Here is a 56,222-nt window from a genome sequence, read left to right on the forward strand (position 1 = left end):
GACTCATTCACCGGCCTGCAGCGGATGTTTCTTGATTACAGCGTCACTTTTACCGCTGAAGATTTTCAGGACTATCAGGCCGTTAACAAGCCCCTGTGGGTAGATTATCAAAACGGTGCGATCACTTCATTACAGCTTCAGCACGGGCGTTTTGAGAGCTGGGCCGAACGGCTGAACGTCGAGCCAGGTAAACTCAACGAGGCCTTCATTAATGCGATGGCGGAAATTTGCACACCGCTGCCGGGCGCGGTTTCCCTGCTTAATGCCATTCGCGGCAACGCCAAAATCGGCATCATCACCAACGGCTTTAGCGCCTTGCAGCAAGTGCGTCTGGAACGCACGGGCCTGCGTGATTATTTCGATTTGTTGGTGATTTCCGAAGAAGTTGGCGTAGCCAAACCGAATAAGAAAATTTTCGATTATGCGCTGGAACAGGCGGGCAATCCTGACCGTTCACGCGTGCTGATGGTTGGCGACACTGCCGAGTCCGATATTCTCGGTGGCATCAACGCCGGGCTTGCGACCTGCTGGCTGAATGCGCACAATCGCGAGCAACCAGAAGGCATCGCGCCTACCTGGACCGTTTCTTCGTTGCACGAACTGGAGCAGCTCCTGTGTAAACACTGATTGCCTCCCCCCCGTTGATGGGTAAAATAGCCGCAATTTTTCGTTTTCAACAAGCGCGGCGCGATGCCGCTTACTCAAGAAGAAAGAATTATGACGTTGTCTCCTTATTTGCAAGAGGTGGCGAAGCGCCGCACTTTTGCCATTATTTCTCACCCAAATAATTAAACCTAAATTAAAGCTCTTCTACTCTTTCAAAGTCCTTTCAGTTAATTGAGGTTAATCCATATAATTCGTTTAAATACATGCTGTTATATTGATTCTTTAATTGAAATTTCTTTCATGTAACTTTAAATCGATCAGGTTGCTTTCATCAAAAATCTGTACATATGCTTGTACATAATGTACAAAGCAGCAAAGATATTTTGCGATTTGTACAAGGTGAGTAATGGCGCTTTCTGATGCGTGGTTGCGTTCAGTCGTTGGAAAGGAACGTGATAAGGTTTTGGTTAAATCAGATCGGGATGGTCTGTCTGTCAGAGTATCACCGAAAGGTCGCGTAGTGTTCCAATATCGTTATCAATGGGCAGGGAAAGGTGAGCGTCTTGATATCGGAACTTACCCGGCTACTGGACTAAAAGAGGCCAGAGAAGAAGTTATCCGTCTTCGTGGTGAACTCGAGTCAAACCGCAATCCACGATTGGTCAAGCAGGCAGAAAAACGCAAAGCTACTGAAGCCATGACGGTGGAGTCTGTGATCCGTGCCTGGTATGACGCATATTGTGTAAAAAATAAAAAAGGTTCTGAGCAGATACTCCGCTCATTTGAACTGCACCTGTTCTCTAAAATCGGGAGTATCCCTCACGATGTAGCTACATTGCATGATTGGTTAGAGGTCCTGGAGCCTCTTAGCACTAAGACTCCAGCAATAGCAGACCGATTGCTAATTAACGCAAAGCAGGCCCATGTCTGGGCGTATAAGAGAAAGCTCATTGAAACTCGCCCTCTGTCGGATATCACGGGTAAAGATATGGATATCCGTAAAGGTCAGAAGAAACGGTTTCTGATACACGATGAAATTAAAATCCTTTATGCTGCGATCGATGGCTCTCGAATGGTTCCTAAATACCGGGCCTTCATTAAACTATTGCTTCATTTTGGCTGTCGTAGTTCGGAGCTAATTACTGCTAGGGTGGATGATTTTGATTTCATAAATAAGGTATGGACTGTACCACCTGAACGACATAAGACTGGGGACATAACAGGCGAACCGCTAAAGCGGCCCATTATTGAACCGGTTGAAGAGCTTATAAAATACGTTATCTCTATGAACAACGGTTCCGACATGCTTTTTACTAAGGAAGGAAGCAGGGAACCAGTTGGTCGGACATCATTGCAGTCGCTGCCTTACAATTTAATGCAGTACGCATGGCGGCGTTTGGGGTATCAATTCCCTCATTGGTCTCTTCATGATTTGAGGCGAACAGCACGAACAAACTTTTCTGATCTTACTGCGCCTCATATTGCAGAAATAATGCTAGGTCATAAACTGCCAGGGGTATGGCAAGTTTATGACAAGAGCGATTATCTAGAAGAACAGCGTAAAGCCTACCAGGCATGGTGGGAGAGAGTTGAATCGATTGTTACTTGTACTAGCTCAGATATAAATTAACAGTTTGCGTAGTCGGAACGCAATCAAATTTGACAGTTCGCTATGAGTGAGGAGCTGAAGCTCGTAATCGACCTGAGTGATCATGAAGGTTTTGCAGTTCAAATTTCTCCTAAAGATTAGCTGTAGGATGCCGATAAGTTTTCCTGAATGTATTGCGAAATCTCTTTCAACTAAAGAATCACAGGAAATGTAGTGTCATGAAAATTAAATGTATGCAGAAGAAAGATGTATTGCTGTGTAAGTGTTGTAATTTACCGCCTGAACAATGCAAAAAACGCTCTAAACAATAAGTTGGTTGAAAAATGGCTGCCTGGCGTGGCCATTCCTATTATTAATAATATTTTTCGATAGTTATTGTAAATAATATTTTAACGGATATTGCTATATTAATTCATACCCGTTGATTAGCTAAGACTGATGCTAGCAACTTCCTTCCTAGCGCGAAGTCGTAGGTTGTACTGTGACTGGGCGCCAGTTCAAAAATTAGCTCAAAGTGAAGTGGAGATTATGCCTGTTGTGAAGATCTCTGAACGTACTGGTTTTAAAGTGTCTTGAGGACAAATTGCTATAAAATTACTACGTGATATAAACAATAAACGCAGGACAGGATGTGGATTTAGTAGTAATATTATGAATAAATATACATTAACCTAACAACCATGAAGGCATCACATGCGGAACAGTTTCTCAGGATTCTATGGCATCAGTGAAGATTCGATAGGCACAGTGTTTACCTCAGAAAATACTATTTTCATTTTCGATGCAAACATCCTCCTTACTCTCTATCGATGCGAGGAAGAAACCCGTAATCGCTTTTTTGAAATATGGGAAAATATAAAAGAACGATGTTGGTTTCCACATCAGGTATGTCTTGAATATCAACGCAACCGATTAAAAGTGGTCAAGGACAGCCGTGATGCGTTGGAAAAAATACCTAAGAAAATCAAGGCGTCTATTAATGAGTTAAAAAAACAAGTTTTTGATGGTGAACATAATCAAACCATCTCACGATATTCAAATTTAAAAGGCGAGATTGATATCCTTTTTACCCAGATAGAAAATATTGTCAATGAGTTTTCTGAAAATCATATTGATGCAAGAAAATGCAATATCGATTTTTTAAAAAAACATGATGTGATACGAGATCAAATTGACGAGCTAACGGAAGGACGTATCGGCTCTGCCCCTCAAGAACAGAGTGTTATAGATGCTCTAAATAAAAGTGGAAAAATCCGGTATAAGTATAAAATCGGTCCTGGCTTTGAAGATAGTGTTGATAAGCAATCCAGTTTTTATTCATTCGATGGTATTAATTATGACGCTGAATATGGTGATTATTATGTCTGGAGTCAGATTCTTGAATATGTAAGCGGTAAACCAGGCAGTAATGTAGTTTACGTTTCGAATGATGCTAAATCTGATTTTTACTATAAGATTGAAGGTAAAATCCGTGGGCCTAATGAGTCTCTTCGCTCAGAAATAAAAAAACATGGTGCAGCAGAGTTTTTACTTCAAAATGTTGACACCTTTCTTCATCATGCTAAGAACCATTTAAATGCAAGAATAGATGAGAATGTTATTACAGAACTGACAAATGCAAGTGAGACAAATGTAGTTGATTCACTATCTATCAAATATATTAAAAAGAGAGCATCGACATATCTATCTGAAACCAATCGTTTAAATATAGATGGCATGGAGAGTGTTGAGCAAATATACCCTGTTTACTCTAATTATCAAGAAATACTGAATGGTTACAATGTTGAATTAGAGAGCATAAGCAATGTACCTTTAGAAGAGTTAGATAGATTGCAAGGTGCTGAACTAATGGAGAGAAGAAAACATCTGAAAATAAAAATAAGCAACATCAAAAAGTTACTAGATTCTTTAGGCACTAAGATGACATATTTACAAGCAGTAGAAGCTATTGAACAACTTCGTCAGAATGAATAATCTACGATCTTCCCACCTTATCTCTTTATAAATGAGGGGAGAATTAGTATCGTTTAGTCTGATTAGTGATTTGTTTCGATTTGCAATAGGGCAGATCGAAACAATCTAGGATGAGTTGATATACCATTTTTTACAACTAGACAGGCAGCGTCCGCTTTTGACTCGAAGCGAATACGTTAACGGAACTGAAGGTTCGCCATGAGTAAGTTGTCAACGTGGTCAAGCCCTCTTACTTAACGTACAATGATTTTCGATATCCAAACTGGCTACAGTCTGTAAATTATATATGGGACAGATGCTAACTGGTAGCTGGAGAATGTATATTCACGCGAGGTGTGCGGGATTTCTCCTTTAGTGATTACGACGAACCTAAATTACAGGAAGATAAGCCAACTGAGGCGTTTATTCTCACTTTGGGATTTTTTAGCAAAGTTCTGCATATATAACATATGTATTGATATTTTTAGGGGGGTGTTGATATTTGTGAGTGACTCTGTTTTTGAGTGCTTTACTTTCAGAAATGAATTTTAATTTGGCTCCCTTTGCGAACAAAACCTCCAATTCATGACCATGACTTGCTAACTCTTTATCATAAACAAATGCTTTTGTTTTAGAGGCATTAGTTTTTATAACAATGAGATCCAGCCTATTTGCATCCCAAGCTTTCCCCCTCCACTCTCCATTAATTAATGCAACCTTTGGGCAAAACGATGTAGACAGGACTCTATCTGTAACAAACGTAGAGGAAGGATTGCCATGCTTATCGTTCGGCCATAGCCCGCCGTGAAATAAAAATTGGTCATCTGGGAGAAAGATTCCGTGTGTTTTGACAGCTTGATCAATAATGTTGAAGTCATTTGGCGGATATGAATCTTGATAATCTAGTAATTCAATAGGCACAAGAGATGGCATTAGACTTAGCCAGTTCGAGTATTCATCACTTGTATCAAGAAATTTTCCAACAAACCTATCAAGCCTTGATTCATCTTTGTTTGCAGCTAGAAATTCTGCCGCATCCATTGGATTATAAATGGTTTTATCAATCTGCACGTTGATGCTCACAGTGGGTTTCCATATTCCCTGCTTTATCATTTCCTGAGTTTCTTCATTAGTAGGCTCACGTGTTTTCCATATATCATGTGGAGCACCGAATGGATTGATACTTTTAATATTCAAGATAAACCTAATTTAGCTTAAAGTTAACGATATGATTAGTTGATATTATTGAATGATTTTTCTAAAGTCAAAATGTTTGCATCTGACACAGAGCATAACACTAGGTTAGATTTGGCCCTGTGCCATGGATGCATCAACTCACATCTGAGTGAATACACGTCATTCAATAACTCCGGCAAACCTGTAAATCTTGCGTGATGCCCATTTATTTGGGCAGGATTTAATATCAGGATCTGGAAAATCTGGCCTGTATTTCTGGCCAGTCCTCCTGTTTACGCTGTTCCAACGAAGTACTGTCGATACTGAAACGCCACAGAAGTCGGCGACTTGTTTAGTTGTCATTAAGTTGTTCATTGCTGACCATCCAGCGGTTGTGCAGTTGAAAGACTCATGCGCATTTGCGTAACTCCGATAACTCGTTAAAGCGTTCCATAAACATCCCGTAGGCATGGCCTGGAGCCAGTGGAATCACGTTGAACATCTCTGTTGCCGGGATACCTTCCAGCACAGGCCAGAAAGAGCCATCATCAAGCCCGAGATCGCGGCGTTCGGTTGCCAGCATGATGAGATCGGCATATTTCACGGGTGTACTCATAACCGGGGGTAACCCGTATTTCTCACGGATTACGGCGTCTATTTTTTCTTCCATCCGTTTATAGTCAGGAAGAAGGCGTTTCAGTGGAGCCGGGATGTCCTGGCAATACGCTTCTGTTGCATCATGCATTAACGCTTCAAAAGCAAATTCCTGCGGTACCAGCTGGCTGCAAAGCACCGCATGTTGGGCGACGCTGTAGAAGTGTGAAAGATGTCCTGCAAAGCGACAGATATTTGAAAGGGAAACCGCGATATCGTTAATCACGATGTCGTCTTTATTTATCTTGTCATAATAAAAATGCTTCCCGGAAAAAGTTTTAATAAATGACATTTTGTTCTCCACGTTATATGCGCTGCACCGCGCTGAATTTTGGTAAAAGGAAGCCCTCGCCATCCGGCGATTATTGAGTCAATTACGTTTCAATAAATGCCCCCGCAGGGGCGGTTAGTTTCTCCACAAAACAGAGAAGAACACCTGCGGTTGCAGCCGCCCGGATGGAGCGGGTTATGAGCCCGTCGTCTGGCGATGCTCTTCTCTGTTTTGTAAAAAAGAGCGGTACCAGCCGGAAGCAAGGGTACAAACTGGTACCGCCAAGACAACACACAGCATAAAGTTGTGGTGCCGGGTGCCTCCCGGTGCCTGGCGAAGGTTGTACACCAGACGGGTGGGTATCCACAGAAGGTCGACTGTCAGCCTCAACCTTAACCCGCGTGCGCTGAGCCGCATTCACCACAACGCTAAGGATTCTCTCTGGTTGAAAATACTTAGCTGTTATGTGCCTGCTTTTAGCCACATCAGGCGAGGTGGACCTGGTTATTCCCCAACAACAAGGATTCGGTATAATCTGGATATCCCAACAACAGGTAGGAAGGAAATATGTACGTAGATAGCAATGAAAAATTTCATGTTCCGGTAAATCAGAGACCAGCACCGATCCCTGAGCCGAAACCTGAAATGTAAGGGAATAGAGATGACTCGAGACGATCTAGCATTCGATATTCATTACTCTTTCTTTCTTGAGAAAATGAATTACACCCTTCTAAATCGGATAGACAAGAGCATAACTCTTGTTCTCATTGTCTTGGGCTTTTCTGTTTTTGCGCCATATAGCAATATGTTTATTTTTGGCGCATCTGTAGCTATTTTGTCGGTGCTTCAATTGGTATACCAATTTGGGCAGGAAGCTGGCTTATCAAAGGAACAGATGCGACAGTATAAAAGGTTGATTGTTGAGTTTTCCTCCCTTTCTGATGACGAACTACGCACTCGGTTTTTAAAGGTTCAAGACGCTGATAGTAATCCATGGAGATCTTTACAAGATGCTGCGTTCAAACGGACCTGTATTGCGCTGGGACGTGTTGATGAGTCAGAAATATCATTCATGCATAGCGTTATCGCATGGTTTGCTGGAGATTTGCCTCGGTCAAAAAGGTGTAATAATGACAAATAGAATTCCCATAATCCCTAACCATGTACCTCCAAAGCCCAGACCACCATCACCAAAGTCACACAGGCTTTATGAGTATGAATTAATAATGGATTCTATATTGAGATGACCAAATGAATGCATTTATATATACATGGAAAGAGGATCATATACCCTTAAAACCTCGTCCTTCACCGCCAGAACCGAAACCAAAATCCCGTTAAGTGTTGGGGATCTCCAGATTGTTAAAGAGCGAAGCGTCCTATAGGGCGCTTTTTTGTTGCTAACGAATCATCCTGGACTTCATATGCCCCAGGCGGCTACTTCGTGGGCGTCCTGCCTGTTCGTTGTTTCGCTTGGGTACATTATGTATCTCAAAGGTACATTGTCAAGTATAAAAAAACCTGCCGAAGCAGGTTCATAAACATTGATTAGGCTTTGATTTTGTATCTTCTTGGTTTTCCTGAGAAAATCACTGTACCAATTATAGAGCAATTACCGTTGATCTTAATGTAAGGCTCAGGCCAGTTTGGGTTTAACGCTTTGAGATAACGCTGTGTCCCATCTTCTATCAACCTTTTGAAGGTGGTTTCACCTGTATCGTGCATCAATGCAATAACGTCGTCACCGTGGCAGGCAGGTACTTCAGGATCGACAAAAATCATGTCTCCCGGGCGGTACTCATCAATCATTGAATCACCTATCACCCGCAAGATATAAGTCATTTCCCCACAGGGTACAGGGCAGGGATACGTTTCTGCTGTGCTCAAATCAACCTCAGAATATCCAACTTCTTTCCATGCTCCGGCCTGTACCCATGATATGACAGGGACTAATGTGATTTGTTTATTAGTGATTGAAACATCAGGTTTTTTTGTGATGTTCGTTGTCTGGTGTTCTTGATCGAGCCATCCGACAGGCAGGTCGAAACATTTTTCGATGTGTCGTGCCATGCTGTCACCGATATTTTTAGTAGCACCATCTCCCATAAACCTGCTGGTCTGGGTTGGCTCGCGATCAATCATAGTGGCAAAGGAAGAATTCCCGCCAACACCATCTCTCAGTTTTCTGGCGTTAGACCGCCGGATGTCATGGATTGTTTTCATAACGAAATTAAAACCCTTGTACCGTTAAGGTACAAGTATCTTGAGGGTTCATTTCAATCATGTAATATGTACACCGGAGGTACATATTGTATGAAAGCGTATTGGGACTCTTTAACCAAAGAACAGCAGGGCGAGTTGGCCGGAAAAGTTGGCTCAACACCTGGCTACTTACGGCTGGTTTTCAATGGCTATAAAAAAGCCAGTTTTGTGCTGGCTAAAAAACTTGAGCAATGCACGTCAGGTGCAATTACGAAATCTGACTTAAGACCGGATATCTATCCGAAAGATTAGCAGAACACTTTCAATTTTTAACCACAGAACGATGAGGCTAATCGTGGGTAAGCATCACTGGAAAATAGAAAAACAGCCTGAGTGGTATGTGAAAGCTGTCAGAAAAACTATCGCGGCGTTGCCGGGTGGTTACGCTGAAGCGGCTGACTGGCTCGATGTAACAGAAAACGCTTTATTCAACCGCCTTCGTGCAGATGGCGATCAGATTTTCCCGCTGGGATGGGCAATGGTTTTACAGCGTGCTGGTGGCACTCACTTCATTGCTGATGCTGTGGCGCAGTCTGCAAATGGCGTCTTTGTGTCTCTTCCTGACGTCGAGGATGTGGACAACGCCGATATTAACCAGCGTCTGCTGGAAGTCATTGAACAGATCGGCAGTTATTCAAAACAGATTCGTTCAGCAATCGAAGACGGTGTAGTGGAACCGCATGAGAAGACAGCAATTAACGACGAGCTGTATCTCTCAATTTCGAAGCTGCAGGAGCATGCAGCACTTGTCTACAAAATTTTTTGCATTTCAGAAAGTAATGACGCCCGCGAGTGTGCAGCTCCGGGCGTCGTGGCGTCGATTGCTTCTGGTTGTGGAGAAACTAACGCATGAACAGTTTAACAACACACTACCGTCGCTCGCAACTGATTGCGCTTCCTTTACCGGGTGGAAAAGCGAAGGTGGAATATTGCTATGCAGTGAATGTACCAGGTGACAGGGAAATTGTAACCCACAGCTTTGCAGAGTGGGCTGTGGGTGATTTCAACCGGCAGAAGGAGACAGTCCTTTGCGACAAGTTAACCGCTGGTTCAAAGATCACTACGGAGTGCCCGTCAGAGTCATTCGTTGGGAGCCGGAAACACAACGGGTTATCTACCTCCGCGAAGGTTATGAGCATGAATGCTTCAGTCCGCTCGAACAGTTTCGTCGTAAATTCAGGGAAATAGAGGTGGGTCATGAGCACTAAATTAACCGGCTATGTATGGGATGGTTGCGCTGCATCAGGCATGAAGTTATCCAGCGTGGCAATTATGGCCCGCCTGGCTGATTTCAGTAATGACGAAGGTGTGTGCTGGCCATCAATTGAAACCATTGCCCGTCAGATTGGCGCGGGGATGAGTACCGTCAGAACGGCTATCGCACGGCTGGAAGCAGAAGGCTGGTTAACGCGTAAGGCGCGTCGCCAGGGTAACCGCAATGCGTCGAATGTTTATCAGCTTAACGTTGCGAAGCTTCAGGCAGCGGCATTTTCTCAACTGTCAGATTCTGACCCGTCAAAATCTGACGCATCAAAATCTGACCCGTCAAAATTTGATGCGTCGAAATCTGGCAAAAAAGCGGGTTTTCACCCGTCAGAATCTGGCGGGGATCCGTCAGTAAAATCAAAACATGATCCGTCAGATAAAAAACCTTCTCGTCCGGACGCTTCGCAACCGGACACGCAGACGGCTGAACAGGATTTTTTAACTCGCCATCCTGATGCGGTTGTATTCAGCCCTAAAAAGCGCCAGTGGGGGACGCAGGATGATTTGACCTGCGCACAGTGGCTCTGGAAAAAAATCATCGCCCTGTACGAGCAGGCTGCCGAATGTGACGGCGAGGTGGTTCGTCCCAAAGAACCGAACTGGACAGCCTGGGCAAACGAAATTCGCCTGATGTGTGTACAGGATGGGCGTACTCACAAACAAATCTGCGAGATGTACAGCCGCGTCAGCCGCGATCCGTTCTGGTGCCGTAACGTGCTCAGCCCGTCGAAGCTGCGGGAAAAATGGGATGAGCTTTCCCTGCGCTTATCGCCGTCCGTCAGCACGTACACCGAAAAACGCGAGGACCCGTACTTCAAAGCCAGTTACGACAACGTGGACTACAGCCAGATCCCGGCAGGATTCAGAGGGTGATCATGAGTCTGTTAAATGACGTTCAGAAATTCATTGAAGCCCATCCGGGGTGTACTTCCGGAGACATTGCGGATGCTTTTGCAGGTTACTCACGGCAGCGCGTTCTGCAGTCTGCAAGCAAGTTACGTCAGAGTGGGCGTGTGGCTCACCGTTGTGAAGGAGATACACGCAGACATTTCCCGCGCCTGACTGAGAGAGCGCAGGAACCGGAACCACAACCAGTTCGAGAAACCAGACCTGTGCGCAATTTCTATGTCGGCACTAACGATCCACGGGTGATTTTGTGCCTGACCCGCCAGGCTGAAAAACTGGAGTCTAGGGGCTTATACCGTCGTGCTGCAACCGTGTGGATGGCGGCATTCCGTGAAAGCCACTCCCAGCCAGAACGAAACAATTTTCTGGCGCGTCGTGAGCTGTGTTTACGGAAAAGCAGCAAGCGCGCTGTATCGAGTGATGAGTGGTATCTGTCAGGGAATTACGTGGGGGCGTAATGACGACGTTAACTCAATGCCAGCAGCAGGTGCTGGATATGCTGATTTCTTATCAGAAAGAGCGTGGCTTTCCGCCAACCAATCAGGAGGTGGCAACCATGCTGGGATACCGTTCAGTGAATGCAGCGGTAGAGCATCTTCGCGCACTGGAGAAAAAAGGCGTCATCACGATAAAGCGTGGCGTGGCCCGGGGGATAACGCTTCATACCGCGGTGAAGGAGGACGACAGCGAGGCGGTCGGGATTATCCGCGCACTGCTTACCGGTGAGGAAAACGCAAGGCTGCGTGCAACCCACTGGTTACATGAGAGGGGCCTGAAAGTATGAAGCTGATCCTGCCTTTTCCGCCCAGCGTGAACACGTACTGGCGACACCCCAACAAAGGGGCGTTTGCTGGTAAGAGCCTGATAAGCGCGGCGGGGCGAAAATTCCAGAGCGCAGCGTGCGCAGCAATAGTTGAGCAGTTACGTCGTCTGCCGAAACCAACGTCGGCACCTGCTTCAGTGGAGATCGTGTTGTTTCCTCCGGATAACCGGATCCGCGATCTGGACAACTATAACAAGGCGCTGTTTGACGCCCTGACCCACGCGGGTGTGTGGGAAGACGACAGTCAGGTGAAAAGAATGCTGGTGGAGTGGGGACCGGTTATCCCGGAAGGGAAGGTCGAGATCACTATCAGTAAGTACGAGAAAACGGCGGGTGCAGCCGCCTGAGCAAGAGGAGAAACGAAGTATGAATAATCTGATGGTCATTGATGGTATTGAAGTTCGTCGTGATGCTTATGGGCGTTACAGCCTGAACGATCTGCACAGGGCTGCCGGTTCTCTGGATAAGCATAAGCCTGCATTCTGGCTCCGCAATGAGCAAACTGAACGTTTAATAAGCGAGTTGCAGATTTGCAACTCGGTCAATATAGAGCCAGTTAACGTTATTCGTGGCGGAAATAACCAGGGGACGTATGTCTGCAAAGAACTGGTGTATGCCTATGCAATGTGGATCAGCCCGTCATTCCATCTGAAGGTGATCCGTACTTTCGATATGGTAACCAGCGCACCGGAAAAATTATCCGGGCAGGCTGCTGACAAGATGCAGGCTGGTGTGATTCTGCTGGACTTTATGCGCAGGGAGTTAAACCTGTCTAACTCTTCAGTGCTTGGTGCCTGTCAGAAACTCCAGGAGGCTGTTGGCTTACCGAATCTGGCACCGCGCTATGCCATTGATGCTCCTGCTGACGCGCCTGATGGCTCAAGCCGCCCCACGCTGTCACTGAGTGCACTGCTGAAGCAGTATGGTATCCGCCTGACAGCTAATCAGGCATATCACCAGATGGTGAAACTGGGGATCGTCGAACAGCGCGAACGATACAGCCGTACCGCGATTAACAACATCAAAAAATTCTGGTCGCTAACGGCGAAAGGCTGCATGTTCGGCAAGAACATCACCAGTCCCGCAAATCCGCGCGAGACGCAGCCGCATTTCTTCGAATCCCGATTCCCTGAGCTGTTAAAGCTGCTCGATACCGTTCATTGAGGTGACCGTGAGAGCACTACTGACCCCTGAAATTGCCCCGCGTATGGGGATCGTATTGTTCAGACCAGGTTCAGAGCTGATGCCCCTGTTTATGCAGGGGCGTGTCCTGCTGGAGCCTGAGCCGGAACGTTATTCATCTTTCGCCAGTGGTGCCGTTCCGGCGGCATCACAACCGCTGGCGGATGATCCTGCCGTTCGGGCCGTGTTCCGCAATGAGGCAGTGATCCGTCGTGCTGGTGGCGTGGAATGTCTTGAAAGCTGGTTACTTCGTGAAAAAGGCTGCCAGTGGCCTCATTCCGACTGGCACAGCGAGAACATGACCACAATGCGACACGCGCCGGGCGCAATCCGTCTGTGCTGGCACTGCGATAACCAGCTGCGCGATCAGTTCACGGAACGGCTGGAATCAATGGCAACGGATAACTGTGCCCGCTGGGTGTTATCTGTTGTGCGCCGTGATCTCGGTTTTGATGATAGTCACGTTGTGACAATGCCGGAACTGTGCTGGTGGCTGGTTCGTAATGACCTGGCGGATGCCTTACCGGAAAGTGCAGCCCGTAAGGCACTGAGATTACCGAAGCCTGTTGTGCCGTCTGTCACCCGGGAGAGTGACCTTGTTCCTTCGGTTCCTGCCACCAGCATTATCCAGGATAAAGCGAAAAAGGTGCTGGCGCTGAAAGTGGATCCAGAGTCGCCGGAGTCTTTTATGTTACGCCCAAAACGTCGCCGCTGGGTTAATGAAAAGTACACGCGCTGGGTTAAGACACAGCCGTGTGCATGTTGTGGAAAGCCTGCTGATGATCCCCACCACCTGATAGGTCACGGTCAGGGTGGAATGGGTACAAAAGCGCATGACCTCTTTGTGTTGCCTTTGTGCAGAAAGCATCACGACGAGCTGCATGCGGATACCGTGGCATTTGAAGAGATGTATGGCTCCCAGTTGGAGCTGATATTTCGTTTTATCGATCGTGCGCTGGCAATTGGCGTGCTGGCCTGATTTTGTGGAGAAAGTTGATGCGTGATATTCAAATGGTTCTTGAACGTTGGGGTGCATGGGTGGCAAATAATCACGAGGATGTCACCTGGTCGTCTATTGCTGCAGGATTTAAAGGACTAATCCCTTCAAAAGTAAAATCCCGCCCGCAATGTTGTGACGATGACGCGATGATCATTTGTGGGTGCATGGCTCGCCTGAAAAAGAACAACAGCGATTTGCACGATTTATTAGTGGATTATTATGTAGGTGGTATGACGTTTATGGCGCTTGCCCGTAAACATGGGCGTTCTGATTGCTGGGTTGGGCGTTTATTGCAAAAGGCTGAAGGTGTAGTTGATGGCATGTTAATGATGTTAGAAATTGAGCTAGAAATGGACCGTTAGAAAACTTCTAAGTGAGGGGGTTATTTATATTTGTTCAGACGTGAGCTGAAACAGCTATTATGGCACAGTGCCAAACCTGAGCTGACAGGTAGCACTATGCCATGTATGGACGTAGTACTTAATAAATAGGGAATAACTCCAAGCTAGAAGTGAGGTCTACATTTTACTATAAAAATAAAATCTAGTAGGGCGCAATCAGTTGCTTAGCACAATCACTCGGGGTATAACTATATATAGTATGCTTATGAGAGCGCAGAATTTTAAACTCATATACTATAGCCAGTAACTTAGCTGATATTGTTACACAATAAATAGTTTCGAACGTAATGAATATACAATCGCTTAGCTTGGCTGGTGACTATTTAAACAAATTGTAAACAACCATATATTGGGATTGTGAGATGATTAAAGAAATATATGAAATAGTCGAGGAACAATATTTTTCATCAGGTGATTTTAATGGATTGCCTATTTATAAATTAGATGGTCTTTTAGATACCAAAAGCGAAACTTTCAAAGTTTTGGTTAGAAAAGGAATCGAAGATGATATTTTAACTGCTTGTTTTGGGGATAACCCTCATATTAAAGCGTTTTCAAAAATCCCCAAGGATAATATCCTTAAGAATTTCGATGATTCAGAGAGTTTAGATTACATATGCTTATATCCCCATGAAAATATGCTAGCCAAATCTAGTAAGCTTTCTGCTTATAGTAAGTCACCATATGAAATGGAGCTAGCAAGAGGTGCGGGACAATTTGACTATAGAACTTTTGATTTGTCTGTTTTGGAATACTACCGAAATGATCCACGTTATTCATACTTTACAGACTTTATACATGGGGAAATATCTATTACGGATGAGTATTATGAATCAGACAATATTCCTGAACACGATCAAATATTGCTTAAAACATTTGGGTTTGCTTATGATGACAGTCTAAATAGATATGTTGCAGTTTTCTTGAGATACCTGAGTGATCTCAGTCCTGAACACCAAAATGTTTGGGCAGCGAAAGAAGTAAAAGGAGATATAAAGTTGCATCCCGATTACTATGCTGCAAGCATATTAGGAGCTTGGGGGACTAAAATTTCTATTTTTAGTGCATTTACGGAAGAACTTAAAATAATTAATAAAATGAGCGTGTTAATAGGAAAGGCTGAACTTTTTAGAAAAGATTACAGCGATGACATGCCTAAAGAGTTCGGGTTTCTTTTGCGACCAACTCGTTCAGAATTTAATAATTTCATGCTTTTGTTGGATAAAATGATGTCCGACAATCTTAATAAGAAATTCTTCGAGGATGATGTGGAGCTTGAAATTGAAGAGGAGCGCGAGGATGGGAAAATAGTCGTAAGGCCTAAAGGCACTATACAAATACTTGAGTCATGGCTTGATAAATATTTCCAGCCAACAGATCCTGCGCCAGTTAAAGATATGATTGACACCTTTAGAAAGGTAAGGCAACTTAGACAAAAACCAGCACATGCCATCGATAACAATAACTTCAATCAGGAGTATTTCAAACAACAAAGGGATATTGTTATAAAGGCCTATGTTGCTATCAGGACATTAAGACTCATTTTGGCGAGTCACCCTAATGTTAAGAAAAATCCACCAAAGATTAGCGAGCATCTTTATAATGGCGAGATCTGGGATATATAGTGGTACTGGCATAACGATGGTCTTCAGGCTGGTAATTTGCATTCTTAGTTTCTTTTATCAGCCGTACAGCAGCGTATTTTTTGCTTTTCTCTCAAAGCGGGCTGTCAAACTTGATTTCGTTCTGGCTACTCAAATTGTCAGTTGGAGTTATAGCTAGTACAGGTAATTGGATTTGCCCCTATATTTCCAGACATCTGTTATCACTTAACCCATTACAAGCCCGCTGCCGCAGATATTCCCGTGGCGAGCGATAACCCAGCGCACTATGCGGATGCCATTCGTTATAATGCTCGAACGCCTCTGCAAGGTTCTTTGCTGCCGTTAACCCGTCTGGTTTGGGCATGATACTGATGTAGTCACGCTTTATCGTTTTCACGAAGCTCTCTGCTATTCCGTTACTCTCCGGACTCCGCACCGCCGTGTTCTTCGGTTCAAGTCCCAACATCCGGGCGAACTGGCGTGTTTCATTAGCCCGGTAGCATGAACCATTATCCGTCAGCCACTCCACTGGAGACGACGGAAGATCGTTGCCGAAGCGGCGTTCCACCGCTCCCAGCATGACGTCCTGTACTGTTTCACTGTTGAAGCCGCCAGTAGTCACCGCCCAGTGCAGTGCCTCACGATCACAGCAGTCCAGCGCGAACGTGACACGCAGTCTCTCTCCGTTATCACAGCAGAACTCGAACCCGTCAGAGCACCATCGCTGATTGCTTTCTTTCACGGCCACTCTGCCTGTATGTGCCCGTTTCGATGGCGGTACAGCAGGTTTTCGCTCAAGCAACAGCGCATTCTGGCGCATGATCCGGTAAACACGTTTGGCATTGATCGCAGGCATACCATCAAGTTCTGCCTGTCTGCGAAGCAGCGCCCATACCCGACGATAACCATACGTGGGCAGCTCTCCGATAACATGGTGTATACGGAGAAGCACATCCGTATCATCAGTGTGACGACTGCGGCGGCCATCCATCCAGTCATCGGTTCGTCTGAGAATGACGTGCAACTGCGCACGCGACACCCGGAGACAACGGCTGACTAAGCTTACTCCCCATCCCCGGGCAATAAGGGCGCGTGCGCTATCCACTTTTTTGCCCGTCCATATTCAACGGCTTCTTTGAGGAGTTCATTTTCCATCGTTTTCTTGCCGAGCAGGCGCTGGAGTTCTTTAATCTGCTTCATGGCGGCAGCAAGTTCAGAGGCAGGAACAACCTGTTCTCCGGCGGCGACAGCAGTAAGACTTCCTTCCTGGTATTGCTTACGCCAGAGAAATAACTGGCTGGCTGCTACACCATGTTGCCGGGCAACGAGGGAGACCGTCATCCCCGGTTCAAAGCTCTGCTGAACAATTGCGATCTTTTCCTGTGTGGTACGCCGTCTGCGTTTCTCCGGCCCTAAGACATCAATCATCTGTTCTCCAATGACTAGTCTAAAAACTAGTATTAAGACTATCACTTATTTAAGTGATACTGGTTGTCTGGAGATTCAGGGGGCCAGTCTATCAAGACGTTGTTGGATAGTGTTTTTGCTTGCGTTGTCTGTTATAGCCATTTGTTGTACTTGCCCCATTGCCATTTGAGTTTCCATCCACATATCGGCCCACACTTTTGTATCGTTATTAACTTGAGCGATAGTAAATCTGACTTTTGATACCGGGGTTGTTGAATAGGCATTGCCGATTAACATTTGTCCGAAAACAGCAGAGCCGCCTTCCAGTTCTTTACCACATATAACACTGCTGTTATCCGCGTTGTAAATTATCAACCCTCTGAACCGCCCCGGGAATCCTGGAGACTAAACTCCCTGAGAAAGAGGTAAACAGGATGACTAAAAATACACGTTTTTCCCCCGAGGTCCGTCAACGGGCAGTCCGTATGGTTCTGGAAAGTCAGGGCGAATATGACTCACAATGGGCGGCAATTTGTTCCATTGCCCCAAAGATTGGCTGTACACCAGAGACTCTGCGTGTGTGGGTTCGTCAGCATGAGCGGGATACCGGGGGCGGTGATGGTGGACTCACCACCGCTGAACGTCAGCGTCTGAAAGAGCTGGAACGTGAAAATCGTGAACTGCGCCGCAGTAACGATATCCTTCGCCAGGCTTCCGCTTATTTTGCGAAGGCGGAGTTCGACCGCCTCTGGAAAAAATAATGCCACTGCTGGATAAGCTGCGTGAGCAGTACGGGGTCGGACCGGTATGCAGTGAGCTGCATATTGCCCCGTCAACGTATTACCACTGTCAGCAACAGCGACATCATCCTGATAAACGCAGTGCCCGTGCTCAGCGCGATGACTGGCTGAAGAGAGAGATACAGCGCGTATACGATGAAAATCATCAGGTGTACGGTGTGCGTAAAGTCTGGCGCCAGTTGTTACGCGAAGGTATCAGGGTGGCCAGATGTACAGTGGCGCGCCTCATGGCGGTTATGGGACTTGCCGGTGTTCTCCGGGGTAAAAAGGTCCGTACTACCGTCAGCCGGAAAGCCGTTTCCGCAGGCGACCGCGTAAACCGTCAGTTCGTGGCAGAACGTCCTGACCAGCTGTGGGTGGCTGATTTTACTTACGTCAGCACATGGCAGGGCTTCGTCTATGTGGCGTTCATCATTGATGTGTTTGCCGGATGTATCGTGGGGTGGCGAGTCTCATCGTCTATGGAAACGACATTCGTGCTGGATGCACTGGAGCAGGCGTTGTGGGCCCGTCGGCCGTCCGGCACAGTCCATCACAGTGATAAAGGTTCTCAGTATGTATCACTGGCCTATACGGAGCGACTAAAAGAAGCAAAACTGCTGGCATCAACAGGGAGTACAGGTGACTCGTATGACAACGCGATGGCGGAGAGCATCAATGGTCTTTACAAAGCGGAGGTAATACACCGTAAGAGCTGGAAAAACCGTGCAGAAGTGGAACTGGCCACACTCACGTGGGTGGACTGGTATAACAATCGACGATTGCTGGGAAGGCTGGGTCATATCCCTCCGGCAGAAGCAGAAAAAGCTTATTATGCTTCCATCAGAAACGATGATCTGGCAGCCTGAGTTCACAGATAAAACACTCTCCAGGAAAACCGGGGCGGTTCACAGTGAAAGAGATAAACGAGCTGGTGGGGAAATAATACTGGTGGCCACGTAAGGTGGCCTTTTTATTTCCATTACACAGCACCCGCATCTGCGAGGTGGGGTTATGAAATACATGGATAAGTTAACAACGGGTGTCGCCTATGGTACCTCAGCCGGTAGTGCCGGGTACTGGTTTTTACAGTTTCTCGATAAAGTCACGCCCTCACAGTGGGCGGCAATAGGTGTGCTGGGTAGTCTGGTATTTGGCCTGCTGACGTACCTGACAAACCTTTATTTTAAGATTAAAGAAGACAGGCGTAAGGCTGCGAGAGGAGAGTAAGACAATGACTAAAAACTATGAACTGATTGTGAAAGGGACCCGCAATTTTGAGAATAAAGTTACGGTAATCTTAACGTTACAGGACAAAGAACGTTTTGCCGGTGAAATTTTTGATCTGAACATCAACCTTGAGCGACTTGAAGGAGCTGGCTTGGATTATTATGAAGTTACTGCGGTAAAACATGCCAAACAGTTCTTGAGAGATTTGGCTGAAAAAATATAAAGCGGCATTACTGCCGCTTAGAAATTATTCAATGTCTGGTAGCTTATCAGTAAGCGTAAACCGACCGCCGTATGTAGCCATTAGACAAGAATTGGTAACTTAGACGCCCATCTGACACAGACGGACATCTAAGTATGGAATTACAGGACTGGCGAAAAGAACCTCGTAAAAAGTATTCGAATGAATTCAAACTTCGTATGGTTGAACTGGCATCACAACCCGGTGCTTGTGTGGCTCAGATTGCACGAGAAAATGGCGTCAATGATAATGTTATTTTCAAATGGCTCAGACTCTGGCAAAACGAAGGGCGTATATCACGGCGTCTTCCGGTGACAACCACTTCTGATGCAGGCCTTGAATTATTACCTGTAGAGATAACCTCTGATGAGCCGAAAGAACCGATGGCTGCTCTTACTCCGCCCTTATCCACTCAGACTACTGTCAGTGCCAGCTCCTGCAAGGTGGAGTTCCGTCACGGTAACATGACGCTGGAAAATCCTTCACCAGAGCTGCTCACTGTATTGATTCGTGAACTGACCGGGAGGGGAAGATGATCTCACTCCCATCCGGTACCCGTATCTGGCTCGTTGCCGGGATAACCGATATGCGTAAGTCTTTCAACGGGCTGGGTGAACAGGTACAGCATGTGTTAAATGTTAATCCCTTCTCCGGTCACCTGTTTATCTTCCGTGGCCGACGGGGTGACACCGTTAAAATTCTTTGGGCTGATGCTGATGGTCTGTGCCTGTTCACCAAACGCCTGGAGGAAGGCCAGTTTATCTGGCCTGCGGTGCGTGACGGTAAGGTATCCATTACCCGCTCGCAACTGGCAATGCTCCTCGATAAGCTGGACTGGCGTCAGCCAAAAACATCCCGCCTTAACGCCCTGACAATGTTGTAAAAAACGCCTGGCCGCATTATAAAAACGGCCATGAGTCAGAAATACCTCATTCGCATTGCAGAACTGGAAAGCCAGCTCCGTCAGAAAGACCAGCAACTGAGTCTGGTTGAAGAGACGGAGGCCTTCCTGCGCTCTGCACTGGCACGTGCCGAAGAAAAGATCGAAGAAGATGAACGGGAAATAGAACATCTGCGGGCTCAGATAGAAAAACTGCGCCGGATGCTGTTCGGTACCCGTTCTGAAAAACTGCGTCGTGAAGTTGAACAGGCTGAGGCCCTGCTGAAACAACGCGAACAGGACAGCGATCGTTACAGTGGGCGGGAAGACGATCCACAGGTTCCCCGCCAGTTGCGACAGTCGCGCCATCGTCGTCCGTTACCGGCACACCTTCCCCGTGAAATACACCGTCTGGAGTCTGAAGAAAGTTGTTGCCCGGAATGTGGCGGCGAGCTGGATTATCTGGGGGAAGTCAGTACTGAGCAGCTGGAACTGGTGAGCAGCGCCCTGAAAGTGATCCGCACAGAACGGGTAAAAAAAGCCTGTACAAAATGTGACTGCATCATTGAAGCACCGGCGCCGTCCCGCCCGATAGAGCGTGGTATCGCGGGCCCCGGATTACTTGCCCGCGTGTTAACGGGAAAATACTGCGAACACCTGCCACTGTATCGTCAGAGTGAAATCTTTGCCCGACAGGGTGTCGAACTGAGCCGTGCATTACTCTCCAACTGGGTTGACGCGTGCTGCCAGTTAATGATGCCGCTGAATGATGCCCTGTACCGTTATGTGATGAATACCCGCAAGCTTCACACTGACGACACACCGGTAAAGGTACTGGCACCGGGCTTGAAAAAGACGAAAACAGGGCGCATCTGGACGTATGTCCGGGATGATCGCAATGCGGGTTCGTCATCTCCTCCGGCGGTCTGGTTCGCGTACTCACCGAACCGGCAGGGGAAACACCCGGAGCAACACCTCCGCCCCTTCCGGGGTATCCTGCAGGCGGATGCGTTCACAGGTTATGACAGGCTGTTCAGTGCAGAACGTGAAGGTGGTGCGCTGACAGAAGTTGCGTGCTGGGCCCATGCCCGGAGAAAAATCCACGATGTATACATCAGCAGCAAAAGTGCGACGGCAGAAGAAGCCCTGAAGCGAATCAGTGAACTGTACGCCATCGAGGATGAAATACGGGGATTACCAGAGTCAGAGCGTCTTGCAGTCAGACAGCAGCGAAGCAAAGCGTTACTGACGTCGCTGCATGAATGGATGGTGGAGAAGAATGGCACGCTGTCGAAAAAATCCAGACTGGGCGAAGCGTTCAGCTATGTACTGAATCAGTGGGACGCCCTCTGTTATTACAGTGATGACGGACTGGCGGAGACGGACAATAACACAGCGGAAAGAGCGCTTCGTGCAGTCTGTCTTGGAAAGAAAAATTACGTGTTCTTCGGTAGCGATCACGGTGGCGAGCGTGGTGCACTGCTATACGGGCTGATCGGCACCTGCCGTCTGAACGGTATCGATCCGGAAGCGTATCTGCGCCATATTCTGAGCGTACTGCCGGAATGGCCCTCCAACCGTGTTGACGAACTCCTGCCATGGAACGTGGTTCTCACCAATAAATAAGCGTCAATACGGTGCTCCGTTGACGCTTACGCTTATCAAAGATTTCGGATACTCTTATATTTGTCATATAAGCAAATTGAGATTCTGCCAGCTCTTTGGGTGATTTTCCTGCTTTTTCTGAGCCGAAAATTGTTTCTAAAGCCAGCATGTTATATTTGAGAACCTCTTCTCGAGTTTTACCTGATAATTTTGCGGTAACAGCAATATAAAAAGGCAACACTTTATCCAGAAGTGTCGTCGTGTTTTATCAGTTGTGGTAATACCACATCAAGTTGCTTACTGATTGGTTTGAATGGATCTATACCGTTCATAGTTACATTCCCTTATCAGAGGTAATCAGCCATCCCCCCTTTATTACATACGCCAGTATCCACCACTGACGGGCTGAGTGCTTAACATATCTAGAGATTAGAAGCTGATAAATCCTGATAAATATCCATGAATGCTAAAATCAAATACGGCCTGTCAGCAGCCGTTCTGGCGCTGATTGCTGCAGGAGCGTCTGCTCCTCAAATACTTGACCAGTTTCTTGACGAAAAAGAAGGTAACCACACAACGGCATACCGTGATGGCTCCGGAATATGGACCATCTGTCGGGGGGCAACAATGGTTGATGGTAAACCTGTTATTCCAGGCATGAAACTGACGAAGGAAAAATGCGCCCAGGTTAACGCCATTGAGCGTGATAAGGCGCTGGCATGGGTGGAACGCAATATTAAAGTGCCACTGACAGAACCACAAAAAGCGGGGATCGCGTCATTTTGTCCCTATAACATTGGCCCCGGTAAGTGTTTTCCGTCGACGTTTTATAAGCGGCTGAATGCCGGTGATCGTAAGGGCGCATGCGAGGCGATTCGCTGGTGGATAAAAGATGGTGGGCGCGATTGCCGCATACGTTCAAATAACTGCTATGGACAGGTTATTCGTCGTGACCAGGAAAGCGCATTAGCCTGTTGGGGGATAGATCAGTGAGCAGAGTCGCCGCGATTATTTATGCTCTGGTTATCTGCATCATCGTCTGCCTGTCGTGGGCGGTCAATCATTACCGTGATAACGCCATCGCCTACAAAGAACAGCGTGATAAAAAAGTCAGTGAGCTGAAGCAGGCAACCGCCACCATTATTGACATGCAGCAGCGCCAGCGTGCTGCTGATGCACTCGATGCTAAATACACGAAGGAGTTAGCTGATGCGAAAGCTGAAAATGATGCTCTTCGGCGCAAGCTTGATAATGGTGGTCGGGTGTTCGTCAAAGGAAAATGCCCTGTGCCATCCTCAGCCGAAACCTCCAGCGCCTCCGGCATGGGCAATGATGCCACCGTCGAACTCTCTCCAGTTGCTGGACGAAACGTTCTCGGTATCCGGGACGGAATCATCAGCGACCAGACAGCACTGAGAACGCTTCAGGAATACATCAGGACGCAATGCCTTCGATGATAGCGATAATTTTACTCATCATCCTTCACATCTGGCTCTGTAGAAAGGGTGGTGATTACTTCTGGAGTGAATCCAGATTAAACATCTCATTGCTGATGCTTGAGGTTAAACATCTGGCGCGCGGTAAGGGGCTGCGTTGAGATAAGAGCCAGTTCATTACAAAGCCTATCTACGGATGGGCTTGATAATGGTTTGTTAACCTCGCTTATCACGAACGGCATTACCGCAGGCATTCACTGAGTGCCTGCGATAATACTTTTGATAGTCAGATTACAGGATAAAAATTAGATCGAAGTAATAACCTCCTTCCATTGTGATTTTTCCTTCACGGTATAACTCGCAAAGAGAATCGAAAGTTTCTTCATGATTATCGTTCTCAGGGAACCATGCTGGCTGGAAAGCAACTTTTCCTTTTTCATTCATTACTTTTAACATATAAGGGATAACATCTTGTTTTTTCATAAAAACCTCTTATTTTGATTGAAAAGTTTTACGTGGCATTTAGAGTACTTGAAGTCACTTCTCATCTTTAACGCCCTCCGCAAATACATCGAAAATAATATTCACTTTGTGATTTGTAGTTACCTTGGAAAGGTACATGACTAACGAGAATTACTTCATCATTGACGGGTCCTCCCGGTGGGGTGGCCTGCCACGGGGCGGGAGCGTCGCGGAAAAAGGCTAGTTTTTGCATTTTTATCGGCCACCATCATCTTTGCATCTTATTGATTATTAATGGTTGTTTGTTTTTTGTATGTCGAATTGAGTGTTTTTTGTTCGACATCGAACGCGTTTTCTTAAAGTTGTTCGCACGATGCATGTTTAAAGCTCTCCGGAGGAAATATGGATCATGAGTTGAAAAACCTGGTGCTGAATATTAATCAACTGGCGGCTTTATCTGGTCTGCACCGCCAGACTGTCGTGGCAAGACTGAAAAACATTCGTCCCGCTGGTGGACATGACAAACTCAAGCTATACCGGTTGACCGATATTCTGACTGAATTTATGGGGTTACCACCGCCGGTTGCTGAGGGCGAAATGGATCCACATGAGCGCAAAGCCTGGTATCAGTCTGAACGTGAGCGTCTTAAGTTCGAACAGGAAACAGCACAACTCATTCCGGCCAGTGATGTCAGACGGGAGTTTGCCATCTGGGCAAAAGCGGTCGTGCAGGTGCTGGAGACATTACCGGATATTCTGGAACGCGACTGCGGTCTGCAGCCTGCCGCTGTGAGCCGTGTTCAGTCCATTATTGATGATCTGCGCGATCAGATAGCCCTGCGGGTGACCGAAGCAGGTGCGGATGATGAGGAGGAATTACAGCAGGAGGAGTAATGCTGAATCAGGAAACCGCAAAGGCAGCACGAACCGATTCAGGTTATATCCTTCGCGCACCGAGACGAATGCGGGTTGCTGATGCCGTTGCTCAGTATATGCGGGTGCCCATGGGGGCCGGGAACTCAGTCCCGTGGGATCCGCTGGTCGCACCGTATGTTATTGAGCCGATGAACTGCCTGGCCTCGCGTGAATACGACGCAGTGATATTTGTTGGTCCGGCACGAACCGGCAAGACTATCGGCCTGATTGACGGCTGGGTGATTTACAACGTGATTTGCGATCCTGCGGATATGCTGATCATTCAGATGACGGAGGAAAAAGCCCGCGAACACTCCAAAAAACGACTTGCCAGAACGTTTCGCGTCAGCCCGGAAGTGGTCAGTCGCCTGAGTCCGAACAAAAATGACAACAACGTTTATGACAGAACATTCCTTGCTGGCAACTACCTGAAAATCGGCTGGCCATCAGTCAATATCATGTCCTCATCAGATTATAAATGCGTCGCGCTGACGGATTATGACCGTTTTCCGGAAGATATTGATGGCGAGGGGGATGCCTTCTCTCTTGCCTCAAAACGTACCACCACATTTATGTCCAGTGGTATGACGCTGGTGGAGAGTTCCCCCGGCAGGGATGTGAAGGATGTGAAATGGCGACGGACTTCACCGCATGAGGCTCCGCCAACCACGGGGATACTGTCGCTCTATAACCGTGGCGATCGCCGTCGCTGGTACTGGCCCTGTCCACACTGTGGTGAGTATTTTCAGCCCTGCGGCGATGTGGTTGCTGGTTTCCGTGATATTGCCGATCCCGTGCTGGCAAGTGAGGCGGCTTATATTCAGTGTCCTTCCTGTTCAGGACGGATTATGCCTGAACAAAAACGTGAGCTGAACGGACGTGGGGTCTGGTTGCGGGATGGTGAATCCATCAATGCGGATGGCAGTCGTTATGGTGATCCCCGACGTTCACGTATTGCGTCATTCTGGATGGAGGGTCCGGCAGCTGCTTACCAGACACTCTCGCAACTCGTTTACAAACTGCTTACTGCAGAACAGGAATACGAGACAACCGGAAGTGAAGAAACACTCAAGACGGTTATCAATACCGACTGGGGATTACCTTATCTTCCCCGCGCCAGCATGGAGCAACGAAAAAGTGAACTGCTTGAGCAGCGGGCAGAGCCAGTTCCTTCCCGCAGTGTGCCGGATGGCGTTAATTTCCTTGTGGCGACAGTGGATGTGCAGGCGGGACGTCATCGCCGTTTTGTGGTTCAGGTAACGGGCTATGGCAGCCGTGGTGAACGCTGGATTATTGATCGTTACAACATCACGCAGTCATTGCGCGGTGACAGCGACGGGGAGAGCCAGCGAATTGATCCGGCCAGCTATCCGGAAGACTGGGATGTCCTGCTGACGGATGTTTTTCATAAAAGCTGGCCGCTGGCCTCCGATCCTTCTCAACAAATGCGACTGATGGCAATGGCGGTGGACTCCGGCGGTGAAGACGGGGTCACTGATAATGCCTATAAATTCTGGCGTCGTTGCCGTCGTGATGGCCTTGGTAAACGTATTTACCTGTTTAAGGGCGACAGCATCCGGCGCGCAAAACTGATCACCCGTACATTCCCTGATAACACCGGACGAACGGGCCGACGGGCGCAGGCCGCAGGTGATGTGCCGCTCTGGCTTCTTCAGACGGATGCCCTGAAAGACCGGGTGAATAACGCGTTATGGCGTGACTCGCCAGGTCCCGGCTATGTGCATTTCCCTGACTGGCTGGGGAGCTGGTTTTACGACGAACTGACGTATGAAGAGCGGAGCAGTGACGGGAAATGGAGTAAGCCGGGTCGCGGTGCCAACGAAGCTTTTGACCTGATGGTGTATGCCGAGGCTCTGGTCATTCTGCATGGATACGAAAAGATCCGCTGGCCGGATGCACCGGAGTGGGCGAGCCGGGAAACCTGGCTGGAGTGTGTCCCGGACAGTACCGAACCGTCACCCTCACCGGAACCGGTATCCACGCCTGTTAAAAAACAAAAACGGAAGAAAACAGTAACTGACGATGTTAACCCCTGGCTGACTTCCGGAGGATGGTTATGAACCAGAATGATATCGAAGCCATGATTCAGCGTTATACGGAAGCTGAAATGGCGGTGCTGGACGGAAAATCCGTCACCTTTAATGGTCAGCAGATGACCATGGAAAACTTATCTGAGATCCGGCAGGGACGGCAGGAGTGGGAGCGCCGCCTTGCGGCTCTGATTACACGACGACGGGGGCATCCCGGGTACCGGCTGGCGAGGTTCTGATGGCAATTCTTGATGATGTGATTGGCGTTTTTTCACCAGGATGGAAAGCGGCAAGGCTGCGTTCCCGTGCGGTGATCCAGGCTTATGAGGCCGTAAAAACGACGCGGACACACAAAGCCCGGCGGGAAAACCGAACTGCCGACCAGTTAAGCCAGTACGGGGCCGTGTCGTTACGTGAGCAGGCCCGTTACCTTGATAACAACCACGATCTGGTTATTGGTGTATTTGACAAGCTGGAAGAACGGGTGGTGGGGAAAAACGGGATTATTGTCGAGCCACATCCGGTATTACGCAATGGGGCCATTGCCCGTGATCTGGCAGCGGAGATACGCACCCGATGGAGTGAATGGTCTGTCAGTCCGGAAGTCACCGGGCAGTTTACCCGTCCGATGCTGGAACGTCTGATGCTGCGTACCTGGCTGCGCGATGGTGAGGTGTTTGCCCAGATGGTTTCCGGGCGCATAAACAGCCTGACGCCTTCTGCCGGTGTTCATTTCTGGCTGGAGGCGCTCGAGCCGGACTTTATTCCCATGACCAGTGATGAGAGCAACAGGCTGAATCAGGGCGTGTTTGTTGATGACTGGGGGCGTCCCGAAAAATATCTGGTGTATAAAAGCCGTCCCGTATCCGGGCGGCAGATGGAAACCAAAGAAGTGGATGCAGAGCGAATGCTGCATCTTAAATTTGTTCGCCGTCTGCACCAGATGCGCGGGACGTCTTTGTTGTCCGGTGTGCTGATCCGCCTCAGTGCCCTGAAAGAGTATGAAGATTCTGAGCTGACTGCAGCAAGGATCGCCGCTGCTCTGGGGATGTACATCCGCAAAGGCGACGGGCAGAGCTATGAACCGGATGGTAATGGCAGCAAGGAGAATGAACGCGAGCTTACCATTCAGCCAGGCATTATTTACGACGATCTGAAACCCGGCGAAGAAATCGGAATGGTGAAGTCGGATCGTCCCAATCCTAACCTTGAAACTTTTCGTAATGGTCAGTTGCGTGCCGTGGCGGCGGGCAGTCGTCTGAGTTTTTCCAGTACGGCACGCAACTATAACGGCACTTACAGCGCCCAGCGTCAGGAACTGGTTGAGTCTACTGATGGCTACCTGATCCTGCAGGACTGGTTTATTGGTGCCGTCACCCGCCCGATGTATCGTGCCTGGCTGAAACAGGCTGTGGCATCCGGTGTTATCAGGCTACCCCGCGATCTTGACCGTTCTTCACTGTATACCGCGGTGTATTCCGGACCAGTGATGCCGTGGATTGACCCTGTTAAGGAGGCTGAGGCCTGGAAAATCCAGATTCGTGGTGGAGCGGCGACAGAATCAGACTGGGTACGTGCTGGTGGTCGTAATCCGGATGATGTCAAACGTCGGCGCAAGGCCGAAATTGATGAAAACCGCAAGCTGGATCTGGTATTTGATACTGATCCGGCCAGTGATAAAGGAGGCAGCAGTGCCGCAACGAAACGACAGGAGCCGCAGCACACCGACGACCAGTCCGAAGAATAATTCCTGGTTCAGGATGCAGGCTGGTCACCAGAGTGACGCGGATATTTATATTTATGACGAGATTGGTTTCTGGGGTGTTACAGCGAAGCAGTTTATCAGTGATCTGAATGCACTGGGCGATATCACCCACATTAATCTCCATATTAATTCACCGGGTGGCGATGTCTTTGAAGGCATCGCCATTTTTAATGCGCTGAAAACACATGGTGCGTCCATTACCGTTTATGTCGACGGTGTGGCGGCGTCAATGGCGTCGGTCATTGCGATGGTGGGAAACCCGGTCATTATGCCGGAAAACACCTTCATGATGATTCATAAACCATTTGGCTTTACGGGCGGTGATGCGGAAGACATGCGCACCTATGCCGACCTGCTCGATAAGGTTGAGGCGGTTCTGTTACCCGCTTATGCACAGAAAACCGGGAAAACCACCGATGAAATTGCTGCCATGCTGGCGGATGAGACCTGGATGTCCGGTGCCGAATGTCTGGCACATGGATTTGCTGATCAGGTAACGCCAGCCGTTAAGGCAATGGCATGTATTCAGTCAAAACGTACAGAGGAATTTAAAAAGATGCCGGAATCCATTCGAAACATGATTACTCCGCCACGCAACAGTGCTCCACGCGTACAGGATAATGAACCTGTAGCCTCCCGGACGCCAGTGCAGGCAGCAGCACCCGTGGTGGATGAAAACAGTATCCGTGCGCAGGTACTGGCAGAGCAAAAAGCGCGTGTAAACGGTATTAATGATTTGTTTGCCATGTTTGGCGGGCGTTATCAGACGCTGCAGGCTCAGTGTCTTGCCGATCCTGAATGTTCGCTGGAGCAGGCCCGCGAAAAGCTGTTGAACGAGATGGGGCGCGAGTCCACGCCATCCAATAAAAATACCCCGGCTCATATTTATGCCGGTAACGGTAATTTTGTGGGGGACGGGATCCGCCAGGCGCTGATGGCGCGTGCCGGATTTGAAAAAACCGAACGTGATAATGTCTACAACGGGATGACCCTGCGTGAATATGCTCGTATGTCACTGACTGAACGGGGGATTGGGGTTTCCAGTTATAACCCGATGCAGATGGTCGGTGCGGCGTTCACACACAGTACGTCTGACTTCGGTAATATTCTGCTGGATGTTGCGAACAAAGCCATTCTGCAGGGCTGGGAAGATGCCCCTGAAACCTATGAACAGTGGACGCGGAAAGGTCAGTTGTCTGATTTTAAAATTGCCCATCGTGTGGGTATGGGGGGCTTCAGTGCTCTGCGTCAGGTGCGTGAAGGGGCGGAATATAAATACGTCACCACCGGAGATAAACAGGCCACTATTGCACTGGCGACCTATGGCGAGCTGTTCAGTATCACCCGTCAGGCCATTATCAATGATGATCTGAATATGCTGACCGATGTCCCGATGAAACTGGGTCGTGCGGCGAAATCCACTATTGCCGATCTGGTTTATGCCATTCTGACGTCTAACCCGAAAATATCCACAGATAATGTAAGTCTGTTCGATAAAGCGAAACATGCAAACGTACTGGAGAGCGCTGCAATGGACGTGGCATCGCTGGATAAAGCCCGCCAGTTGATGCGTGTTCAGAAAGAGGGGGAGCGTCATCTGAATATTCGTCCTGCGTTCGTACTGGTACCGACGGCGATGGAGTCTGTTGCTAACCAGGTCATTCGCTCCTCAAGTGTCAAGGGGGCTGACATTAACGCCGGTATTATTAACCCGGTGAAAGATTTTGCGACCGTTATTGCAGAGCCTCGTCTTGATGATAACAGCCAGACCACTTTCTACCTGGCTGCGTCCAAAGGCTCCGATACGATTGAAGTGGCTTATCTCAACGGTGTGGATACGCCATATATTGATCAGATGGAGGGCTTCAGTGTGGATGGCGTGACAACGAAAGTGCGTATTGACGCCGGTGTCGCGCCAGTTGATCACCGCGGTCTGGTGAAATGTACGGCGTAAACGTCGCAGACAACAACTCTGATGGCCCGTAAGGGCTTTTTTTGTACCTGAAATCAGCCCCTGAACGGGGCTGTGCGGAGACAGTTATGGCAAAGAATTTTGTAGAAGAAGGAAAAACGGTGGCGATTGTTGCCAGTGCAGCCATCAGCAGCGGAGATCTGGTGCAGGTGGGCGATGTTTTTGCGGTGACGCTGACCGATATTCCACAGGGTGAAACAGGCGACGGCCTGACCGAAGGTGTGTTTATGCTGCCTAAGCTGAAAACGGATGACATGAAAACGGGTAAGAAGGTTTATCTGAAGTCCGGAAAAGTTCAGCTGACTAACAGCGGCTCTGATCCGCTGGTCGGGGTTGTCTGGGCAGATGCTGGAACCAGTGCAGAAGAAGTGCCGGTAAAACTCAATGTCTGATCCCTTTTCCCGGCTGGCAGCGCGTATGGATGCTATCACGGTCAGAAAGATGGGAAAGACAGCCTCGATTAATGATGTCGATATGACTGTGATCCTGGGAGAAACACTGGCAGAGCTGAATGCTCTGTCCGGACCTGCGGTCTCTCTGGTGGTGTTTTCTTCGGGATATCGCCCACGGCGCGGGGATCGCGTTGTTTATGACGAACAACAATGGACGGTCACACGGCATGAACGCTTTAACGGTAAGCCAATGATCTTTATTGAGTAAAGAGGTGTGGGATGAAGGGGCTTGAGAATGCCATCCGCAATCTGAACAGCCTTGATACCCGTATGGTACCACAGGCCAGCGCATGGGCGATAAACCGTGTGGCACAGAAAGCGGTCTCGGTTGCCACCCGGCAGGTTGCCGGGAATACCGTTGCGGGAGATAACCAGGTGAAAGGGATCCCCCTGAAACTGGTACGTCAGCGTGTCCGGGTGTTTAAAGCCAGTCCGTCAGGAAAAATGACGGCCAGGATCCGCGTTAACCGGGGCAATCTGCCCGCCATTAAGCTGGGGACAGCCCGGGTCAGACTGGCCCGGCGTGGTGGAAAACTGCAGTACCGTGGCAGTGTGCTGAAGGTGGGTAAATATCTTTTCCGGGATGCGTTTATTCAGCAACTGGCGAATGGTCGCTGGCATGTGATGCGGCGTATTGATGGCAAAAATCGTTACCCCATTGATGTGGTGAAAATCCCGCTGTCCGGACCGCTGACACAGGCATTTGAAGATGCCCGCGACCGCATCATTGCTGCGGAAATGCCGAAACAGCTGGGGTATGCACTGAAACAACAACTGAGGTTATGGCTGACCCGATGAACCGACATACACAAATCCGCCAGGTCGTACTGGCACGCCTTCGGGAACAGTGTGGAGACAGCGCCACGTTTTTTGACGGGCTTCCGGCATTTGTTGATGCGCAGGAACTGCCTGCCGTGGCGGTGTGGCTGAGTGATGCTCAGTACACCGGAAAAATGACGGATGAAGATGACTGGCAGGCTGTTCTGCATATTGCTGTCTTCATCCGGGCACAGGCACCGGATTCAGAGCTGGATATGTGGATGGAGAGCACCATTTTCCCGGCCCTGAATGATGTACCGGCACTTTCCGGACTCATCGACACCCTGATCCCACTCGGTTTTAACTATCAACGTGATAATGAGATGGCCACCTGGGCGATGGCGGAAATCACGTACCAGATCACGTACACGAATTAAGGAGGTGGCAATGACCACACCAAATCCACTGGCAAAGACGAAAGGTGCGGGGACGACGTTCTGGATGTATACCGGCAACGGCGACGCATTTGCGAACCCTTTGTCAGACACTGACTGGCTGCGTCTTGCGATGGTGAAGGATCTGCAACCTGGCGAAATGACCGCTGATGCAGAAGATGATACTTATCTCGATGATGAAGATGCAGACTGGAAAACGACAACCCAGGGGCAGAAATCAGTCGGTGATACTTCGGCGACGCTGGCCTGGCGTCCGGGTGACAGCGGGCAGAAAAAACTGGTTCAGTTGTTCGACTCCGGTGAAGTCTGCGCGTTTCGTATCAAATATCCCAACGGTACTGTTGATGTTTTCCGTGGCTGGCTGAGTTCACTGGGTAAAACCATTGCCTCAAAAGACGTGATGACCCGCACTGTGAAAATCAGCGGTGTGGGGCGTCCGTATCTGGCAGAGGAAGGCACTGAAACAGTGAGCGTTACCGGGCTGACGGTGGCACCGGCATCTGCCAGTGTAAAAGTGGGAGCAACCACCACGCTGACCTTTACAGTAAAACCTGACGGAGCCAGTGACAAAGCGATCAGTGTGCATTCGTCAGATCCACAGACTGCCACGGTGACCCTGAACGGGCTTGTGGCCACGGTGAAAGGCGTGAAGCAGGGCAGTGTCAGCATTGTGGGCATGACCGCTGACGGGAATTTTGTGGCTGTGGCTGCGGTGACTGTCAGCGCTGCAGGTTAACAGGACGATACTCATCATTTGCCCCGGTTATCCGGGGCTTTTTTGCAGGTGGAGAACATGATGTTTCTGAAACAGGGCACGTTTAATTATGAAAAACAGTCCGTGGTGCTCAGTGAGCTGTCCGGGCTGCAGAGAATTGAATATCTGGCGTTTGTTCAGCAGCGAACGGCAAAGTTTGATGCCGGTGAGGGAGAACTGCCGGAGGCTGAACGACAGATTGCTTTTCTGCGGATGGGGATGGATATCAATGCCTGGCTGGTTTCCCGCTCACTGTGGAATGCGGATCAGTCTAAGGATGTAGAGACGCTTTGCGCATCCGTTATTACAACATGGTCGTATGATGCCCTGGGTGCGGGGGCGGAGATGGTTCTGTCGCTGAGCGGTATGGGGGCCATTGATAATGCCGGGGATGATGAGCATGAGGCGCTGACGCCGGAAAAGTCCTGACGCGGGAAATGCAGTTTGTCATGCGGCTTGCCCGGGAGTTCCGGCGGGCAGACTGGCGGCGGATGCTGTCGGAAATGTCGGCCACTGAGCTTGGTGAGTGGGGCGATTATTTCCGGATGCAGAGCTTCAGTGATGTGTGGATGGATGCGCAGTTTGCCTCGCTGAAGGCATTGATCGTGAGAATGGTGTCCGGCAGCAGTGATGCTGCGGTGGCTGATTTCAGCCTTTTACCGGAAGAGAACGGGATACCGGAGCGAACGGACGAAGAACTGATGCATCTTGGGGAAGGTATTTCCGGAGGTGTGCGTTATGGACCAGATAGCCAACCTGGTCATTGATTTGGGGATTGATGCGGCAGAGTTTAAAAATGAAATCCCCCGTATCAAAAACCTTCTGAATGGTGCAGCCAGCGATGCAGAACGGTCTTCTGCCCGTATGCAGCGTTTTATGGAGCGTCAGACTCAGGCCGCCCGGCAGACAACGCAGGCGGCGTCTTCGGCTGCAACAGCCGCATCCGTCCATGCGCAGACGGTGGAGAAGAACGCACAGGCTCATGAACGCATGGCCCGCGAGGTGGAGAAAACCCGCCAGCGCATGGAGGCGCTGAGCCAGAAAATGCGCGAGGAACAGGCGCAGGCCATGGCTCTGGCGGAGGCTCAGGATAAAGCGGCTGCTGCGTTTTATCGTCAGATTGACAGTGTGAAACAGGCCAGTGCGGGTCTGCAGGAATTACAGCGTATTCAGCAGCAGATCCGACAGGCCAGAAACAGTGGCGGGATTGGTCAGCAGGATTATCTGGCGCTGATTTCTGAGGTTACGGCGAAAACCCGTGTTCTTACACAGGCTGAGGAAGAGGCTACCCGACAGAAAGTGGCGTTTATCCGTCAGCTTAAAGAGCAGGCAACCCGCCAGAATCTTTCTTCTTCTGAGTTGCTTCGTGCTAAGGCTGCCCAGCTGGGGGTAAGCAGTGCTGCAGAAGTGTATATCCGCAAAATGGAGCAGGCAGGAAAAGCCACGCATTCGCTGGGGCTGAAAAGTGCAGCGGCCCGCCAGGAGATAGGCGTTCTGATAGGTGAACTGGCCCGCGGCAATTTAGGTGCGCTGAGGGGATCCGGGATAACGCTGGCTAACCGTGCCGGGTGGATAGACACACTGATGTCACCGAAAGGCATGATGCTTGGCGGGGTTATTAGCGGTATTGCCGCGGCTGTCTATGGTCTGGGTAAAGCCTGGTATGACGGTCAGAAGGAGGGGGAAGAATTTAACCGCCAGCTGTCGCTGACGGGGCATTATGCCGGAGTCACTGCCGGGCAGCTGTGGACGCTCAGTCGTGCTATTTCCGGGAATGGTATCACGCAACATGCTGCAGCCGGTGCGCTGGCTCAGGTGGTGGGTAGTGGTGCATTTCGTGGAAACGATATCGGTATGGTGGCGAGAGCTGCCGCACAGATGGAGCGATCGGTTGGCCAGTCGGTCAGCGATACCATAAATCAGTTTAAGCGGCTGAAGGATGATCCTGTAAATGCCGCGAAGGCTCTGGACAATGAGCTGCATTTTCTTACTGCCACTCAGCTTGAGCAGATACGCGTCCTTGGGGAGCAGGGACGGTCCAGTGATGCTGCACGGATAGCCATGTCTGCACTGGCAGAGGAAACCGGTCGGCGTACTGCGGATATTGATAATAACCTCAATGCGCTTGGTAGTACGCTGAAGTATCTGTCTGATTTATGGAGTCGTTTCTGGGATGCGGCCATGAATATTGGTCGTGAAGACTCGCTGGATGAACAGATTGTCACTTTACAGGAGAAAGTGTCGCGGGCGAAAAGACTCCCCTGGACGGCATCATCTTCTCAGGTTGAATACGATCAGCAGCGTCTTAACGATCTTCAGGAGAAAAAACGCCAGAAGGATTTGCAGGATGCAAAAGAGCAGGCAGAGCGGAATTATCAGGAGCAACAGAAACGACGTAATGCTGAAAATGCTGCACTGAACCGGATGAATGAAACGGAAGCAGCACGACATCAGCGTGAAATTGCGCGTATTAATGCCATGCAGTACGCCGACCAGGCTGTCAGGGATGCGGCGATACAACGTGAAAATGAACGTTACGAGAAAGCCCTGGCATCCGGTAAGAAAAAAACACGCGAAACCCGTAATGATGAGGCCACCCGGTTATTGCTGCAGTACAGTCAGCAACAGGCACAGGTGGAAGGGCAGATTGCTGCTGCAAGACAGTCAGCAGGCATTGCCACTGAAAAGATGACAGAAGCGCATAAACAGCTTCTGGCTCTGCAGCAGCGCATCAGCGACCTGGACGGGAAAAAACTGACGGCAGATGAAAAGAGTGTGCTGGCCCGTAAAGATGAACTGATTCAGGCACTGACGCTGCTGGATGTAAAACAGCAGGAGCTTCAGAAACAGACGGCACTCAACGAGCTGAAGAAAAAAACAATTCAGCTGACCAGTCAACTGGCTGAAGAAGAGCGCGCTCAGCGTCAGCAACATGACCTGGATATCGCCACGGTGGGTATGGGTGATCAGCAGAGGCAGCGATATCAGGTACAACTGAGTCTTCGCCAGAAATACCAGCAACAGCTGGAGCAGTTGAGGCGGGATAGTGAGCAGAAAGGGACATATAACACGGATGACTACAGAAAGGCCGAGCAGGCGCTGACGGAGAGCCTGAACCGACAACTGAATGAGAATCGCCGTTATTGGCAACAGCTTGAAATTGCTCAGGGTGACTGGAAAAACGGAGTCCTGCGTGCACTCCAGAATGTCACTGAGAAAGCGGATAACACAGCCGGGACAGTGGAACAGTTGTTCACGTCTGCGTTCAGTAGCATGAGTGACTGGCTGGCGACATTCTGTACTACAGGCAAACTCAATTTCAAATCCTTCACCTCTTCTGTGCTGTCAGATATGTCCAGAATCATGGCTCAGATAGCTTTAATGAAAGCGGTAAAAGGCATTGCTTCCGCGCTGCCTTTTGATTTTGTAGCCAATGCTGATGGCGGTGTTTATCAGTCGGCTGATTTGAGTCGCTACAGTGGCACGGTGGTTAACCGTCCGACGTTTTTTGCTTTTGCAAAAGGCGCGGGTGTGATGGGGGAAGCTGGACCTGAAGCCATTCTGCCACTGCGTCGTGGTGCTGACGGTAAGCTGGGGGTTGTGGCGGATATTGGTGGTTCAGGTATGGCGATGTTTGCCCCGCAGTACAACATCGAGATCAATAACGATGGCACGAACGGGCAGATAGGTCCGGCTGCCCTGAAGGTGGTTTATGACCTTGGGAAAAAAGCGGCAGCGGACTTTATGCAACAGCAGGCCCGTGATGGTGGTCGGTTAAGTGGAGCATATCGGTAATGGAGACGTTTCACTGGAAAGTGCGCCCGGATATGAATGTGGTATCAGAGCCGAAAGTGGTGACAGTGAAGCTGGGCGATGGTTATGAACAGCGTCGTGCGGCGGGACTGAATAACCAGTTGTCGATTTACAGCGTGACGATACGTGTTCGTAAATGTGAACACCCATCTTTAAAAGCCTTTCTGGAACGGCACGGTGGCGTCCGCGCATTTCAGTGGACGCCACCTTATGACTGGAAACCGATTAGGGTGGTTTGTCGTAAATGGTCGGCAAGCGTGGGGGCGCTGTGGGTAACCATAACGGCAGATTTTGAACAGGTCGTGGCATAGGAGGCTCTGGTGCAGGATATTCCACAGGAAACACATCATGAGACGACACGCCTCAGTCAGTCAGCCCAGGTGGTGCTTTGGGAAATTGATCTGACAGAGGTCGGTGGTGAACGTTATTTTTTCTGTAATGAGCAGAACGAAAAAGGTGAGCCGGTTACCTGGCAGGGGCGTCAGTATCAGGCATACCCCATTCAGGGGACGGGATTTGAACTGAACGGCAAGGGCAGTGCTGCCCGTCCGACACTGACGGTTTCTAACCTGCACGGCATGGTCACCGGGATGGCGGAAGACCTGCAGAGTCTGGTCCGTGGAACGGTGGTCAGGCGTAAGGTTTACGCCCGTTTTCTGGATGCGGTGAACTTCGTCAACGGAAACAGCGAAGCCGATCCGGAGCAGGAGGTGATCAGCCGCTGGCGCATCGAGCAGTGCAGCGAACTGAGCGCGGTCAGTGCCTCTTTTGTACTGTCCACACCGACGGAAACGGATGGTGCCGTTTTTCCGGGGCGCATCATGCTGGCTAATACCTGCACCTGGACCTATCGCGGTGATGAGTGCGGTTATAACGGTCCGGCGGTCGCGGATGAATATGACCAGCCGACGTCCGATATCACTAAGGATAAATGCAGCAAATGCCTGAGTGGCTGTAAGTTTCGCAATAATGTCGGCAACTTTGGCGGCTTCCTTTCCATTAACAAACTTTCGCAGTAAATCCCATGACACAGACAGAATCAGCGATTCTGGCGCACGCCCGGCGATGTGCGCCAGCGGAGTCGTGCGGCTTCGTGGTGAGAACGCCGGAAGGGGAAAGATATTTTCCCTGCGTGAATATCTCCGGTGAGCCGGAGGATTATTTCCGGATGTCGCCGGAGGACTGGCTGCGGGCAGAAATGCAGGGTGAGATTGTGGCGCTGGTGCACAGCCACCCCGGTGGTCTGCCCTGGCTGAGTGAGGCCGACCGGCGACTGCAGGTGCAGAGTGATTTGCCGTGGTGGCTGGTCTGCCGGGGGGCGATTCATAAGTTCCGCTGTGTGCCGCATCTCACCGGGCGGCGCTTTGAGCACGGGGTGACGGACTGTTACACGCTGTTCCGGGACGCTTACCATCTGGCGGGGATTGAGATGCCGGATTTTCATCGCGAGGATGACTGGTGGCGTAACGGTCAGAATCTCTATCTGGATAATCTGGAGGCCACAGGGCTGTATCAGGTGCCGTTGTCAGCGGCGCAGCCGGGCGATGTGCTGCTGTGCTGTTTTGGTTCATCGGTGCCGAATCATGCCGCCATTTACTGCGGCGACGGCGAGCTGTTGCACCATATTCCTGAACAACTGAGCAAACGAGAGAGGTATACCGACAAATGGCAGCGACGCACACACTCCCTCTGGCGTCACCGGGCATGGCACGCATCTGCCTTTACGGGGATTTACAACGATTTGGCCGCCGCATCGACCTTCGTGTGAAAACGGGGGCCGAAGCCATCCGGGCGCTGGCCACGCAGCTTCCGTCGTTTCGCCAGAAACTGAATGAGGGCTGGTATCAGGTGCGCATTGCCGGGCGTGATGCAGGTGAAACCGAATTATCTGCCCGTCTTAATGAGCCGCTGGAAAATGGTGCCGTGATCCATATCGTGCCGCGTCTGGCGGGAGCTAAAAGTGGCGGTGTATTTCAGGTGGTGCTGGGGGCGGCGTTGATTGCGGTGGCATGGTGGAACCCTGTGGGCTGGCTGGGTGCCGCGGCTGTATCGGGCATGTATGCGGCAGGGGCCAGTATGATCCTGGGCGGTGTGGCGCAGATGCTGGCACCGAAAGCCAGGACGTCCACGGCAGCCAGTACAGATAACGGCAAACAGAACACCTATTTCTCCTCACTGGATAACATGGTTGCTCAGGGCAATGTTTTGCCTGTTCTGTACGGTGAAATGCGTGTGGGTTCGCGGGTGGTTTCTCAGGAGATCAGCACGGCAGACGAAGGGGACGGTGGTCAGGTTGTGGTGATTGGTCGCTGATGCAAAATGTTTTATGTGAAACCGCCTCCGGGCGGTTTTGTCGTTTATGGAGCATGACGAATGGGTAAAGGCAGCAGTAAGGGGCATACCCCGCGCGAAGCGAAGGATAATCTCAAATCAACGCAGTTGCTGAGTGTGATTGATGCCATCAGTGAAGGGCCGATTGAAGGTCCGGTGGATGGATTAAAAAGCGTGCTGCTGAACAGTACGCCGGTGCTGGACACTGAGGGGAATACCAACATCTCCGGTGTCACGGTGGTGTTCCGGGCAGGTGAGCAGGAGCAGACTCCGCCGGAGGGATTTGAATCCTCTGGCTCCGAGACGGTGCTGGGTACGGAAGTGAAATATGACACGCCGATCACCCGGACCATCACGTCTGCAAATATCGACCGTCTGCGCTTTACCTTCGGTGTGCAGGCACTGGTGGAAACCACCTCAAAGGGGGACAGGAATCCGTCGGAAGTCCGCCTGCTGGTTCAGATACAACGTAACGGTGGCTGGGTGACGGAAAAAGACATCACCATTAAGGGCAAAACCACCTCGCAGTATCTGGCCTCGGTGGTGGTGGATAACCTGCCTCCGCGCCCGTTCAATATCCGGATGCGCAGGATGACACCGGACAGCACCACAGACCAGCTGCAGAACAAAACGCTCTGGTCGTCATACACCGAAATCATCGATGTGAAACAGTGCTACCCGAACACGGCACTGGTCGGCGTGCAGGTGGACTCGGAACAGTTCGGCAGCCAGCAGGTGAGCCGTAATTATCATCTTCGCGGGCGCATTCTGCAGGTGCCGTCGAACTATAACCCGCAGACGCGGCAATACAGCGGTATCTGGGACGGAACGTTTAAGCCAGCATACAGCAACAACATGGCCTGGTGTCTGTGGGATATGCTGACCCATCCCCGCTACGGCATGGGGAAGCGTCTCGGTGCGGCGGATGTGGACAAATGGGCGCTGTATGTCATCGGCCAGAATTGCGACCAGTCGGTGCCGGATGGCTTTGGTGGCACGGAGCCTCGCATCACCTGTAATGCTTACCTGACCACACAGCGCAAGGCGTGGGATGTGCTCAGTGATTTCTGCTCGGCGATGCGCTGTATGCCGGTATGGAACGGGCAGACGCTGACGTTCGTGCAGGACCGACCGTCGGATAAGGTGTGGACCTATAACCGCAGTAATGTGGTGATGCCGGATGATGGCGCGCCGTTCCGCTACAGCTTCAGCGCCCTGAAGGACCGCCATAATGCCGTTGAAGTGAACTGGATTGACCCGAATAACGGCTGGGAGACGGCGACAGAGCTTGTGGAGGACACGCAGGCCATTGCCCGTTACGGTCGTAACGTCACGAAGATGGATGCCTTTGGCTGTGCCAGCCGGGGGCAGGCACACCGCGCCGGGCTGTGGCTGATTAAAACGGAGCTGCTGGAAACGCAGACCGTGGACTTCAGCGTGGGCGCAGAAGGGCTTCGCCATGTACCGGGCGATGTCATTGAAATCTGCGATGATGACTATGCGGGTATCAGCATCGGCGGGCGCGTGCTGGCGGTGAACAGCCAGACGCGGACACTGACGCTCGACCGTGAAATCATGCTGCCATCCTCCGGAACCACGCTGATAAGCCTGGTTGACGGAAATGGCAATCCGGTCAGCGTGGAGGTCCAGTCCGTCACCGACGGCGTGAAGGTGAAAGTGAGCCGGGTTCCTGACGGCGTTGCTGAATACAGCGTGTGGGGGCTGAAGCTGCCGACGCTGCGCCAGCGCCTGTTCCGCTGTGTGAGTATCCGTGAGAACGACGACGGCACGTATGCCATCACTGCCGTGCAGCATGTACCGGAGAAGGAAGCCATCGTGGATAACGGGGCGCACTTTGACGGCGACCAGAGCGGAACGGTGAACGGTGTCACGCCGCCAGCAGTTCAGCACCTGACCGCAGAAGTCACCGCAGACAGCGGGGAATATCAGGTGCTGGCGCGCTGGGACACGCCGAAGGTGGTGAAGGGCGTGAGCTTCCTGCTTCGCCTGACCGTGGCTGCGGATGATGGCAGTGAACGGCTGGTCAGCACGGCCCGGACGACGGAAACTACATACCGCTTCAGGCAACTGGCGCTGGGAAATTACAGGCTGACAGTCCGGGCGGCAAATGCCTGGGGGCAGCAGGGCGATCCGGCATCGGTATCGTTCCGGATTGCCGCACCGGCAGCGCCGTCGCGGATTGAGCTGACGCCGGGCTATTTTCAGATAACCGCCACGCCCCATCTTGCCGTTTATGATCCGACGGTACAGTTTGAGTTCTGGTTCTCGGAAAAGCGGATTGCGGATATCAGGCAGGTTGAAACCACAGCCCGCTATCTTGGCACGGCGCTGTACTGGATAGCTGCCAGTATCAATATTAAGCCGGGCCATGATTATTATTTTTACGTTCGCAGTGTGAACACCGTTGGCAAATCGGCATTCGTGGAGGCTGTCGGTCGGGCGAGCGATGATGCGGAAGGTTACCTGGATTTTTTCAAAGGCCAGATAACTGAATCCCATCTCGGCAAGGAGCTGCTGGAAAAAGTCGACCTGACGGAGGATAACGCCAGCAGACTGGATCAGTTTTCGAAAGAGTGGAAAGACGCCAACGATAAATGGAATGCCATGTGGGGCGTCAAAATTGAGCAGACCGAAGACGGCAGGCATTATGTCGCGGGGCTTGGCCTCAGCATGGAGGATACGGAGGAAGGTAAACTGAGCCAGTTCCTGGTTGCCGCTAACCGTATCGCGTTTATTGACCCGGCAAACGGGAATGAAACGCCGATGTTTGTGGCGCAGGGCAACCAGATATTCATGAACGAAGTGTTCCTGAAGTATCTGACGGCTCCCACCATTACCAGCGGCGGCAATCCTCCGGTATTTTCCCTGACACCGGACGGGCGGCTGACGGCGAAAAATGCCGATATCAGCGGTAACGTGAATGCGAACTCCGGGACGCTCAACAACGTCACGGTAAATGAAAACTGTACGATTAAGGGTATGCTGGAGGCGAACCAGGTCAGAGGTGACTTCGTTAAAACTGTCTCCAAATCATTCCCGAAACAGGCTGGTACGTGGGGTAACACGGAAACACCAAACGGGACGGTTACAGTCACCATCAGTGATGATCATAACTTTGACCGTCAAATCATTATTCCGCCCATTATCTTTAACGGAATAGCGTATAGCGATCCGGGAAGTGGTAATAACCCGGGAGGTACAAGATACACGGGTTATGGTTTTGAAGTTCGCAAAAACGGTGTATTAATCGCATCCAGAGAAACTAAAGGGGCCATTCCCGGTAGCTACAGTGCGGTTATTGATATGCCGAGTGGCAGGGGAAGTGTCACTCTGGAGTTTAAGGTTTTCCATAAAGGCAATCAGTGGGCAGGTAATATCACCGACTGTACGGTGATTGTGACCAAAAAAGCCGCTTCCGGCATCAGTATTCGTTGAAATTGTTATAACCCATATAAGGGCACCAGAAATGGTGCCTTTTTTATTGCAGAATAGCGAGAGGTAATTATGCGTAAAGTTTGTGCAGCAATTTTGTCCGCAGCCATTTGTCTGGCCGTATCCGGTGCGCCTGCATGGGCGTCTGAACATCAGTCCACGCTGAGCGCGGGGTATCTTCATGCCTCGACCAACGTTCCCGGCAGCGATGATCTGAACGGGATTAACGTGAAATACCGTTATGAGTTTACGGATACGCTGGGGATGGTGACGTCATTCAGCTATGCAGGAGACAAGAATCGCCAGCTGACCCGTTACAGCGATACCCGCTGGCATGAAGATTCCGTGCGTAACCGCTGGTTCAGCGTGATGGCGGGGCCGTCTGTGCGCGTGAATGAATGGTTCAGTGCTTATGCGATGGCGGGTGTGGCTTACAGCCGTGTTTCGACGTTCTCCGGGGATTATCTCCGCGTAACTGACAACAAGGGGAAAACGCACGATGTGCTGACCGGAAGTGATGGCGGTCGCCACAGCAACACGTCTCTGGCGTGGGGGGCTGGCGTGCAGTTTAACCCGACCGAATCCGTGGCCATTGACCTTGCTTATGAAGGTTCCGGCAGTGGCGACTGGCGCACTGACGGTTTCATCGTGGGTGTCGGTTATAAATTCTGATTAGCCAGGTAACACAGTGTTATGACAGCCCGCCGGTTCAGGCGGGCTTTTTTGTGGAGTGGATATGGCAGCAGTAAAAATCTCAGGTGTGCTGAAAGATGGTGCGGGAAAACCAATACAGAACTGCACTATTCAACTGAAGGCAAAGCGTAACAGCACCACGGTACTGGTGAACACGGTGGCCTCTGAAAATCCGGATGAAGCCGGGCGTTACAGCATGGATGTTGAGTATGGCCAGTACAGCGTCATCCTGCTGGTTGAAGGTTTTCCGCCTTCACATGCCGGGACCATTACCGTCTATGAAGGCTCCAGACCAGGTACGCTGAATGATTTTCTCGGTGCCATGACGGAAGATGATGTCATGCCGGAGGCATTGCGTCGTTTTGAGGCAATGGTGGAAGAAGCGGCACGCAACGCTGAAGCCGCCTCTCAGAGCGCAGCGGCGGCAAAGAAATCCGAAACTGCAGCGGCATCATCGAAGAACGCGGCGAAAACCTCAGAAACGAATGCAGCTAACAGCGCACAGGCGGCAGCGGCCTCGCAGACTGCATCGGCAAATTCCGCGACAGCAGCTAAAAAATCAGAAACCAACGCGAAAAATAGCGAAACAGCCGCAAAGACGAGCGAAACCAATGCAAAGTCCAGCCAGACGGCAGCGAAAACCAGCGAAACGAATGCCAAAGCCAGTGAAACTGCGGCGAAAAACAGCCAGGCTGCAGCAGCTGAAAGTGAGAGCGCGGCAGCCGGTTCTGCGACTTCAGCAGCCGGATCAGCAACTGCTGCGGCTAACAGCCAGAAAGCCGCGAAGACGAGTGAAACTAACGCAAAGTCCAGCCAGACGGCAGCGAAGACCAGCGAAACGAATGCTAAAGCCAGCGAAACTGCGGCGAAAAACAGTCAGGATGCAGCAGCCGAAAGCGAGAGTGCCGCAGCTGGTTCTGCAAGTGCGGCGGCTTCTTCTGCCACTGCATCAGCCAACAGTCAAAAAGCTGCAAAAACCAGTGAAACCAACGCAAAGGCGAGCGAGACTGCGGCTGCTAACTCGGCGAAAGCATCCGCTGCAAGCCAGACGGCTGCAAAAGCAAGTGAAGACGCAGCCAGGGAGTACGCAAGCCAGGCAGCAGAGCCGTATAAATATGTCTTACAGCCGCTTCCTGATGTGTGGATACCGTTTAACGATTCACTGGATATGATTACGGGCTTTTCGCCATCATATAAAAAGATTGTTATTGGTGATGATGAAATAACAATGCCTGGCGACAAGATTGTAAAGTTTAAACGCGCATCAAAAGCAACTTACATTAATAAATCTGGTGTGCTGACAGAGGCTGCAATCGATGAACCTCGCTTTGAAAAGTATGGATTGCTGATTGAAGGGCAGCGTACAAACCTGTTAATAAACAGCACAAATCCATCAAAGTGGAACAAGTCATCAAATATGATTTTAAATACATCAGGTGTAGATGATTTTGGTTTCCAGTACGCAAAATTCACATTAAAACCAGAAATGGTGGGGCAAACCTCAGCCATTTCTATTGTCACAGTATCTGGAAGCAAAGGATATGATGTTACCGGCGATGAAAAGTATGTAACTATCTCATGCAGGGTACAAAGTGGGACTCCAAATTTAAGATGTCGATTACGATTTGAAGAATATGATGGATCTACCTACAAATTTCTGGGTGATGCTTACTTAAATATGACAGATTTATCGATTGATAAAACTGGCGGCGCTGCAAGTCGTATTACTGCAAGGGCTGTTAAAAATGAAGCAAGCAAATGGATTTTCTTTGAGGCAACAATTAAGGCACTTGATACAGAAAATATGATCGGTGCGATGGTGCAATATGCACCACCAAAAGGGGGAAGCACTGGTGCAGATGATTATATTTATGTTGCAACTCCTCAGGTCGAAGGCGGTTCGTGCGCTTCTTCGTTTATTATTACTGAGGCAACGCCAGTCACAAGAGCCAGTGATATGGTGAATATACCAACAAATAACAATATCGGTACACCACCTTTAACATTTCTAGCTGAAGTTCATACAAACTGGAACGAAACGCCAAATGCAGCACCACGAATTTTTGATACCAGTGGTGGGAGCACAACTCCGGGTCAATATATAAGTGTTGCTATTAGTTCAACATTATTTCCTGGTGTTACGATGTACAATAAAAACGGTAGTACAGTAGCCGCCGTATCGCCAGTATTATTTGAACAAAAATCTGTTCTTGGATTTGTTTTAAATGAATCTGGTAATGTGCATTTCGTTAGCAATGCTCAGCATGGAACTCCTAAAACTACGGATCATGTCGGTGTTAAATCTGGTTATTTCTTCAGGATTGGTGGGCAGACTAATAGCGGCCTACGTCATCTTTTCGGTCACATTCGTAATTTTCGTATATGGCATAAAGAATTAACCGATGCGCAAATGGGAGAGGTAATATAATGCGAGATTTAATTATCAAATTCACAGACAAGGCCGACTTTTCGGCCTTTATGGATAGCATTGGTTATTATGATGACGAGATGATGCAGAACGATGTTCTCATTGATGTAATAGGTGACGTATACAAAGAAACAGGCGAACTTACTGAAGATGGCGAGCCGGTATGTGTTAAGGAAGACGGATATTTTGTAAACGTGCGCATCATTAATGATTCGCAAATATCGTCATTATTCGATGAATACGCGGTTGTAGTTGAACATCAACTTCGTGACTGGATGTGAGGGAGACAAATGGCTACATCGACCGTAATTCCTGATGACATCAAAACGCTAAAATCGGATGTTAGTAAATTAAAAACCGATCAAGGAAACTACGCAACAAAATCTTATGTAGACAATAAAACAACATGGAATGGTTATTGCAATGTAATCTATGATCAAAAAACATTGCCAACAACTGGTACTATATTCAGCGGTAAGCTGCATTTGTCAAATAAGACTGGTGAAACGGAAAACGCTTATAGTGACATATATACCAGAAAAAATATTGATGGTACTAAAGATACAATGACGAGGATCGTCACACATAACGGGACAAAAGGTATCTTTTGGGACTTTAGTGATCTTTACGGCGGAACATTAATTTTTCCAGGCAGTGATGGTTACCTCAAGATGGGGAACTGTCTCATGTCGTATGGTGTGCGGGGAAGTAACGCGCTTATTAAGTTTGATTACACCGACTCCTTACAGATCAAATATGCCAATCATGGGTCGACCATGACATTAAACACACAGGGAACCGCTCACGCTGGCGTAACAACTCGACTATGGGGCAATTCTAGCCGTCCGGTTGTTTATGAAGTTGGTGTAGATGGTGAGGCTTTTATATTCTTCGGTCAAAAACAAACAGATGGCACATATGGATTTGCTGTTAATGGTGTATGTCAAGCGACCGCATTTAACCAGACCTCTGACCGAGACCTGAAAGATAATATTCAGGTGATCGATAATGCAACCGACCGCATTCGTAAAATGAACGGCTATACATACACGCTTAAAGAAAACGGTATGCCTTACGCTGGTGTTATTGCACAAGAAGCCCTGGAAGCCATCCCCGAAGCCGTAGGGTCTATGATGAAATATCCAGACGGTGGGAGTGGATTAGATGGAGAAGAAGGTGAACGGTATTACACTGTAGATTATTCTGGTGTTACTGGCTTGCTTGTTCAGGCAGCCAGAGAGTCAGACGACAGGATAACAGCACTGGAAGAAGAAAACGCAGAATTAAGACAAAGATTATCTGCAATTGAGGCGGCGCTTGCGTCTAAATAATATTAAGGGGCCGAGCGCCCCGTTATATTGGGTAGGATGAAAATGGATATAACACCTTTCCTTCATGCTCTTTGTGCTGTGGCTGCGCAGCTACTGATTGGTCTTTTTACCGGGAACTGGGCTTACGGAGCGATAGCCGGTTGTACGTTCTTCATTGCGCGTGAACACACCCAGGCAGAATATCGCTGGATTGAAATGTTCGGGCATGGCAAGCGAATGAATATGCCGTGGTGGGGCGGTTTTGATCCACGTGCATGGGATGTAGCAAGCCTGATGGATTTTGCTGTGCCGGTGATAGCGTGTCTGCTGGTCTGGCTGGTATTTCGTTGAATATCGTACCGGCCAGGAGTGTAGTGATTAGTGGCAGAATGATTCTGCCACTGGAATGCGCATTAACGAAGAAGTTGCAGAACGTTCTGCGGAACCTGGTTAGCCTGCGCCAGAACCGAAGTGCCAGCAGATTGCAGGATATTAGCGCGGCTCATTTCAGATACTTCAGACGCGAAGTCAGCGTCGAGAATACGGGAACGAGACTCGGACAGGTTGTTAACGGTGTTGTTCAGGTTGCTGATAACAGAATCGAAACGGTTCTGCACTGCACCGAGACCAGAACGCAGTTTGTCAACCTGGGCAAGTGCCGCGTCGATTGTTTTCAGCGGATCGGAGGTAGTAGCATGTGAATTGGTAACTGCAACGCCGGTATCGGTAAATGAAGACTCTAAGAACCCGGGTGCACCTCCGTGCAAATTAAATGATACGGTGGCATTGGTCAGGTGACCCTGCCCATCATCTAGATAAAAGTTTCCATCACCGTCAGTTTCCAGTGCTTTACCATTAGGTATAGCATTTGCGTCGATAAAGCAATTAAATGAATATGGTTTACCAAGCACGGAACTCAGTTTCGCTGGGTCTGGGGTTTGAGCTAAGGCTGGAGCACTGGAAAAAGCTAGTCCCCCATCAACATTCTGCGTTATGGTAAAATAATCACCGTGCGATACCGCATAAAGCGTACCCGTATCTTTATCTTGAACTATATCTTGCGGAACATTCTTAGGGTTAGCATTATCGAACGTTTAAGTCTAACTTATAAGTTGAGTGTACTAGAGGGCGATCTCCTGGACGCAATTGGGTTAGTGGCGCTCCTTTAATATTGTCTTCAACTGTGAAATCGTCCATGCCCAGACTTTTGGTATCCGTCTTATTAAGCTGGATATCGATGGTTTCACTGTCATTTGCACCTACCTGAATAGATAGAGACTGATCGCTACTTAGCACCTTGACACCGTTAAATTGCGTCTGATCGGAGATACGGTTAATTTCATCCAGACGGGCGTTAATTTCATCCTGAATGGATTCGCGGTCGGAATCGGAGTTAGTACCGTTCTGCGCTTGTACTGTCAGACGACGGATATTCTGCAGGTTATCGTTAACTTCGTTCAGAGCACCTTCAGTGGTCTGCGCGATAGAAATACCATCGTTAGCGTTACGGGAAGCCTGGGTCAGGCCTGAAATGCTAGCGGTGAAACGGTTGCTGATAGCCTGGCCTGCAGCATCATCTTTTGCGCTGTTAATACGCAGACCAGAAGACAGACGCTGAATTGCCGTACCCAGAGTGGACTGTGATTTGTTCAGGTTATTCTGTGCTACAAGGCTCAGAGCATTAGTATTGATTACTTGTGACATCTATGTAGTTCCTGTAAGTTGGGCTGAAGGCCGCAGACATATAATTAAAACCAAATATGAAAAAGTGTTTGGCAGTATGAACTGTTTGAATACGCTTTAAACAATGTATGCAATGTTGCTGCCGTAAGTTGTATATCGGCAACGAAATGATATGGCTAAAGGGATGGGAACGGAGATGACACAGTGTAAAACGCAGGTATGTCGTATAAAAACGCGCTGCGACTGGCTGGAGAATTTTCAATAGTACGAATATTGAATGATTTCCAGCCGTTACCGATTTTACGTGTTTATTAGTGAACAAACCACTCGTCAGCAGACTCCCAGGTATCTTTCAGAGTTTCCTGAACAAAAGTTTTAGTTGAATCTTTATCGGCGGTACGCGTAACAGAAAGCCCATCATTGCTGGTGGCTTTTACGATCACTTCTACATCGTCATAACGCTTACTGATGCGCCGAGTTAATTCTTCCTTTAACGCATCCACAGCACCGTTTGGCATTTTGGTCATTTTCTCTTTGGCTATGCAGATCTCAATACGCATAAAATTCCCTCTATACTGTGTTTGTATACAGTGTTATTTTTAACTGTATGAATAAACAGTGTCAATAGAGTAAAGATTGCTGCATGTACAAATGTTCTTTGGCTACAAATACACCTACTGATCATGTTCTGCTATGCTCTGATACCTCCAAAATGTACAATCAGCGGCATGAATTTTCCTTTGTACATATGATTGTACATAATCGAAGAGACAACAATTATGACAAGCCTTTTGGCCGCAGAGGTAGCGAAAAGAAGAACCTTTGCAATCATTTCTCACCCGGACGCCGGTAAAACGACCATCACCGAGAAGGTGCTGCTGTTCGGACAGGCCATTCAGACTGCCGGTACAGTAAAAGGCCGTGGTTCCAACCAGCACGCTAAGTCGGACTGGATGGAGATGGAAAAGCAGCGTGGGATCTCCATTACTACGTCTGTGATGCAGTTTCCGTATCACGACTGCCTGGTTAACCTGCTCGACACCCCGGGGCACGAAGACTTCTCGGAAGATACCTATCGTACTCTGACGGCGGTGGACTGCTGCCTGATGGTTATCGACGCCGCAAAAGGTGTTGAAGATCGTACCCGCAAGCTGATGGAAGTTACCCGTCTGCGCGACACGCCGATCCTCACCTTTATGAACAAACTTGACCGTGATATCCGCGACCCGATGGAGCTGCTCGATGAAGTTGAGAACGAGCTGAAAATCGGCTGTGCACCGATCACCTGGCCGATTGGCTGCGGCAAGCTGTTTAAAGGCGTTTACCACCTTTATAAAGATGAAACCTATCTCTATCAGAGCGGTAAAGGGCACACCATTCAGGAAGTCCGTATTGTTAAAGGGCTGAATAACCCGGATCTCGATGCTGCGGTTGGTGAAGATCTGGCACAGCAGCTGCGTGACGAACTGGAACTGGTGAAAGGCGCGTCTAACGAGTTCGACAAAGAATTGTTCCTTGCGGGCGAAATTACTCCAGTGTTCTTTGGTACTGCGCTGGGTAACTTCGGCGTCGATCATATGCTGGATGGCCTGGTAGAGTGGGCACCTGCGCCGATGCCGCGTCAGACTGATACCCGTACCGTAGAGGCGAGCGAAGATAAATTTACCGGCTTCGTATTTAAAATTCAGGCCAACATGGACCCGAAACACCGCGACCGCGTGGCGTTTATGCGTGTGGTATCTGGTAAATATGAAAAAGGTATGAAGCTGCGCCAAGTGCGCACCGCGAAAGATGTGGTGATCTCCGACGCGCTGACCTTTATGGCGGGCGACCGTTCGCATGTTGAAGAAGCGTATCCGGGCGACATCCTTGGTCTGCACAACCACGGCACTATTCAGATCGGCGACACCTTTACCCAGGGTGAGATGATGAAGTTCACCGGTATCCCGAACTTTGCGCCGGAACTGTTCCGTCGTATCCGCCTGAAAGATCCGCTGAAGCAAAAACAGCTGCTCAAAGGGCTGGTACAGCTTTCCGAAGAAGGCGCGGTGCAGGTGTTCCGTCCGATCTCCAACAACGACCTGATCGTTGGTGCGGTTGGTGTGCTGCAGTTTGATGTGGTGGTAGCGCGCCTGAAGAGCGAATACAACGTTGAAGCAGTGTATGAGTCAGTCAACGTTGCCACTGCACGCTGGGTAGAATGTGCGGACGCGAAGAAATTCGAAGAGTTCAAGCGTAAGAACGAAAGCCAACTGGCGCTTGATGGCGGCGATAACCTCGCTTACATCGCTACCAGCATGGTCAACCTGCGCCTGGCGCAGGAACGTTATCCGGACGTTCAGTTCCACCAGACTCGCGAGCATTAATTCTTGCCTCCAGGGTGCGGCAGCCGCTGCGCCCTGTCAATTTCCCTTCCTTATTAGCCGCTTACGGAATGTTCTTAAAACATTCACTTTTGCTTATGTTTTAGCGGATATCCCGAGCGGTTTCAAAATTGTGATCTATATTTAACAAAGTAATGACATTTCTGGCGGCGTTAAATACCGTTCAATGCGTAGATATCAGTATCTAAAGCCGTCGATTGTCATTCTACCGATATTAATAACTGATTCAGAGGCTGTAATGGTCGTTATTCATCACCCATCGCTTTTGTGATGGCGACCATTGACTTCTGTAGAGGGTGAAGTCTCTCCCTATTCAGCAATGCAACCTCGTGTTGCCAGGCTCAAATTACGAGCAAACATACAGGAATAAATCGATGACTATGACAAGACTGAAGATTTCGAAAACTCTGCTGGCTGTAATGTTGACCTCTGCCGTCGCGACCGGCTCTGCCTACGCAGAAAACAACGCGCAGACTACCAATGAAAGCGCAGGGCAAAAAGTCGATAGCTCTATGAATAAAGTCGGTAATTTCATGGATGACAGCGCCATCACCGCGAAAGTGAAGGCGGCCCTGGTGGATCATGACAACATCAAGAGCACCGATATCTCTGTCAAAACCGATCAAAAAGTCGTGACTCTGAGCGGTTTCGTTGAAAGCCAGGCCCAGGCCGAAGAGGCAGTGAAAGTGGCGAAAGGCGTTGAAGGCGTGACCTCTGTCAGCGACAAACTGCACGTTCGCGACGCTAAAGAAGGCTCTGTGAAGGGCTACGCGGGTGACACCGCCACCACCAGTGAAATCAAAGCCAAGCTGCTGGCGGACGATATCGTCCCTTCACGTAAAGTGAAAGTTGAAACCACCGATGGTGTGGTTCAGCTCTCCGGTACCGTAGATTCTCAGGCACAGAGCGACCGTGCTGAAAGTATCGCCAAAGCGGTAGACGGTGTGAAAAGCGTTAAAAATGATCTGAAAACTAAGTAATTCGTCGTAATTCGACCTCCCGAACTTTGTCGGGAGGCGCGATGTGCACCACACTAAAAATATCGCATTGAGTGATTTTCACGCTCATATCAAGCGGTGACATTAACTATGGTAAAGGAGACGCTTATGTTTCGTTGGGGCATCATATTTCTGGTTATCGCGTTAATCGCCGCCGCACTTGGGTTTGGTGGTCTGGCCGGTACTGCTGCAGGCGCAGCTAAAATTGTCTTTGTCGTCGGGATTATTCTGTTCCTGGTGAGTTTGTTCATGGGCCGAAAACGACCCTAGATTTCAGACCATTAAGAAAATTTTATCCAAAGCCAGTCCAACGGACTGGCTTTTGCGGTTTTAGCGAATAATAAATTGCGTTACTTTGTCATTCTTTCACAACAAAAACAGGAAGGCAGAGGTGGGGCAGCGAATACCTGTAACGCTTGGTAATATTGCGCCGTTGTCGCTAAGGCCGTTCCAGCCTGGACGAATAGCTCTGGTGTGCGAAGGCGGCGGGCAGCGTGGAATTTTCACAGCTGGCGTGCTGGATGAGTTTATGCGCGCGCAGTTTAATCCTTTCGATCTTTATCTCGGCACATCTGCTGGGGCGCAGAACCTCTCGGCGTATATCTGCAATCAGCCCGGTTACGCGCGCAAAGTCATCATGCGTTACACCACAAAACGCGAATTTTTCGATCCATTGCGCTTTGTCCGTGGAGGAAATCTTATCGATCTCGACTGGCTGGTGGAGGCCACCGCAAGCCAGATGCCGTTGCAAATGGACACCGCAGCGCGGCTATTTGACAGCGGCAAATCATTTTATATGTGCGCCTGTCGTCAGGATGACTATGCGCTGAATTACTTTTTGCCAACTAAACAAAACTGGCTGGATGTGATTCGCGCCTCCAGTGCGATACCGGGCTTTTATCGTACCGGAGTGTCGCTGGAAGGCATTAATTACCTGGATGGCGGGATCAGTGATGCGATCCCGGTTAAAGAGGCGGCAAGGCAGGGCGCAAAAACGTTGGTCGTCATCCGCACTGTGCCGTCACAAATGTACTATACGCCGCAGTGGTTCAAACGCATGGAACGCTGGTTGGGTGACAGTAGCCTGCAGCCGCTGGTCAATCTGGTGCAGCATCATGAAACCAGCTATCGTGAGATTCAGCAATTTATTGAGAAACCACCGGGCAAGCTGCGGATATTCGAAATTTATCCGCCGAAGCCATTACATAGTATCGCGCTCGGCAGTCGGATTCCGGCGCTGCGTGAAGACTATAAACTTGGGCGTTTATGCGGGCGTTATTTTCTGGCAACGGTCGGTAAGTTATTGACTGAAAAAGCGCCGCTGAGCCGCCATCTGGTGCCGGTGGTGACGCCGGAGTCGATCGTTATTCCGCCTGCACCCGTCGCCAACGATACGCTGGTTACCGAGGTGATAGACGCTCCACAGGCGAACGACCCGACATTTAACAATGAGGATTTGGCTTGATTTGCCGTTTTATCGACACCCACTGCCATTTTGATTTCCCGCCGTTTAGTGGCGATGAAGAGGCCAGCCTGCAACGCGCGGCACAAGCGGGCGTAGGCAAGATCATTGTTCCGGCCACCGAGGCGGCAAATTTTGCCCGCGTGCAGGCGTTAGCGGAAAATTATCAATCGCTGTATGCCGCTTTAGGGTTGCATCCGGGGATGTTGGAAAAACATAACGATGCATCGCTGGATCAGTTACAGCAGGCGTTGGGAAGACGTCCGACGAAGGTGGTGGCGGTGGGGGAGATCGGCTTGGATCTCTTTGGTGACGATCCGCAATTTGAGAGGCAGCAGTGGTTGCTTGATGAACAACTGAAACTGGCGAAACGCTACGATCTGCCGGTGATCCTTCATTCACGGCGCACGCACGACAAACTGGCGATGCATCTTAAACGCCAAAATTTGCCACGCACTGGTGTGGTTCATGGTTTTTCTGGCAGCCTGCAACAGGCCGAACGGTTTGTGCAGCTGGGCTACAAAATTGGCGTAGGCGGTACTATCACCTACCCACGCGCCAGTAAAACCCGTGATGTCATCGCAAAATTACCGTTGGCATCGTTGTTGCTGGAGACCGACGCACCAGATATGCCGCTCAATGGTTTTCAGGGGCAGGCTAACCGCCCGGAGCAGGCCGCCCGTGTGTTTGCCGTGCTGTGCGAGTTACGCCCGGAACCCGCGGATGAGATTGCCGAAGTGTTGCTTAATAACACGTACGCGGTGTTTAACGTTCGTGGGTAGTCTGCCCTTCGTAAGCCGGATAAGGCGTTCACACCGCATCCGGCAGTCGACGCACAATGCCTGATGCGACGCTGACGCGTCTTATCATGCCTACAAGTCTGTGCCGAACCGTAGGCCGGATAAGGCGTTCACGCCGCATCCGGCAGTTGGCGCAGAATGCCTGATGCGACGCTGACGCGTCTTATCAGGCCTACAGGCCTGTGCCGAACCGTAGGCCGCATCCGGCATGTCACAAATACAGCGCTGGAAATATCAACCGACTTACCCCGCGCTCCCGTAACGCATCAGCTAATTGCTCAACGTCTTGCGGCGTGGCGCTCGCCCAGCTTTGCGCCTCGCCATACACGCCGTGAGCATGAAACGCGTTCAGGCGTACCGGAACATCGCCAAGTCCCTTGATAAACGCCGCCAGCTCATCGATATGCTGCAAATAATCCACCTGGCCAGGGATTACCAGCAAACGCAGTTCTGCCAGTTTGCCGCGCTCGGCAAGCAGACTAATGCTGCGCTTGATCTGCTGATTATCGCGTCCGGTTAGCTGTTGATGACATTCGCTTCCCCACGCTTTGAGATCGAGCATCGCGCCGTCGCACACCGGGAGTAATTTTTCCCAGCCGGTTTCGCTCAACATGCCGTTACTGTCCACCAGACAGGTGAGATGACACAGTTGTGGATCATTTTTGATAGCAGTAAACAGCGCCACCACAAACGGCAACTGGGTCGTGGCTTCACCGCCGCTTACCGTTATCCCTTCAATAAACAGCACCGCTTTGCGGACGTGACTAAGCACCTCGTCCACGTTCATGGATTGCGCCATCGGCGTAGCGTGTTGTGGACACATCTTCAGGCAGGTATCACACTGCTCGCAGACGGCTGCGTTCCACACTACTTTGCTGTTAACAATCTGCAACGCCTGATGCGGACACTGTGGCACGCACTCCCCGCAATCATTACAGCGCCCCATTGTCCACGGATTGTGACAGTTTTTGCAGCGCAGATTACAGCCCTGTAAAAACAGAGCCAGACGACTGCCTGGCCCGTCAACGCAGGAGAAGGGGATAATCTTACTGACTAAAGCGCATCTGCTGTTCATGGCTTATAACGCGCGGCTGGCGTTCCAGAATACGAGTGTTGCGTGCGGCTTCTTCTCCCAGCCAGGTGGTGTTGGTACGTGAGCCTTCGGCACGATATTTTTCCAGATCCGACAAACGCACCATATAACCGGTAACGCGAACCAGATCGTTACCGCTGACATTGGCGGTAAATTCACGCATTCCGGCTTTAAAGGCACCGAGGCAAAGCTGTACCAGCGCCTGCGGATTACGTTTGATGGTTTCGTCGAGCGTCAAAATGTCGCTGATGCCGGAATAATAATAAGCATGATGCGGGGCGACAGTTTGCAGATGGGTGATCGGATCTGGCTCATCGCCATACGGCAAACGCGCGCCCGGCGTGGTGCCGATATCGGAACTTATCCCCGACTGTGCGTGTAACATGGCGCGTTTTTGCCAGCCATATTTCACGGGGGTATTGGCGACAAACTCCGCCAGTTGCGCGCTAATGCGATAACCCACTTCATTTGCGGCGGCTTCTTTACCGTAACGCGCGGCAATTCCTTCTTTTTCACACAGCAAGTTAACCGCTTCTGCCAGTCCGTACATGCCAAACATTGGCACAAAACGTTCAGGGTTAATCAGCCCTTCTTTCACCAGGAAGCTATTCTCAAAGAAGTGTGATTGTTGATAGAGGAATTCACACCGCGCATCGATGATGGCGATCTGCTGTTGGCAGTAGTGCGGTAGAGTGCGCGTAAAGAAGTCATCCAGCGATTCACTGCGCTCGGCAATGGCTTTCAGGTTGAGGCGTACCAGCGTGCTGCCACCACCCGCTAACGGCAGTGAGTTGTAACAGCTCACAATCCCGTAGCCCCCTTTTGTGAAAATTTTATCATGCACGGGACCGTTGGCGATGTGCGGTTTGCTACATTCACAGATGTTTTTCGCCACTTC

At 49.8% G+C, this 56,222-nt stretch carries 63 protein-coding genes, 5 pseudogenes and 1 other annotated feature (2 of these 69 only partly in view); of the genes and pseudogenes, 55 read left to right on the forward strand and 13 right to left on the reverse strand.

Going from position 1 to position 56,222, the window contains the following annotated elements; all coding sequences use genetic code 11:
- From yjjG to QUE34_RS26165, 4 genes and pseudogenes are all read left to right on the forward strand, one after another.
- A protein-coding gene (yjjG, locus tag QUE34_RS26155) for a pyrimidine 5'-nucleotidase (protein WP_000870712.1) crosses the window boundary here: on the forward strand, positions 1-627 show its 3' portion. Its footprint begins 51 nt before the window's first position; 627 of the gene's 678 nt are visible here — the last part of the coding sequence; its start codon lies beyond the left edge, outside the window; its stop codon occupies positions 625-627.
- Positions 628-717: 90 nt separating this feature from the next.
- Positions 718-786: pseudogene (locus QUE34_RS28700) on the forward strand (hypothetical protein); the annotation flags it as partial.
- Between the two features lie 226 nt (positions 787-1,012).
- Entirely contained in the window at positions 1,013-2,236 is a 1,224-nt protein-coding gene (locus QUE34_RS26160) for a tyrosine-type recombinase/integrase (protein ID WP_105268517.1), read from the forward strand.
- Positions 2,237-2,908: 672 nt separating this feature from the next.
- Positions 2,909-4,189, forward strand: a complete 1,281-nt coding sequence (locus tag QUE34_RS26165; protein WP_105268518.1) for a PIN-like domain-containing protein — start codon at positions 2,909-2,911, stop codon at positions 4,187-4,189.
- Between the two features lie 423 nt (positions 4,190-4,612).
- Here the strand turns inward: QUE34_RS26165 and QUE34_RS26170 are convergent, their stop codons facing one another.
- From QUE34_RS26170 to QUE34_RS26180, 3 genes and pseudogenes are all read right to left on the reverse strand, one after another.
- Entirely contained in the window at positions 4,613-5,365 is a 753-nt protein-coding gene (locus QUE34_RS26170; RefSeq protein WP_157945168.1) for a hypothetical protein, read from the reverse strand.
- A 388-nt stretch (positions 5,366-5,753) separates the two neighbouring features.
- Positions 5,754-6,290: a 5'-deoxynucleotidase gene (gene yfdR / locus QUE34_RS26175; protein ID WP_001401560.1), complete on the reverse strand. Its 537-nt coding sequence runs from the start codon at positions 6,288-6,290 to the stop codon at positions 5,754-5,756.
- 82 nt (positions 6,291-6,372) lie between these two features.
- Positions 6,373-6,693, reverse strand: a pseudogene (locus QUE34_RS26180) (hypothetical protein).
- A 237-nt stretch (positions 6,694-6,930) separates the two neighbouring features.
- Here QUE34_RS26180 and QUE34_RS26185 point away from each other — a divergent pair.
- A complete protein-coding gene (locus QUE34_RS26185) occupies positions 6,931-7,410 on the forward strand; it encodes a hypothetical protein (protein WP_000196297.1) in 480 nt (159 codons plus the stop codon).
- 407 nt (positions 7,411-7,817) lie between these two features.
- Here the strand turns inward: QUE34_RS26185 and QUE34_RS26190 are convergent, their stop codons facing one another.
- Complete coding sequence (locus tag QUE34_RS26190) at positions 7,818-8,492, reverse strand: LexA family protein (RefSeq protein WP_000848748.1); 675 nt, start codon at positions 8,490-8,492, stop codon at positions 7,818-7,820.
- A 90-nt stretch (positions 8,493-8,582) separates the two neighbouring features.
- Here QUE34_RS26190 and QUE34_RS26195 point away from each other — a divergent pair, with 90 nt between their 5' ends.
- The 11 genes from QUE34_RS26195 (at position 8,583) to QUE34_RS26245 (ending at position 15,734) form a co-directional block, all read left to right on the forward strand.
- Complete coding sequence (locus QUE34_RS26195; protein WP_000649477.1) at positions 8,583-8,783, forward strand: helix-turn-helix domain-containing protein; 201 nt, start codon at positions 8,583-8,585, stop codon at positions 8,781-8,783.
- Between the two features lie 43 nt (positions 8,784-8,826).
- The gene (gene ymfL, locus QUE34_RS26200; protein ID WP_000515829.1) at positions 8,827-9,384 is read left to right on the forward strand and encodes a protein YmfL; all 558 of its coding nucleotides are present in this window, start codon (positions 8,827-8,829) and stop codon (positions 9,382-9,384) included.
- Between the two features lie 175 nt (positions 9,385-9,559).
- Entirely contained in the window at positions 9,560-9,739 is a 180-nt protein-coding gene (locus QUE34_RS26205; protein WP_001250269.1) for a DUF4222 domain-containing protein, read from the forward strand.
- Positions 9,729-10,670: a helix-turn-helix domain-containing protein gene (locus tag QUE34_RS26210; protein WP_000104942.1), complete on the forward strand. Its 942-nt coding sequence runs from the start codon at positions 9,729-9,731 to the stop codon at positions 10,668-10,670. Before QUE34_RS26205 ends, QUE34_RS26210 begins: the two co-directional genes overlap by 11 nt.
- Complete coding sequence (locus QUE34_RS26215) at positions 10,667-11,161, forward strand: PerC family transcriptional regulator (RefSeq protein WP_286338899.1); 495 nt, start codon at positions 10,667-10,669, stop codon at positions 11,159-11,161. Before QUE34_RS26210 ends, QUE34_RS26215 begins: the two co-directional genes overlap by 4 nt.
- The gene (locus tag QUE34_RS26220) at positions 11,161-11,487 is read left to right on the forward strand and encodes a LexA family protein (RefSeq protein WP_286338900.1); all 327 of its coding nucleotides are present in this window, start codon (positions 11,161-11,163) and stop codon (positions 11,485-11,487) included. The genes QUE34_RS26215 and QUE34_RS26220 overlap by 1 nt, the downstream gene beginning before the upstream one ends.
- On the forward strand, positions 11,484-11,873 hold the full coding sequence (locus QUE34_RS26225) for a RusA family crossover junction endodeoxyribonuclease (RefSeq protein WP_000767113.1): 390 nt from the start codon (positions 11,484-11,486) through the stop codon (positions 11,871-11,873). The genes QUE34_RS26220 and QUE34_RS26225 overlap by 4 nt, the downstream gene beginning before the upstream one ends.
- A gap of 19 nt (positions 11,874-11,892) precedes the next feature.
- The gene (locus QUE34_RS26230; protein ID WP_001061404.1) at positions 11,893-12,690 is read left to right on the forward strand and encodes a KilA-N domain-containing protein; all 798 of its coding nucleotides are present in this window, start codon (positions 11,893-11,895) and stop codon (positions 12,688-12,690) included.
- Positions 12,691-12,697: 7 nt separating this feature from the next.
- Complete coding sequence (locus QUE34_RS26235) at positions 12,698-13,687, forward strand: DUF968 domain-containing protein (protein WP_032176009.1); 990 nt, start codon at positions 12,698-12,700, stop codon at positions 13,685-13,687.
- A 17-nt stretch (positions 13,688-13,704) separates the two neighbouring features.
- Complete coding sequence (locus tag QUE34_RS26240) at positions 13,705-14,070, forward strand: antiterminator Q family protein (RefSeq protein WP_001204819.1); 366 nt, start codon at positions 13,705-13,707, stop codon at positions 14,068-14,070.
- Positions 14,071-14,471: 401 nt separating this feature from the next.
- Complete coding sequence (locus tag QUE34_RS26245; protein WP_286338901.1) at positions 14,472-15,734, forward strand: hypothetical protein; 1,263 nt, start codon at positions 14,472-14,474, stop codon at positions 15,732-15,734.
- 178 nt (positions 15,735-15,912) lie between these two features.
- Here QUE34_RS26245 and QUE34_RS26250 read toward each other — a convergent pair.
- Positions 15,913-17,141, reverse strand: a protein-coding gene (locus tag QUE34_RS26250; protein ID WP_088895425.1) for an IS3-like element IS2 family transposase whose coding sequence is annotated in 2 segments (ribosomal slippage) — positions 15,913-16,826 and positions 16,826-17,141 — 1,230 coding nt in all. Because the reading frame shifts where the segments join, the coding sequence is not laid out codon by codon here.
- A 75-nt stretch (positions 17,142-17,216) separates the two neighbouring features.
- The gene (locus tag QUE34_RS26255) at positions 17,217-17,495 is read right to left on the reverse strand and encodes a hypothetical protein (RefSeq protein WP_286338902.1); all 279 of its coding nucleotides are present in this window, start codon (positions 17,493-17,495) and stop codon (positions 17,217-17,219) included.
- A gap of 59 nt (positions 17,496-17,554) precedes the next feature.
- Between QUE34_RS26255 and QUE34_RS26260 the strand changes: the two genes are divergently transcribed.
- The 6 genes from QUE34_RS26260 (at position 17,555) to tnpC (ending at position 21,876) form a co-directional block, all read left to right on the forward strand.
- Positions 17,555-18,768 (forward strand): IS3 family transposase gene (locus QUE34_RS26260; protein ID WP_394295875.1). Its coding sequence is split into 2 segments (ribosomal slippage): positions 17,555-17,843 and positions 17,843-18,768, totalling 1,215 coding nucleotides; the frame shifts between segments, so codons are not numbered across the junction.
- Positions 17,836-17,952 (forward strand) — a sequence feature (AL1L pseudoknot). It overlaps the preceding gene by 117 nt.
- A gap of 145 nt (positions 18,769-18,913) precedes the next feature.
- Entirely contained in the window at positions 18,914-19,129 is a 216-nt protein-coding gene (gene essD, locus QUE34_RS26265; RefSeq protein ID WP_105268854.1) for a phage lysis protein EssD, read from the forward strand.
- Between the two features lie 4 nt (positions 19,130-19,133).
- A complete protein-coding gene (locus tag QUE34_RS26270; protein WP_000165360.1) occupies positions 19,134-19,352 on the forward strand; it encodes a DUF1327 domain-containing protein in 219 nt (72 codons plus the stop codon).
- Between the two features lie 134 nt (positions 19,353-19,486).
- Positions 19,487-19,906: an IS66-like element accessory protein TnpA gene (gene tnpA / locus QUE34_RS26275; protein ID WP_000422696.1), complete on the forward strand. Its 420-nt coding sequence runs from the start codon at positions 19,487-19,489 to the stop codon at positions 19,904-19,906.
- Positions 19,903-20,253 (forward strand): IS66 family insertion sequence element accessory protein TnpB, encoded by a 351-nt coding sequence (gene tnpB / locus QUE34_RS26280; RefSeq protein ID WP_000624677.1) that lies wholly within the window; start codon positions 19,903-19,905, stop codon positions 20,251-20,253. Before tnpA ends, tnpB begins: the two co-directional genes overlap by 4 nt.
- Before the next feature lie 30 nt (positions 20,254-20,283).
- Positions 20,284-21,876, forward strand: coding sequence for an IS66 family transposase (gene tnpC, locus QUE34_RS26285; protein WP_000080223.1), 1,593 nt, complete (start codon positions 20,284-20,286; stop codon positions 21,874-21,876).
- Here tnpC and QUE34_RS26290 read toward each other — a convergent pair.
- Entirely contained in the window at positions 21,863-22,093 is a 231-nt protein-coding gene (locus QUE34_RS26290) for a hypothetical protein (RefSeq protein WP_286338903.1), read from the reverse strand. The genes tnpC and QUE34_RS26290 overlap by 14 nt on opposite strands.
- A gap of 221 nt (positions 22,094-22,314) precedes the next feature.
- Between QUE34_RS26290 and QUE34_RS26295 the strand changes: the two genes are divergently transcribed.
- The 3 genes from QUE34_RS26295 to QUE34_RS26305 are packed head-to-tail and all read left to right on the forward strand — an operon-like array spanning position 22,315 to position 23,452.
- On the forward strand, positions 22,315-22,848 hold the full coding sequence (locus tag QUE34_RS26295) for a lysozyme (protein WP_105268855.1): 534 nt from the start codon (positions 22,315-22,317) through the stop codon (positions 22,846-22,848).
- The gene (locus tag QUE34_RS26300; protein WP_089551336.1) at positions 22,845-23,312 is read left to right on the forward strand and encodes a lysis protein; all 468 of its coding nucleotides are present in this window, start codon (positions 22,845-22,847) and stop codon (positions 23,310-23,312) included. Before QUE34_RS26295 ends, QUE34_RS26300 begins: the two co-directional genes overlap by 4 nt.
- Complete coding sequence (locus QUE34_RS26305) at positions 23,300-23,452, forward strand: hypothetical protein (protein ID WP_089551337.1); 153 nt, start codon at positions 23,300-23,302, stop codon at positions 23,450-23,452. The genes QUE34_RS26300 and QUE34_RS26305 overlap by 13 nt, the downstream gene beginning before the upstream one ends.
- Before the next feature lie 130 nt (positions 23,453-23,582).
- Here the strand turns inward: QUE34_RS26305 and QUE34_RS26310 are convergent, their stop codons facing one another.
- On the reverse strand, positions 23,583-23,774 hold the full coding sequence (locus QUE34_RS26310; protein ID WP_286338904.1) for a Kazal-type serine protease inhibitor family protein: 192 nt from the start codon (positions 23,772-23,774) through the stop codon (positions 23,583-23,585).
- Between the two features lie 381 nt (positions 23,775-24,155).
- Here QUE34_RS26310 and QUE34_RS26315 point away from each other — a divergent pair, with 381 nt between their 5' ends.
- The 20 genes and pseudogenes from QUE34_RS26315 to QUE34_RS28705 form a co-directional block, all read left to right on the forward strand.
- Positions 24,156-24,647, forward strand: coding sequence for a DUF1441 family protein (locus QUE34_RS26315; RefSeq protein WP_000349509.1), 492 nt, complete (start codon positions 24,156-24,158; stop codon positions 24,645-24,647).
- Positions 24,647-26,749, forward strand: coding sequence for a phage terminase large subunit family protein (locus tag QUE34_RS26320; RefSeq protein WP_000934130.1), 2,103 nt, complete (start codon positions 24,647-24,649; stop codon positions 26,747-26,749). The genes QUE34_RS26315 and QUE34_RS26320 overlap by 1 nt, the downstream gene beginning before the upstream one ends.
- Positions 26,746-26,958, forward strand: coding sequence for a DUF6148 family protein (locus QUE34_RS26325; RefSeq protein WP_001072975.1), 213 nt, complete (start codon positions 26,746-26,748; stop codon positions 26,956-26,958). The genes QUE34_RS26320 and QUE34_RS26325 overlap by 4 nt, the downstream gene beginning before the upstream one ends.
- Positions 26,958-28,466 carry a phage portal protein gene (locus tag QUE34_RS26330; RefSeq protein ID WP_000985953.1) on the forward strand — a complete coding sequence of 503 codons (1,509 nt, stop codon included), beginning with the start codon at positions 26,958-26,960 and terminating at the stop codon, positions 28,464-28,466. The genes QUE34_RS26325 and QUE34_RS26330 overlap by 1 nt, the downstream gene beginning before the upstream one ends.
- Positions 28,411-30,438, forward strand: a complete 2,028-nt coding sequence (locus tag QUE34_RS26335) for a ClpP-like prohead protease/major capsid protein fusion protein (RefSeq protein ID WP_021538845.1) — start codon at positions 28,411-28,413, stop codon at positions 30,436-30,438. Before QUE34_RS26330 ends, QUE34_RS26335 begins: the two co-directional genes overlap by 56 nt.
- Positions 30,439-30,524: 86 nt before the next feature.
- Positions 30,525-30,848: a DUF2190 family protein gene (locus tag QUE34_RS26340; protein ID WP_123059894.1), complete on the forward strand. Its 324-nt coding sequence runs from the start codon at positions 30,525-30,527 to the stop codon at positions 30,846-30,848.
- Positions 30,841-31,116 carry a DNA breaking-rejoining protein gene (locus QUE34_RS26345; protein WP_105268818.1) on the forward strand — a complete coding sequence of 92 codons (276 nt, stop codon included), beginning with the start codon at positions 30,841-30,843 and terminating at the stop codon, positions 31,114-31,116. Before QUE34_RS26340 ends, QUE34_RS26345 begins: the two co-directional genes overlap by 8 nt.
- An 11-nt stretch (positions 31,117-31,127) precedes the next feature.
- Complete coding sequence (locus QUE34_RS26350; RefSeq protein ID WP_000677106.1) at positions 31,128-31,706, forward strand: phage tail protein; 579 nt, start codon at positions 31,128-31,130, stop codon at positions 31,704-31,706.
- The gene (locus QUE34_RS26355) at positions 31,703-32,104 is read left to right on the forward strand and encodes a phage minor tail U family protein (RefSeq protein WP_001079419.1); all 402 of its coding nucleotides are present in this window, start codon (positions 31,703-31,705) and stop codon (positions 32,102-32,104) included. Before QUE34_RS26350 ends, QUE34_RS26355 begins: the two co-directional genes overlap by 4 nt.
- Before the next feature lie 10 nt (positions 32,105-32,114).
- Positions 32,115-32,858: a phage tail protein gene (locus tag QUE34_RS26360; RefSeq protein ID WP_000211128.1), complete on the forward strand. Its 744-nt coding sequence runs from the start codon at positions 32,115-32,117 to the stop codon at positions 32,856-32,858.
- A gap of 60 nt (positions 32,859-32,918) precedes the next feature.
- On the forward strand, positions 32,919-33,305 hold the full coding sequence (gene gpG / locus QUE34_RS26365; protein WP_001298500.1) for a phage tail assembly chaperone G: 387 nt from the start codon (positions 32,919-32,921) through the stop codon (positions 33,303-33,305).
- Between the two features lie 8 nt (positions 33,306-33,313).
- Positions 33,314-33,643, forward strand: a complete 330-nt coding sequence (locus QUE34_RS26370; RefSeq protein ID WP_001161009.1) for a phage tail assembly protein T — start codon at positions 33,314-33,316, stop codon at positions 33,641-33,643.
- Positions 33,615-36,671 (forward strand): phage tail tape measure protein, encoded by a 3,057-nt coding sequence (locus tag QUE34_RS26375; RefSeq protein WP_105268831.1) that lies wholly within the window; start codon positions 33,615-33,617, stop codon positions 36,669-36,671. Before QUE34_RS26370 ends, QUE34_RS26375 begins: the two co-directional genes overlap by 29 nt.
- Positions 36,671-37,000, forward strand: coding sequence for a phage tail protein (locus QUE34_RS26380; protein WP_000447248.1), 330 nt, complete (start codon positions 36,671-36,673; stop codon positions 36,998-37,000). The genes QUE34_RS26375 and QUE34_RS26380 overlap by 1 nt, the downstream gene beginning before the upstream one ends.
- A gap of 9 nt (positions 37,001-37,009) precedes the next feature.
- On the forward strand, positions 37,010-37,708 hold the full coding sequence (locus QUE34_RS26385; RefSeq protein ID WP_105268830.1) for a phage minor tail protein L: 699 nt from the start codon (positions 37,010-37,012) through the stop codon (positions 37,706-37,708).
- 5 nt (positions 37,709-37,713) lie between these two features.
- Positions 37,714-38,457: a C40 family peptidase gene (locus QUE34_RS26390; protein WP_105268829.1), complete on the forward strand. Its 744-nt coding sequence runs from the start codon at positions 37,714-37,716 to the stop codon at positions 38,455-38,457.
- Positions 38,355-39,002 (forward strand): tail assembly protein, encoded by a 648-nt coding sequence (locus tag QUE34_RS26395; RefSeq protein WP_105268828.1) that lies wholly within the window; start codon positions 38,355-38,357, stop codon positions 39,000-39,002. The genes QUE34_RS26390 and QUE34_RS26395 overlap by 103 nt, the downstream gene beginning before the upstream one ends.
- A 60-nt stretch (positions 39,003-39,062) precedes the next feature.
- On the forward strand, positions 39,063-42,476 hold the full coding sequence (gpJ, locus tag QUE34_RS26400) for a phage attachment tail tip protein J (protein WP_105282964.1): 3,414 nt from the start codon (positions 39,063-39,065) through the stop codon (positions 42,474-42,476).
- 69 nt (positions 42,477-42,545) lie between these two features.
- Positions 42,546-43,145, forward strand: coding sequence for an Ail/Lom family outer membrane beta-barrel protein (locus QUE34_RS26405; protein ID WP_105268862.1), 600 nt, complete (start codon positions 42,546-42,548; stop codon positions 43,143-43,145).
- Between the two features lie 64 nt (positions 43,146-43,209).
- Positions 43,210-43,576, forward strand: a pseudogene (locus QUE34_RS28705) (prophage tail fiber N-terminal domain-containing protein); the annotation flags it as partial.
- Here the strand turns inward: QUE34_RS28705 and QUE34_RS28710 are convergent.
- A complete protein-coding gene (locus QUE34_RS28710; RefSeq protein WP_096211417.1) occupies positions 43,575-43,826 on the reverse strand; it encodes a hypothetical protein in 252 nt (83 codons plus the stop codon). The pseudogene QUE34_RS28705 and the gene QUE34_RS28710 overlap by 2 nt on opposite strands.
- 182 nt (positions 43,827-44,008) lie before the next feature.
- On the opposite strand from QUE34_RS28710, the gene QUE34_RS28715 reads away from it, so the two are divergent.
- The 5 genes and pseudogenes from QUE34_RS28715 (at position 44,009) to QUE34_RS26425 (ending at position 47,255) form a co-directional block, all read left to right on the forward strand.
- Entirely contained in the window at positions 44,009-44,338 is a 330-nt protein-coding gene (locus tag QUE34_RS28715) for a phage tail protein (protein WP_445236456.1), read from the forward strand.
- 233 nt (positions 44,339-44,571) lie between these two features.
- Positions 44,572-45,057, forward strand: a pseudogene (locus QUE34_RS28720) (prophage tail fiber N-terminal domain-containing protein); the annotation flags it as partial.
- A 536-nt stretch (positions 45,058-45,593) separates the two neighbouring features.
- Positions 45,594-45,875 (forward strand): hypothetical protein, encoded by a 282-nt coding sequence (locus QUE34_RS26415; RefSeq protein WP_105268857.1) that lies wholly within the window; start codon positions 45,594-45,596, stop codon positions 45,873-45,875.
- Between the two features lie 9 nt (positions 45,876-45,884).
- Entirely contained in the window at positions 45,885-46,925 is a 1,041-nt protein-coding gene (locus QUE34_RS26420; protein ID WP_105282966.1) for a tail fiber domain-containing protein, read from the forward strand.
- A 42-nt stretch (positions 46,926-46,967) separates the two neighbouring features.
- Complete coding sequence (locus QUE34_RS26425) at positions 46,968-47,255, forward strand: hypothetical protein (RefSeq protein ID WP_105282967.1); 288 nt, start codon at positions 46,968-46,970, stop codon at positions 47,253-47,255.
- A 62-nt stretch (positions 47,256-47,317) separates the two neighbouring features.
- Here QUE34_RS26425 and QUE34_RS28725 read toward each other — a convergent pair.
- Together QUE34_RS28725 and QUE34_RS26435 are read right to left on the reverse strand one after the other, a co-directional pair.
- Positions 47,318-48,608 (reverse strand): annotated as a pseudogene (locus QUE34_RS28725) (FliC/FljB family flagellin).
- Between the two features lie 290 nt (positions 48,609-48,898).
- The gene (locus tag QUE34_RS26435) at positions 48,899-49,147 is read right to left on the reverse strand and encodes a DinI-like family protein (protein ID WP_062882640.1); all 249 of its coding nucleotides are present in this window, start codon (positions 49,145-49,147) and stop codon (positions 48,899-48,901) included.
- A 219-nt stretch (positions 49,148-49,366) separates the two neighbouring features.
- Between QUE34_RS26435 and prfC the strand changes: the two genes are divergently transcribed.
- The 5 genes from prfC to QUE34_RS26460 all read left to right on the forward strand — a co-directional run bounded on the left by prfC (position 49,367) and on the right by QUE34_RS26460 (position 54,213).
- On the forward strand, positions 49,367-50,953 hold the full coding sequence (gene prfC / locus QUE34_RS26440) for a peptide chain release factor 3 (protein WP_000202563.1): 1,587 nt from the start codon (positions 49,367-49,369) through the stop codon (positions 50,951-50,953).
- Positions 50,954-51,345: 392 nt separating this feature from the next.
- Complete coding sequence (gene osmY, locus QUE34_RS26445; protein WP_001295410.1) at positions 51,346-51,951, forward strand: molecular chaperone OsmY; 606 nt, start codon at positions 51,346-51,348, stop codon at positions 51,949-51,951.
- A gap of 126 nt (positions 51,952-52,077) precedes the next feature.
- Positions 52,078-52,239 (forward strand): DUF1328 domain-containing protein, encoded by a 162-nt coding sequence (locus tag QUE34_RS26450; RefSeq protein ID WP_000490275.1) that lies wholly within the window; start codon positions 52,078-52,080, stop codon positions 52,237-52,239.
- A gap of 121 nt (positions 52,240-52,360) precedes the next feature.
- A complete protein-coding gene (locus QUE34_RS26455) occupies positions 52,361-53,434 on the forward strand; it encodes a patatin-like phospholipase family protein (RefSeq protein ID WP_286338905.1) in 1,074 nt (357 codons plus the stop codon).
- Entirely contained in the window at positions 53,431-54,213 is a 783-nt protein-coding gene (locus QUE34_RS26460) for a metal-dependent hydrolase (RefSeq protein WP_105268435.1), read from the forward strand. Before QUE34_RS26455 ends, QUE34_RS26460 begins: the two co-directional genes overlap by 4 nt.
- A 229-nt stretch (positions 54,214-54,442) precedes the next feature.
- Here QUE34_RS26460 and QUE34_RS26465 read toward each other — a convergent pair whose 3' ends face one another.
- Positions 54,443-55,306, reverse strand: a complete 864-nt coding sequence (locus QUE34_RS26465; protein WP_103253527.1) for a YjjW family glycine radical enzyme activase — start codon at positions 55,304-55,306, stop codon at positions 54,443-54,445.
- Positions 55,278-56,222: the 3' portion of a YjjI family glycine radical enzyme gene (locus QUE34_RS26470; protein ID WP_286338906.1), read on the reverse strand. The gene runs 606 nt beyond the window's last position; only the last 945 of its 1,551 coding nucleotides appear in the window; its start codon lies beyond the right edge, outside the window; its stop codon occupies positions 55,278-55,280. Before QUE34_RS26470 ends, QUE34_RS26465 begins: the two co-directional genes overlap by 29 nt.

It is taken from the genome of Escherichia sp. KS167_9B, assembly GCF_030295215.1.
Classification (GTDB): domain Bacteria; phylum Pseudomonadota; class Gammaproteobacteria; order Enterobacterales; family Enterobacteriaceae; genus Escherichia; species Escherichia coli_F.

Excerpts from the sequence above, each read along its gene's own strand:
- QUE34_RS26270 (WP_000165360.1), top strand. The coding sequence starts at position 19,134 with ATGACTAAAAACTATGAACTGATTGTGAAAGGGACCCGCAATTTTGAG.
- tnpB (WP_000624677.1), top strand. The coding sequence starts at position 19,903 with ATGATCTCACTCCCATCCGGTACCCGTATCTGGCTCGTTGCCGGGATA.
- QUE34_RS26310 (WP_286338904.1), bottom strand. The coding sequence starts at position 23,774 with ATGAAAAAACAAGATGTTATCCCTTATATGTTAAAAGTAATGAATGAA.
- QUE34_RS26345 (WP_105268818.1), top strand. The coding sequence starts at position 30,841 with ATGTCTGATCCCTTTTCCCGGCTGGCAGCGCGTATGGATGCTATCACG.
- QUE34_RS26375 (WP_105268831.1), top strand. The coding sequence starts at position 33,615 with ATGGACCAGATAGCCAACCTGGTCATTGATTTGGGGATTGATGCGGCA.
- QUE34_RS26380 (WP_000447248.1), top strand. The coding sequence starts at position 36,671 with ATGGAGACGTTTCACTGGAAAGTGCGCCCGGATATGAATGTGGTATCA.
- QUE34_RS26315 (WP_000349509.1), top strand. The coding sequence starts at position 24,156 with ATGGATCATGAGTTGAAAAACCTGGTGCTGAATATTAATCAACTGGCG.
- QUE34_RS26360 (WP_000211128.1), top strand. The coding sequence starts at position 32,115 with ATGACCACACCAAATCCACTGGCAAAGACGAAAGGTGCGGGGACGACG.
- QUE34_RS26230 (WP_001061404.1), top strand. The coding sequence starts at position 11,893 with ATGAATAATCTGATGGTCATTGATGGTATTGAAGTTCGTCGTGATGCT.
- QUE34_RS26405 (WP_105268862.1), top strand. The coding sequence starts at position 42,546 with ATGCGTAAAGTTTGTGCAGCAATTTTGTCCGCAGCCATTTGTCTGGCC.
- QUE34_RS26415 (WP_105268857.1), top strand. The coding sequence starts at position 45,594 with ATGCGAGATTTAATTATCAAATTCACAGACAAGGCCGACTTTTCGGCC.
- QUE34_RS26195 (WP_000649477.1), top strand. The coding sequence starts at position 8,583 with ATGAAAGCGTATTGGGACTCTTTAACCAAAGAACAGCAGGGCGAGTTG.
- yfdR (WP_001401560.1), bottom strand. The coding sequence starts at position 6,290 with ATGTCATTTATTAAAACTTTTTCCGGGAAGCATTTTTATTATGACAAG.
- QUE34_RS26305 (WP_089551337.1), top strand. The coding sequence starts at position 23,300 with ATGCCTTCGATGATAGCGATAATTTTACTCATCATCCTTCACATCTGG.
- QUE34_RS26435 (WP_062882640.1), bottom strand. The coding sequence starts at position 49,147 with ATGCGTATTGAGATCTGCATAGCCAAAGAGAAAATGACCAAAATGCCA.
- QUE34_RS26395 (WP_105268828.1), top strand. The coding sequence starts at position 38,355 with ATGGCAGCGACGCACACACTCCCTCTGGCGTCACCGGGCATGGCACGC.
- QUE34_RS26340 (WP_123059894.1), top strand. The coding sequence starts at position 30,525 with ATGGCAAAGAATTTTGTAGAAGAAGGAAAAACGGTGGCGATTGTTGCC.
- prfC (WP_000202563.1), top strand. The coding sequence starts at position 49,367 with ATGACAAGCCTTTTGGCCGCAGAGGTAGCGAAAAGAAGAACCTTTGCA.
- QUE34_RS26320 (WP_000934130.1), top strand. The coding sequence starts at position 24,647 with ATGCTGAATCAGGAAACCGCAAAGGCAGCACGAACCGATTCAGGTTAT.
- QUE34_RS26390 (WP_105268829.1), top strand. The coding sequence starts at position 37,714 with ATGACACAGACAGAATCAGCGATTCTGGCGCACGCCCGGCGATGTGCG.
- gpJ (WP_105282964.1), top strand. The coding sequence starts at position 39,063 with ATGGGTAAAGGCAGCAGTAAGGGGCATACCCCGCGCGAAGCGAAGGAT.
- QUE34_RS26165 (WP_105268518.1), top strand. The coding sequence starts at position 2,909 with ATGCGGAACAGTTTCTCAGGATTCTATGGCATCAGTGAAGATTCGATA.
- QUE34_RS26185 (WP_000196297.1), top strand. The coding sequence starts at position 6,931 with ATGACTCGAGACGATCTAGCATTCGATATTCATTACTCTTTCTTTCTT.
- QUE34_RS26220 (WP_286338900.1), top strand. The coding sequence starts at position 11,161 with ATGACGACGTTAACTCAATGCCAGCAGCAGGTGCTGGATATGCTGATT.
- osmY (WP_001295410.1), top strand. The coding sequence starts at position 51,346 with ATGACTATGACAAGACTGAAGATTTCGAAAACTCTGCTGGCTGTAATG.
- QUE34_RS26240 (WP_001204819.1), top strand. The coding sequence starts at position 13,705 with ATGCGTGATATTCAAATGGTTCTTGAACGTTGGGGTGCATGGGTGGCA.
- QUE34_RS26425 (WP_105282967.1), top strand. The coding sequence starts at position 46,968 with ATGGATATAACACCTTTCCTTCATGCTCTTTGTGCTGTGGCTGCGCAG.
- QUE34_RS26370 (WP_001161009.1), top strand. The coding sequence starts at position 33,314 with ATGCAGTTTGTCATGCGGCTTGCCCGGGAGTTCCGGCGGGCAGACTGG.
- QUE34_RS26325 (WP_001072975.1), top strand. The coding sequence starts at position 26,746 with ATGAACCAGAATGATATCGAAGCCATGATTCAGCGTTATACGGAAGCT.
- QUE34_RS26330 (WP_000985953.1), top strand. The coding sequence starts at position 26,958 with ATGGCAATTCTTGATGATGTGATTGGCGTTTTTTCACCAGGATGGAAA.
- QUE34_RS26190 (WP_000848748.1), bottom strand. The coding sequence starts at position 8,492 with ATGAAAACAATCCATGACATCCGGCGGTCTAACGCCAGAAAACTGAGA.
- gpG (WP_001298500.1), top strand. The coding sequence starts at position 32,919 with ATGTTTCTGAAACAGGGCACGTTTAATTATGAAAAACAGTCCGTGGTG.
- QUE34_RS28715 (WP_445236456.1), top strand. The coding sequence starts at position 44,009 with ATGCTAAAGCCAGCGAAACTGCGGCGAAAAACAGTCAGGATGCAGCAG.
- QUE34_RS26350 (WP_000677106.1), top strand. The coding sequence starts at position 31,128 with ATGAAGGGGCTTGAGAATGCCATCCGCAATCTGAACAGCCTTGATACC.
- QUE34_RS26420 (WP_105282966.1), top strand. The coding sequence starts at position 45,885 with ATGGCTACATCGACCGTAATTCCTGATGACATCAAAACGCTAAAATCG.
- QUE34_RS26245 (WP_286338901.1), top strand. The coding sequence starts at position 14,472 with ATGATTAAAGAAATATATGAAATAGTCGAGGAACAATATTTTTCATCA.
- QUE34_RS26295 (WP_105268855.1), top strand. The coding sequence starts at position 22,315 with ATGAATGCTAAAATCAAATACGGCCTGTCAGCAGCCGTTCTGGCGCTG.
- QUE34_RS26355 (WP_001079419.1), top strand. The coding sequence starts at position 31,703 with ATGAACCGACATACACAAATCCGCCAGGTCGTACTGGCACGCCTTCGG.
- tnpA (WP_000422696.1), top strand. The coding sequence starts at position 19,487 with ATGGAATTACAGGACTGGCGAAAAGAACCTCGTAAAAAGTATTCGAAT.
- tnpC (WP_000080223.1), top strand. The coding sequence starts at position 20,284 with ATGAGTCAGAAATACCTCATTCGCATTGCAGAACTGGAAAGCCAGCTC.
- QUE34_RS26465 (WP_103253527.1), bottom strand. The coding sequence starts at position 55,306 with ATGAACAGCAGATGCGCTTTAGTCAGTAAGATTATCCCCTTCTCCTGC.
- QUE34_RS26160 (WP_105268517.1), top strand. The coding sequence starts at position 1,013 with ATGGCGCTTTCTGATGCGTGGTTGCGTTCAGTCGTTGGAAAGGAACGT.
- QUE34_RS26210 (WP_000104942.1), top strand. The coding sequence starts at position 9,729 with ATGAGCACTAAATTAACCGGCTATGTATGGGATGGTTGCGCTGCATCA.
- QUE34_RS26225 (WP_000767113.1), top strand. The coding sequence starts at position 11,484 with ATGAAGCTGATCCTGCCTTTTCCGCCCAGCGTGAACACGTACTGGCGA.
- essD (WP_105268854.1), top strand. The coding sequence starts at position 18,914 with ATGAAATACATGGATAAGTTAACAACGGGTGTCGCCTATGGTACCTCA.
- QUE34_RS26450 (WP_000490275.1), top strand. The coding sequence starts at position 52,078 with ATGTTTCGTTGGGGCATCATATTTCTGGTTATCGCGTTAATCGCCGCC.